The 55,451-nt window shown below is 46.1% G+C and carries 67 protein-coding genes and 2 pseudogenes (1 of these 69 only partly in view); 2 read left to right on the plus strand and 67 right to left on the minus strand.

Annotation, left to right across the window (positions count from 1 at the left end):
- The 16 genes from tssH to nrdR all read right to left on the minus strand — a co-directional run.
- Positions 1 to 818: the 5' portion of a type VI secretion system ATPase TssH gene (gene tssH, locus DSM2777_RS19785; protein ID WP_061554957.1), read on the minus strand. 1,783 nt of this gene lie to the left of the window's left edge; the window shows 818 of its 2,601 coding nt (coding positions 1-818); the start codon lies at positions 816 to 818; its stop codon lies beyond the left edge, outside the window.
- A gap of 66 nt (positions 819 to 884) precedes the next feature.
- Positions 885 to 1,688, minus strand: coding sequence for a type IVB secretion system protein IcmH/DotU (icmH, locus tag DSM2777_RS19790; RefSeq protein ID WP_237087793.1), 804 nt, complete (start codon positions 1,686 to 1,688; stop codon positions 885 to 887).
- 5 nt (positions 1,689 to 1,693) lie between these two features.
- Entirely contained in the window at positions 1,694 to 3,034 is a 1,341-nt protein-coding gene (gene tssK / locus DSM2777_RS19795; RefSeq protein WP_061554959.1) for a type VI secretion system baseplate subunit TssK, read from the minus strand.
- A 2-nt stretch (positions 3,035 to 3,036) separates the two neighbouring features.
- Positions 3,037 to 3,546 (minus strand): type VI secretion system lipoprotein TssJ, encoded by a 510-nt coding sequence (gene tssJ / locus DSM2777_RS19800; protein WP_061554960.1) that lies wholly within the window; start codon positions 3,544 to 3,546, stop codon positions 3,037 to 3,039.
- Entirely contained in the window at positions 3,546 to 4,829 is a 1,284-nt protein-coding gene (gene tagH / locus DSM2777_RS19805) for a type VI secretion system-associated FHA domain protein TagH (RefSeq protein ID WP_061554961.1), read from the minus strand. The genes tssJ and tagH overlap by 1 nt, the downstream gene beginning before the upstream one ends.
- 4 nt (positions 4,830 to 4,833) lie before the next feature.
- Positions 4,834 to 5,796 (minus strand): type VI secretion system baseplate subunit TssG, encoded by a 963-nt coding sequence (gene tssG, locus DSM2777_RS19810; RefSeq protein ID WP_082790899.1) that lies wholly within the window; start codon positions 5,794 to 5,796, stop codon positions 4,834 to 4,836.
- Positions 5,793 to 7,568 carry a type VI secretion system baseplate subunit TssF gene (tssF, locus tag DSM2777_RS19815; protein WP_061554963.1) on the minus strand — a complete coding sequence of 592 codons (1,776 nt, stop codon included), beginning with the start codon at positions 7,566 to 7,568 and terminating at the stop codon, positions 5,793 to 5,795. The genes tssG and tssF overlap by 4 nt, the downstream gene beginning before the upstream one ends.
- Positions 7,569 to 7,583: 15 nt before the next feature.
- Positions 7,584 to 8,012 carry a type VI secretion system baseplate subunit TssE gene (gene tssE, locus DSM2777_RS19820; RefSeq protein ID WP_046458279.1) on the minus strand — a complete coding sequence of 143 codons (429 nt, stop codon included), beginning with the start codon at positions 8,010 to 8,012 and terminating at the stop codon, positions 7,584 to 7,586.
- 4 nt (positions 8,013 to 8,016) lie between these two features.
- A complete protein-coding gene (tssC, locus tag DSM2777_RS19825) occupies positions 8,017 to 9,501 on the minus strand; it encodes a type VI secretion system contractile sheath large subunit (RefSeq protein WP_061554964.1) in 1,485 nt (494 codons plus the stop codon).
- A 56-nt stretch (positions 9,502 to 9,557) separates the two neighbouring features.
- A complete protein-coding gene (gene tssB / locus DSM2777_RS19830; protein ID WP_046458281.1) occupies positions 9,558 to 10,067 on the minus strand; it encodes a type VI secretion system contractile sheath small subunit in 510 nt (169 codons plus the stop codon).
- 421 nt (positions 10,068 to 10,488) lie between these two features.
- Complete coding sequence (gene pgpA, locus DSM2777_RS19835; RefSeq protein WP_061555447.1) at positions 10,489 to 10,959, minus strand: phosphatidylglycerophosphatase A; 471 nt, start codon at positions 10,957 to 10,959, stop codon at positions 10,489 to 10,491.
- Between the two features lie 37 nt (positions 10,960 to 10,996).
- Entirely contained in the window at positions 10,997 to 11,974 is a 978-nt protein-coding gene (gene thiL / locus DSM2777_RS19840) for a thiamine-phosphate kinase (RefSeq protein ID WP_061554965.1), read from the minus strand.
- Positions 11,975 to 12,113: 139 nt separating this feature from the next.
- Complete coding sequence (gene nusB, locus DSM2777_RS19845; protein WP_004096748.1) at positions 12,114 to 12,533, minus strand: transcription antitermination factor NusB; 420 nt, start codon at positions 12,531 to 12,533, stop codon at positions 12,114 to 12,116.
- A gap of 20 nt (positions 12,534 to 12,553) precedes the next feature.
- A complete protein-coding gene (gene ribH, locus DSM2777_RS19850; RefSeq protein ID WP_025800027.1) occupies positions 12,554 to 13,024 on the minus strand; it encodes a 6,7-dimethyl-8-ribityllumazine synthase in 471 nt (156 codons plus the stop codon).
- A 170-nt stretch (positions 13,025 to 13,194) separates the two neighbouring features.
- Positions 13,195 to 14,319, minus strand: coding sequence for a bifunctional diaminohydroxyphosphoribosylaminopyrimidine deaminase/5-amino-6-(5-phosphoribosylamino)uracil reductase RibD (gene ribD / locus DSM2777_RS19855; protein ID WP_061554966.1), 1,125 nt, complete (start codon positions 14,317 to 14,319; stop codon positions 13,195 to 13,197).
- A 59-nt stretch (positions 14,320 to 14,378) separates the two neighbouring features.
- Positions 14,379 to 14,828 (minus strand): transcriptional regulator NrdR, encoded by a 450-nt coding sequence (gene nrdR / locus DSM2777_RS19860; RefSeq protein ID WP_004096754.1) that lies wholly within the window; start codon positions 14,826 to 14,828, stop codon positions 14,379 to 14,381.
- Between the two features lie 352 nt (positions 14,829 to 15,180).
- On the opposite strand from nrdR, the gene DSM2777_RS19865 reads away from it, so the two are divergent.
- Positions 15,181 to 15,714 (plus strand): DUF3251 domain-containing protein, encoded by a 534-nt coding sequence (locus DSM2777_RS19865; RefSeq protein ID WP_025800031.1) that lies wholly within the window; start codon positions 15,181 to 15,183, stop codon positions 15,712 to 15,714.
- An 81-nt stretch (positions 15,715 to 15,795) separates the two neighbouring features.
- Here DSM2777_RS19865 and secF read toward each other — a convergent pair whose 3' ends face one another.
- The 17 genes from secF to DSM2777_RS19950 all read right to left on the minus strand — a co-directional run bounded on the left by secF (position 15,796) and on the right by DSM2777_RS19950 (position 32,032).
- Positions 15,796 to 16,767, minus strand: a complete 972-nt coding sequence (gene secF / locus DSM2777_RS19870) for a protein translocase subunit SecF (protein WP_046458285.1) — start codon at positions 16,765 to 16,767, stop codon at positions 15,796 to 15,798.
- 10 nt (positions 16,768 to 16,777) lie between these two features.
- Complete coding sequence (gene secD / locus DSM2777_RS19875) at positions 16,778 to 18,634, minus strand: protein translocase subunit SecD (protein ID WP_071889948.1); 1,857 nt, start codon at positions 18,632 to 18,634, stop codon at positions 16,778 to 16,780.
- A gap of 27 nt (positions 18,635 to 18,661) precedes the next feature.
- Positions 18,662 to 18,994: a preprotein translocase subunit YajC gene (yajC, locus tag DSM2777_RS19880; protein WP_004096758.1), complete on the minus strand. Its 333-nt coding sequence runs from the start codon at positions 18,992 to 18,994 to the stop codon at positions 18,662 to 18,664.
- Between the two features lie 101 nt (positions 18,995 to 19,095).
- Complete coding sequence (tgt, locus tag DSM2777_RS19885) at positions 19,096 to 20,223, minus strand: tRNA guanosine(34) transglycosylase Tgt (protein WP_046458287.1); 1,128 nt, start codon at positions 20,221 to 20,223, stop codon at positions 19,096 to 19,098.
- Between the two features lie 211 nt (positions 20,224 to 20,434).
- Entirely contained in the window at positions 20,435 to 20,812 is a 378-nt protein-coding gene (locus tag DSM2777_RS19890) for a HumD family translesion DNA polymerase (protein ID WP_046360873.1), read from the minus strand.
- Between the two features lie 315 nt (positions 20,813 to 21,127).
- Positions 21,128 to 21,745 carry a helix-turn-helix transcriptional regulator gene (locus DSM2777_RS19895; protein ID WP_224452371.1) on the minus strand — a complete coding sequence of 206 codons (618 nt, stop codon included), beginning with the start codon at positions 21,743 to 21,745 and terminating at the stop codon, positions 21,128 to 21,130.
- A gap of 156 nt (positions 21,746 to 21,901) precedes the next feature.
- The gene (locus tag DSM2777_RS19900) at positions 21,902 to 23,167 is read right to left on the minus strand and encodes a pyocin knob domain-containing protein (protein WP_061554968.1); all 1,266 of its coding nucleotides are present in this window, start codon (positions 23,165 to 23,167) and stop codon (positions 21,902 to 21,904) included.
- Positions 23,168 to 23,212: 45 nt separating this feature from the next.
- Positions 23,213 to 26,905, minus strand: coding sequence for a TipJ family phage tail tip protein (locus DSM2777_RS19905; protein ID WP_071889950.1), 3,693 nt, complete (start codon positions 26,903 to 26,905; stop codon positions 23,213 to 23,215).
- Between the two features lie 55 nt (positions 26,906 to 26,960).
- A complete protein-coding gene (locus DSM2777_RS19910) occupies positions 26,961 to 27,581 on the minus strand; it encodes a tail assembly protein (protein WP_061554969.1) in 621 nt (206 codons plus the stop codon).
- A complete protein-coding gene (locus tag DSM2777_RS19915) occupies positions 27,581 to 28,312 on the minus strand; it encodes a C40 family peptidase (protein WP_061554970.1) in 732 nt (243 codons plus the stop codon). Before DSM2777_RS19915 ends, DSM2777_RS19910 begins: the two co-directional genes overlap by 1 nt.
- A 4-nt stretch (positions 28,313 to 28,316) precedes the next feature.
- On the minus strand, positions 28,317 to 29,072 hold the full coding sequence (locus DSM2777_RS19920) for a phage minor tail protein L (RefSeq protein ID WP_061554971.1): 756 nt from the start codon (positions 29,070 to 29,072) through the stop codon (positions 28,317 to 28,319).
- 63 nt (positions 29,073 to 29,135) lie between these two features.
- Positions 29,136 to 29,477 (minus strand): phage tail protein, encoded by a 342-nt coding sequence (locus tag DSM2777_RS19925; RefSeq protein ID WP_061554972.1) that lies wholly within the window; start codon positions 29,475 to 29,477, stop codon positions 29,136 to 29,138.
- Positions 29,478 to 29,540: 63 nt separating this feature from the next.
- Positions 29,541 to 29,828 (minus strand): type II toxin-antitoxin system HicA family toxin, encoded by a 288-nt coding sequence (locus tag DSM2777_RS19930; protein WP_061554353.1) that lies wholly within the window; start codon positions 29,826 to 29,828, stop codon positions 29,541 to 29,543.
- A gap of 12 nt (positions 29,829 to 29,840) precedes the next feature.
- Positions 29,841 to 30,137, minus strand: coding sequence for a DUF1902 domain-containing protein (locus DSM2777_RS19935; RefSeq protein WP_061554352.1), 297 nt, complete (start codon positions 30,135 to 30,137; stop codon positions 29,841 to 29,843).
- 157 nt (positions 30,138 to 30,294) lie between these two features.
- The gene (locus tag DSM2777_RS19940) at positions 30,295 to 31,146 is read right to left on the minus strand and encodes an ORF6N domain-containing protein (protein ID WP_061554973.1); all 852 of its coding nucleotides are present in this window, start codon (positions 31,144 to 31,146) and stop codon (positions 30,295 to 30,297) included.
- 75 nt (positions 31,147 to 31,221) lie between these two features.
- On the minus strand, positions 31,222 to 31,872 hold the full coding sequence (locus DSM2777_RS23930; protein WP_071889953.1) for a BRO-N domain-containing protein: 651 nt from the start codon (positions 31,870 to 31,872) through the stop codon (positions 31,222 to 31,224).
- On the minus strand, positions 31,862 to 32,032 hold the full coding sequence (locus DSM2777_RS19950) for an Arc family DNA-binding protein (protein WP_156088325.1): 171 nt from the start codon (positions 32,030 to 32,032) through the stop codon (positions 31,862 to 31,864). The genes DSM2777_RS23930 and DSM2777_RS19950 overlap by 11 nt, the downstream gene beginning before the upstream one ends.
- Before the next feature lie 102 nt (positions 32,033 to 32,134).
- Between DSM2777_RS19950 and DSM2777_RS25105 the strand changes: the two genes are divergently transcribed.
- On the plus strand, positions 32,135 to 32,431 hold the full coding sequence (locus DSM2777_RS25105; protein ID WP_269465575.1) for an Arc family DNA-binding protein: 297 nt from the start codon (positions 32,135 to 32,137) through the stop codon (positions 32,429 to 32,431).
- A gap of 21 nt (positions 32,432 to 32,452) precedes the next feature.
- On the opposite strand, the gene DSM2777_RS19960 is transcribed toward DSM2777_RS25105, so the two are convergent.
- The 34 genes and pseudogenes from DSM2777_RS19960 to DSM2777_RS20120 form a co-directional block, all read right to left on the minus strand.
- Complete coding sequence (locus DSM2777_RS19960) at positions 32,453 to 32,887, minus strand: zinc ribbon domain-containing protein (RefSeq protein ID WP_061554975.1); 435 nt, start codon at positions 32,885 to 32,887, stop codon at positions 32,453 to 32,455.
- Positions 32,888 to 32,994: 107 nt separating this feature from the next.
- Positions 32,995 to 33,600 (minus strand): hypothetical protein, encoded by a 606-nt coding sequence (locus DSM2777_RS19965; RefSeq protein ID WP_061554976.1) that lies wholly within the window; start codon positions 33,598 to 33,600, stop codon positions 32,995 to 32,997.
- A 62-nt stretch (positions 33,601 to 33,662) separates the two neighbouring features.
- Positions 33,663 to 36,797, minus strand: a complete 3,135-nt coding sequence (locus DSM2777_RS19970) for a phage tail tape measure protein (RefSeq protein WP_061554977.1) — start codon at positions 36,795 to 36,797, stop codon at positions 33,663 to 33,665.
- Positions 36,798 to 36,924: 127 nt separating this feature from the next.
- A complete protein-coding gene (locus tag DSM2777_RS19975; protein WP_061554342.1) occupies positions 36,925 to 37,746 on the minus strand; it encodes a KilA-N domain-containing protein in 822 nt (273 codons plus the stop codon).
- A 205-nt stretch (positions 37,747 to 37,951) separates the two neighbouring features.
- On the minus strand, positions 37,952 to 38,164 hold the full coding sequence (locus DSM2777_RS19980) for a DUF1799 domain-containing protein (RefSeq protein ID WP_335340651.1): 213 nt from the start codon (positions 38,162 to 38,164) through the stop codon (positions 37,952 to 37,954).
- Between the two features lie 86 nt (positions 38,165 to 38,250).
- Positions 38,251 to 38,604: a phage tail assembly chaperone gene (locus DSM2777_RS19985; protein ID WP_061554341.1), complete on the minus strand. Its 354-nt coding sequence runs from the start codon at positions 38,602 to 38,604 to the stop codon at positions 38,251 to 38,253.
- A gap of 87 nt (positions 38,605 to 38,691) precedes the next feature.
- Entirely contained in the window at positions 38,692 to 39,387 is a 696-nt protein-coding gene (locus DSM2777_RS19990; protein WP_061554340.1) for a phage tail protein, read from the minus strand.
- A gap of 74 nt (positions 39,388 to 39,461) precedes the next feature.
- Positions 39,462 to 39,899 carry a hypothetical protein gene (locus tag DSM2777_RS19995; protein ID WP_061554339.1) on the minus strand — a complete coding sequence of 146 codons (438 nt, stop codon included), beginning with the start codon at positions 39,897 to 39,899 and terminating at the stop codon, positions 39,462 to 39,464.
- 7 nt (positions 39,900 to 39,906) lie between these two features.
- Positions 39,907 to 40,326, minus strand: coding sequence for a phage tail terminator-like protein (locus DSM2777_RS20000; protein WP_061554338.1), 420 nt, complete (start codon positions 40,324 to 40,326; stop codon positions 39,907 to 39,909).
- Entirely contained in the window at positions 40,327 to 40,914 is a 588-nt protein-coding gene (locus tag DSM2777_RS20005; protein WP_061554337.1) for a hypothetical protein, read from the minus strand.
- A 2-nt stretch (positions 40,915 to 40,916) separates the two neighbouring features.
- On the minus strand, positions 40,917 to 41,261 hold the full coding sequence (locus tag DSM2777_RS20010; RefSeq protein WP_061554336.1) for a hypothetical protein: 345 nt from the start codon (positions 41,259 to 41,261) through the stop codon (positions 40,917 to 40,919).
- A gap of 20 nt (positions 41,262 to 41,281) precedes the next feature.
- A complete protein-coding gene (locus DSM2777_RS20015; protein ID WP_061554335.1) occupies positions 41,282 to 41,788 on the minus strand; it encodes a hypothetical protein in 507 nt (168 codons plus the stop codon).
- On the minus strand, positions 41,788 to 42,267 hold the full coding sequence (locus tag DSM2777_RS20020) for a DnaT-like ssDNA-binding protein (RefSeq protein WP_061554334.1): 480 nt from the start codon (positions 42,265 to 42,267) through the stop codon (positions 41,788 to 41,790). Before DSM2777_RS20020 ends, DSM2777_RS20015 begins: the two co-directional genes overlap by 1 nt.
- A 54-nt stretch (positions 42,268 to 42,321) precedes the next feature.
- On the minus strand, positions 42,322 to 42,933 hold the full coding sequence (locus DSM2777_RS24765; RefSeq protein WP_156088371.1) for an Ig-like domain-containing protein: 612 nt from the start codon (positions 42,931 to 42,933) through the stop codon (positions 42,322 to 42,324).
- Entirely contained in the window at positions 42,855 to 43,814 is a 960-nt protein-coding gene (locus DSM2777_RS24770; protein WP_061554978.1) for a major capsid protein, read from the minus strand. Before DSM2777_RS24770 ends, DSM2777_RS24765 begins: the two co-directional genes overlap by 79 nt.
- A gap of 12 nt (positions 43,815 to 43,826) precedes the next feature.
- Complete coding sequence (locus tag DSM2777_RS20035; protein ID WP_061554331.1) at positions 43,827 to 44,603, minus strand: hypothetical protein; 777 nt, start codon at positions 44,601 to 44,603, stop codon at positions 43,827 to 43,829.
- A gap of 131 nt (positions 44,604 to 44,734) precedes the next feature.
- Entirely contained in the window at positions 44,735 to 45,070 is a 336-nt protein-coding gene (locus DSM2777_RS20040) for a hypothetical protein (RefSeq protein WP_061554330.1), read from the minus strand.
- Between the two features lie 119 nt (positions 45,071 to 45,189).
- Positions 45,190 to 45,369 (minus strand): hypothetical protein, encoded by a 180-nt coding sequence (locus tag DSM2777_RS20045; RefSeq protein ID WP_061554329.1) that lies wholly within the window; start codon positions 45,367 to 45,369, stop codon positions 45,190 to 45,192.
- Between the two features lie 17 nt (positions 45,370 to 45,386).
- Positions 45,387 to 45,575: a hypothetical protein gene (locus DSM2777_RS20050; RefSeq protein ID WP_061554979.1), complete on the minus strand. Its 189-nt coding sequence runs from the start codon at positions 45,573 to 45,575 to the stop codon at positions 45,387 to 45,389.
- A gap of 641 nt (positions 45,576 to 46,216) precedes the next feature.
- Positions 46,217 to 47,299 (minus strand): annotated as a pseudogene (locus DSM2777_RS25035) (phage minor head protein); the annotation flags it as partial.
- A gap of 16 nt (positions 47,300 to 47,315) precedes the next feature.
- Entirely contained in the window at positions 47,316 to 48,722 is a 1,407-nt protein-coding gene (locus DSM2777_RS20060; protein ID WP_061554327.1) for a DUF4055 domain-containing protein, read from the minus strand.
- Positions 48,722 to 50,050 carry a phage terminase large subunit family protein gene (locus DSM2777_RS20065; RefSeq protein ID WP_061554326.1) on the minus strand — a complete coding sequence of 443 codons (1,329 nt, stop codon included), beginning with the start codon at positions 50,048 to 50,050 and terminating at the stop codon, positions 48,722 to 48,724. Before DSM2777_RS20065 ends, DSM2777_RS20060 begins: the two co-directional genes overlap by 1 nt.
- Positions 50,019 to 51,032, minus strand: coding sequence for a terminase small subunit (locus DSM2777_RS20070; RefSeq protein ID WP_061554325.1), 1,014 nt, complete (start codon positions 51,030 to 51,032; stop codon positions 50,019 to 50,021). Before DSM2777_RS20070 ends, DSM2777_RS20065 begins: the two co-directional genes overlap by 32 nt.
- Positions 51,033 to 51,248: 216 nt before the next feature.
- Positions 51,249 to 51,428: a hypothetical protein gene (locus DSM2777_RS20075; protein WP_061554324.1), complete on the minus strand. Its 180-nt coding sequence runs from the start codon at positions 51,426 to 51,428 to the stop codon at positions 51,249 to 51,251.
- A gap of 69 nt (positions 51,429 to 51,497) precedes the next feature.
- On the minus strand, positions 51,498 to 51,782 hold the full coding sequence (locus DSM2777_RS20080; protein ID WP_061554980.1) for a hypothetical protein: 285 nt from the start codon (positions 51,780 to 51,782) through the stop codon (positions 51,498 to 51,500).
- Positions 51,783 to 51,912: 130 nt separating this feature from the next.
- A pseudogene (locus tag DSM2777_RS25200) lies at positions 51,913 to 51,978 on the minus strand (hypothetical protein); the annotation flags it as partial.
- A gap of 98 nt (positions 51,979 to 52,076) precedes the next feature.
- Positions 52,077 to 52,262: a hypothetical protein gene (locus DSM2777_RS20085; RefSeq protein WP_061553980.1), complete on the minus strand. Its 186-nt coding sequence runs from the start codon at positions 52,260 to 52,262 to the stop codon at positions 52,077 to 52,079.
- Positions 52,249 to 52,653, minus strand: coding sequence for a hypothetical protein (locus DSM2777_RS20090; protein WP_061553979.1), 405 nt, complete (start codon positions 52,651 to 52,653; stop codon positions 52,249 to 52,251). The genes DSM2777_RS20085 and DSM2777_RS20090 overlap by 14 nt, the downstream gene beginning before the upstream one ends.
- Positions 52,650 to 53,192: a KilA-N domain-containing protein gene (locus DSM2777_RS20095; RefSeq protein WP_061553700.1), complete on the minus strand. Its 543-nt coding sequence runs from the start codon at positions 53,190 to 53,192 to the stop codon at positions 52,650 to 52,652. Before DSM2777_RS20095 ends, DSM2777_RS20090 begins: the two co-directional genes overlap by 4 nt.
- A 306-nt stretch (positions 53,193 to 53,498) precedes the next feature.
- Positions 53,499 to 53,687, minus strand: a complete 189-nt coding sequence (locus DSM2777_RS20100) for a hypothetical protein (protein ID WP_061554981.1) — start codon at positions 53,685 to 53,687, stop codon at positions 53,499 to 53,501.
- A 62-nt stretch (positions 53,688 to 53,749) separates the two neighbouring features.
- Positions 53,750 to 53,938: a hypothetical protein gene (locus tag DSM2777_RS20105; RefSeq protein WP_061554982.1), complete on the minus strand. Its 189-nt coding sequence runs from the start codon at positions 53,936 to 53,938 to the stop codon at positions 53,750 to 53,752.
- 30 nt (positions 53,939 to 53,968) lie between these two features.
- Positions 53,969 to 54,418: a lysis protein gene (locus DSM2777_RS24590; protein ID WP_061554983.1), complete on the minus strand. Its 450-nt coding sequence runs from the start codon at positions 54,416 to 54,418 to the stop codon at positions 53,969 to 53,971.
- The gene (locus DSM2777_RS20115; protein ID WP_061554984.1) at positions 54,415 to 54,855 is read right to left on the minus strand and encodes a lysozyme; all 441 of its coding nucleotides are present in this window, start codon (positions 54,853 to 54,855) and stop codon (positions 54,415 to 54,417) included. The genes DSM2777_RS24590 and DSM2777_RS20115 overlap by 4 nt, the downstream gene beginning before the upstream one ends.
- Positions 54,842 to 55,162: a phage holin family protein gene (locus tag DSM2777_RS20120; protein WP_004090831.1), complete on the minus strand. Its 321-nt coding sequence runs from the start codon at positions 55,160 to 55,162 to the stop codon at positions 54,842 to 54,844. Before DSM2777_RS20120 ends, DSM2777_RS20115 begins: the two co-directional genes overlap by 14 nt.
- Between the last annotated feature and the right edge of the window lie 289 nt (positions 55,163 to 55,451).

The following is a 55,451-nucleotide window of genomic DNA, read 5'->3' on the forward strand; positions in this document are numbered from 1 at the left end:
ACCGACGCTCCCGCCTGCATCGCGCCTAGGTCTAAACTCAGCAGCTCACTGCCTTGTATTTTCTCAGGCACCTGATTTGCAATAATGCGCAATGCTAGCCCTTCAATGAGTGCGCTTTTCCCCACTCCAGCCTCACCAACTACGATCGGATTATTTTTTCTACGGCGGCATAAAATATCGATCATTAAATCAATTTCAGCATCACGACATAGCACCGGATCCAATTTTCCAGTGCGTGCCTGTTCTGTGACATTCAAGGTAAAACGAGATAAAAGCGAGCCATCAGCGCTGCCATTTGGGCTGGATGAGATGCTTGATTCACTCTGAGTTTTAACCACCGGCATTTCTGCCGAGTCTTGGGTTAATACAATAAAATCCTTCGCAATCTGCTCTCGATTTAATTCATCTAAACGATAGCTAATTTCTACCGGCAAATAACGGTGACGATGATGCAATAGTCCAAGCAGCAGCACACCACTGCGCAAGTTTTCATGCTTTAACTCAATAGAAGCAAGTAGCCAACTATCCTGTAGCCACTCAACGAGTAAAGGCGAAAAACTCGGATAACTTTGTGGGTATGGTGAATGATCAACAGGCTGATTGAGTAAGCCTTGCTTAAAGGAATCTAGATTTACGCCGAGCTGGCTAAATATCAGTCGCACATCACACAAAGGCGTTTCTAGCAGCTGATATAAAAAATGCCCGACCGTAATTTCCGTAGCCTGCTGGTTTAAACTCCAAGCCGCAGCATTTTCTAAAGCATTACGCGCTACGGGATTAAGACGCTCAACTAAAGCAGGAAGATCAATTCTAATCACGTACTTCTCCTTGTGAACATACGGGGTAAAGCGAACTATTTACGCTTTTCCTCATCCATGAATAATTTATGGCAGCAAATCATTTAACCGAGTAATAATGTCTTGAGTCTGATTGTGCAAGCCCCAAGCAAATATTCCGTAACCAAATAAGGCCACCGTCACCAGCCCCCAGAAAACTTTCTTCCCAGTCAAATACCGATTCAGTCGATATCGTGATTCACTATTAGATTTTCCAAAATGCACGACTGTAGCATTCAGGATCTCTGCCCCACGGCTCGGATCGATTTTGTTCAAGACCTGTAGTTTCTGGTGAATATTACGCAGAATTTTTTCTCTATCTTCCTGATACTGCATTGTCATCCGATAGCGCCCCTGAAAACCCAAGCACAGACATAGATGTATAAACGCTAACAGATCACGATATCTCGCCGGTTCGAGAAGCAACCGATCGATCAATTGAAAACACTTTTCCCCACCCCACGTTTCACTATGAAACCGGACTAACAATGTATGTTGCGCCCAACCATCAACTCCCCATGGTCTAGCCATCACCATTTCATCGATGAAAGTGCAAAAGAAATAACTCCAAGACAGCAAAATACCGGGCTCGTAGTTTTCAACCTCAAGCCGCTGCAGCGTATTTCTAATTTCTTGCTCAACTTGAGCAATCAAGCGAGGAATCAACGGAGGTTCATTCAGTGACTTAATCCGATTAATAAGTCCAAGCAGTGGCGCAGAGGCTTCAATCAATGGATTTCGATGCACTAGACAAGAAAGTGCATCGTCGCTAGTCGCATGCTCTACAACAGCCGCCCCCGCAACAAATTCAGCGCTATTTTTTCCCGCTTTGTCACTATTAACGATATCCATTGATGTCATCTCCTAATCGCCCAGAACTGCATATCAAGATTTGGGAATTTCCCACCAATATGAAATGCAAACCCACTGTCTTTAGTCAGTTCAGGCCAGTGTGGACTTTGGCGATCGAGAGAAAAATAGATATACCCGCTGTGGTAAGGCAGTTGTCTTGGCGTTGAGGTGAGTAAACGAAGTTGGATACCTTGAGTATGCGAGCTAACCAGCTGCATAATTTTCTCTGGCGTCGCCACTTTACTTTGTTGCACAAACTGTTTGCTCAATATGTCTAACGGCATGTTGGCACGAATGGCTAATACAAATTCAGCCTCTTGCAACAATTCAACTTGACCAACTACCGCGACAAGCACGCCAAAGCGCTGTTCGCGCAGTTGCAATGACACCGCTCGCGGCGAAAGTACAGTACTCAATGCCTGGCGTAGCGCTAACATCAGCGGCGTATAACTAAGTTGTAAATTGTCATGCCGGTAAACAGGCGTATCTATGGGCAGTCGAGATGCATCAGTAAATGTCATCATCTCGCCACAAAGACCGATCAACTCATAAAACAAAGGTTCAGGATGAAGAGTGGCCCGGCGTGTTAAATGTTGCAGCCGCGGTTGGACTCTATTTAGCATTTGTAACAGCATAAATTCGGCAACGTCAGCAACACCTTGTTGATTAGGAGAACCAATACGCTCAGCTAAGTTTTTAGCTCTTTCTGTTATTAACCCGCTAATTTCTGATAAGAAGCTTTTTAATCGTGGTGTTGCACTGATAGAAAGACACGTTGGAATAAATTCGCTATCCAGCAAGATGCTGCCATCTGGGCGTTTATCTGCGATTTTTGCAATGGGCAACGCGGCATAGGTACTTCTATCCTGACTTTCCAGCATAAGACGTAAGTTTACTTTTGCTAACGGAAGCTCGGTTATATCAGCACTCAACGAATAGAGATCGCGAACGTCTTCCTGGTGTGATTGAAAACGAGAGTGATTTGGCCCAGTACTATTCTGAAGATTAACTTCTGCAACGTGGTCGTTTGCTAATGCCTGCACCAAATAAACAGTTTGTCCCACTAGACTGGCATCATTAATTTCAAGCGGTAAAGGCATAACATCTTCATAGGGCAGACTAAAAACACTGCCATCAGGCATAACACCAGAAGCACTACTCAGTGTAATTCGACCAAAGCTAAGATGATCATCATTAATTTTCAACTCGGTAACACCCGAGAAGTGCTCTCCTAAAGCAGAAAATCGGCTATGTAATAGATAATCAATATGACGTTGTTGTTGTTGGAAATGCTGCGGTTTAATAAATAAACCCTCACTCCAAATAATACGATTACGTGTCAACATAATTAATCCTCGCTTTCCTTGCGTACATCAATCTCTGCCTTGTGCAAATGCACTAGCACTTGGTATTTGTGTCCAATGGGAGCTAGCTTCAATACTTTCTTCCATTGAGCACCATTCGGCTTACTGTAATAGGCAGCCACGCCGATATAGTGCACTTTGCTATCTAGCTCAGTAGGATAAATATATTTGTACTGCCCCGGTAATAACGTGAAGTCTTGATGATCAATATAGTTTTTCCCAAGAACCTCTTTCATGTCCTTTGCTGTCAGCTGATCATAATCCGCAGCTAACAATTTCGAGTCCTCAGACATCAATATCACCTGAAAAGCCAGCGGAGAGGCTTCATTATCACTATTGGGATTGATGTCATCGTCCGCCAACAGTGTTAATCCCAACGTAGATGACAACGTACTTGCATCAGGCTCTTCCTTGCCAAACCAAGGCCCTTTTCCGCATCCATTCAATAAAAATATCGAGAGGAGAATAACGGGTACTTTCCGCCATATGATCATCAAGATTCCTCTCCTTGAAGCTGGCGCAAAGTCTGGTCATAAACTTGCTCATAGACCTCATGAAATAATTTTTCTACGCCAATTTGGCGCCCAGAGAGCAGCTCATTGAAATAATGTTGATACATTTCCCAGATCCAGTTTGGATCATTGATACTCGCCATGTGATCTCTGCGATAACGCTGAAATCGAGCCATTAAAACGGAGGGCGAAAAGCTCTGAATGACGGCAGAAAGAGCTGCATCAATAGCTTGATTAGAAGCCTGATAATGCAATCGCATATGAGTGAGGCTTTCGGTGACTGCTGCAGAAGGAGTGAGATGAACCTGACTTTTTTGATCTCCATAGAGAGTCTCAACCGTTTCTTTATAGCTCAGTCCCAAACGCAGTGGGTTATCTTCTATTGGCTGTAGCTGTTTTTTTGTATTTTTTTGAGCTTGATTGAGATCTAATAACCCTTGAACTGTCGCATGCAAGGTGCGTCCAGCCTCTTCGAGAAAACTATTCGCAGCCTGACTATCTCTAAAAGGTAAAAACTCACCTAAACCACGCAATACGGGCGTTAAAGCAACATTCTCAAATATATCAGCATTACCTTCATTCAGCGGTGCTGAATAAAAAGAGGATGGAACATCAAGATATTCATCATCCATCATATGTTCTTCTTGCGATGTAACAACAGGTTCTGTACGAGCCATTAATGGATTATCTAATAAATGAGAAGGTGAATTATCGACTGCAGAAATGCGGTTAACACCTAAGGTGCTTGGTTCAAAAGATTGCATATTAGATTCTTTTATTGATGAGCCAAAATCATATTGGGAAGCAGCTATATTCGTTGGTTCATTGATGACACGGTTAACATTATTCACTTCTTCAGTACTAATAATATTTTGTAGCTGTAAATAGTCTGGTGCTGCAGGGGAATGCTCATTTAATTGTAAATGGACACTAAGATTTAAATCGCCAATACTTATAGAATCACTCTGGGATAAAGCAATAAGCTTCTCTGATGGGCAACCATGACTGGAGTTATTAATTAAACAATTGCCAACGAGATCTTGTAAGCAGAACTGTCCATCACTCCATATAATATTAGCATTTAGCGGCTTAACTTCCTGCGCCGAGTCTTGCAATAACCAATGGTTACCGACGCTGATAGGCTCACAGCCAAAGCTTCCCCCTTCGGTTGTAAATACATGCATCCTATCAATACTTCCACGCAACGATTTAATATCTTTGATATAAAGAGTTATTGTTGCAGATGAAAATGTAGAACCATCCATGTTGTTACTCCTGAACACTAATAATTACACGGGGAATGACAGGAGGCTGACCAAGAAATGTCGTCCATCCTAATAAACAACCTTTATCATGACCTAAGCAGGTTCTCACTGACTGCTTTGGCGCCAATCCAAGCTGTAGATCCCAAGCCAACTGATCTCGCAGAATAAACGCGACAAAAGTGACTAAAGGTCGATAAAGGTCACCATTAGGTAAAAAACGCAAAAAGTGAGCGTGAGAAAGATCATGAATACACAGCGTGAATTTTCCACAAACGTCAGGTGAATAATCACCAATGACAAAATTTCCACGTAAATCCGAGTTTAATTCACCTAAACGATTCTGCTGATGTAACACAATTGGGACTCGTCGATACTGCCAGCTTTCTACTTCAACGTTGGGTAAGTCAAAACAATGAGAAATTAGCCCCGATACAACGTCAGGTGAGCGACCGGGTGCAGCAAGCAGGCCAGAATAGGCCAACATTTTGCTGTGATTAACAGGGATCACATCTCGTAAAGTTCGGCTCCCTAAGCCAACTAACGAAAACATCATCTGAGAAAAACCATCATTACCATCTGCCTGATAACGGATGTAATAGCGATATTTCCGCCAAGCAAGATGTAATAACATTAAAAAACGATGATTAAAAAAATCAATAAAATGATAAAGGTTACCGTCTTGCTGCGCATACTCCCATGCCAGTCGTTCTAAATAATAACCAGGCATCGGGGACTGACTACCATGCAGTCCCATAAAGGCAACTTCTAAATCATAGCCCCGTTTATCCTTTTTCAAAGATACGACATCGCTAGAAGGAAATCCCAGAGAGGCACATGAAGAGAAGCGGATAAACTCCTCACTAGGAAGCCTTCCCTTATCACATTCAACCTGCCGATTTTCTATTTTGTATAGAAGCTCAACGAGCTGGTAGAAATTATAATGTTGAATCTTTGTAAGTTCTGTCATATTAGCGACCGGCTTCCTAATTGAAGCGGCCAACGATAGCTTGCTTGGCTATCTGTATTAACCACGGTTAATTCATGGAAAGCATTCACACTGGCAAACAAAGAAAAAAATCTAGCAAGAACACTACCAAATAGGTACATATCCCCTTCACTAGAAAAGGCAGATTGCTTCATATATAGCGTTGACTGAATACCTCTAACAGGCTGCCCCTTAATCAACCTATCTACAGGATTAGTTTCTAATCGCTCAATCCCTGACAAACGTCGTTGTGATATTTTAGATGCTTGTTGATCGTTCATTGCTGGAAAATCATAATTCCGAATAATTTGTAACAGTGCATCCTTGTTCAGCAAAGACAGATAGTTAAGCGATAAATTTGATACTAACGTCCATTGTAATCCGCCATCCATAATCGGCCTAAGGGGCAAAGTAGGATGAGTTATATTTTTAAAGCTAACAAATGGAGGTGTATCACTATAGCTTACGTTAATATCACCAATACCCAGTTTTGTAGGTATTCGGCGGTTAGAGCATAACAACTCTGCTGATATAGTTTCTTCATCGTCTGTGATTGCCGACTCATCGCCACGAACGAAGGTAATACTATGTTCTAGTCCATCAAATTTAAGCGCATTGTGAACACCTAAATGATAATAACGCGTTGAACGATCTTTTTCATATTCAGTCTGGTGACGAAAACTTTCAAATGGATGATAAATACGTGCAGGTTGAGTTTCATTGCGTTGTTCGTGTCCATGTTTTGTCAGCCACCCTTCTATTTTTTTAACTGAAAATATTTCATAAAACTCTGGTCGTGAGTGGCTAGCTCGTAATGGATAGCTCACACTCCGCCCATCTAATTGCAAAGGTTCACTATGGTGAGGAAAAAGGTTAACAGCAGGGGCACAATGTAGTTTTAAGCTCTCAGAGTGAATTTTTACATCTGCTGGTAACGGCTTATCAAAATTAAAGGATATCTCTATCTTTCTAACTGGTTTTTCTTGAGGTAGAGAACCGAACCCTCTAAAATCCAAAAACAACAGACTCTCAGGAAAACAAAAATAATCTTGTAAAATCCTATAGCCTGAATATACATTTTTTGGATAAGGTAAAAGCGCATCTTGGTTATTAAATCCAACAGGAGAAATATCCATATTTGGCAGGGGAAATTCAACGCCATCTAGCAATACGGTCGCAGATTTAAAATGATGTAAAAACCATAAATACAATTGTGTTGCACTATGGTCATTATTGCCAAGATACAACCTCATTTTATCTAAATTTATCTTTTCTAAACTAATTTGACCGAATACATCAAATGACAATACTAACTTTCCATTTTCATTACTGTTATTTGACTGAACACTATTCAGCTCTAATGGCAGGATCCATACGTCCCGACAGGTTGAGAATTGGCAGGATAATCCATCTATCGCTTTAGCACCTAATAAAACATTTTCTGAAATATAGGCAGCTTCGCTGATCGATTGCTCCTTCGGAGAAAACTGAACTATTGTCATGCTCGGTACAGAGCGCAAATAGTTAGGCCAAAGCATATTAAGAAGGCCATGAGTCAACTCTGGAAATTCATCTTCAATCTTTTCTCGTAGGCTCCCAGAGAGGAATGCAAATCCTTCCAGCAAACGCTCAACATCAGGGTCTGTACTTTGCTCGGATAAAAACCGCGTTAATTGCGGCCATATCTGAGAAAACTCAGCACCTTGATTGCGTAAATACGACAGCTCATCTCTAAAATAATCTTCTAGTTTCATATTTAATTAATTAGTTTAGCGCAGCTGATAGCGAGAACTATCATCAAGCTGAATATTAAAGTTGACGACACTGTCTATATCTTCGAATTGTATATGTGCCTTGACCCGAAAAAATAATGTTAGGGGATCACTATCCTTATTAAAGGTGGCAACATCCACTGATTTTACTCTTGGATCAAAGTTCTCAATACATTGTTGAATCGCTTTACAAACTGAAGCTGATATATCGACAGAGCTTCCTGTTGCATCATTAAAATCGACAACACCTAATTCGGGACTACTTTGGCAGCATCCAGGGCGTGAATTCAACACGTCGTTAAGGTTTTGTTTCAGCGACGTAAGTAGGTCACTGGACTTGTCCAGTGACCCTATCGATGCACCTTCATCAATACGCCCAAACAAGCTACACGCCCGAGTTCTTTGCCAAGGGGTGAGTGCAGGCATGCATCTATTCCTTATCTAAGCGACCAACCAGTGATAACTCAAAACTTGCGCCCATATATTTAAAATGCGGGCGTACAGACATTGAAACTTGATACCAACCCGGATCGCCATCCACATCGCTAACAGTAATTGATGCTCCACGTAATGGACGGCGGCTGCGAACTTCAGACGGTGGGTTTTCTTGATCGGCCACAAATTGGCGGATCCATTGGTTGAGTTCTCGCTGTAAATCCTGTCTCTCTTTCCACGCCCCTAGCTGTTCTCTCTGTAGAACCTTAATATAATGAGCTAAGCGGTTCACGATGAACATATAAGGAAGTTGAGTACCTAATTTGTAATTAGTCTCTTGAATTTTCCCTTCGCGAGTAGGTGGGAAAATTTTACATTTCTGTATTGAGTTAGCAGAGAAGAAAGCAGCGTTATCACTACCTTTACGCATAGTTAAAGTGATAAAACCTTCTTCAGCAAGTTCATACTCTCGACGATCGGTAATCAAGACCTCGGTTGGTATCTTTGCTTGCAACTGCCCAAGAGAGTCATAAATATGCACAGGAAGATCATTAACGCTACCACCACTTTGAGGCCCAATAATGTTCGGGCACCAACGGTATTTAGCAAAACTATCCGTGATGTTAGAAGCAAGTAAGTATGCAGTATTTCCCCACAGATAGTGCTCGTGGTCTGCATTTACATCCTCTTGATAATCAAATGACTTAACTGGATTTTCATTGCGATCATACGGTAGACGAAGTAAGAATCGTGGCGCAGTTAATCCAATATAACGCGCATCTTCCGTTTCTCTTAACGCTCGCCATTTTACATAAGCGGGCCCTTCAAAGACGGCTTTTAACTCTTTGATTGCAGACAATTCAGTGAAGCTATTCAATCCAAAGAATGATGGTGATACTGAAGATAAAAATGGAGCATGGGCCATAGCGCCCACAGAGCTAACATACTGCAACAGCTTCATATCTGCTGAACTTTGGTTAAACTCATAGCTACCAATGACGGAAGCAATTGGCTCACCGCCAAACTGTCCATAACCACTCGCATAAACATGTTTATAGAAACCAGATTGAGAGATTTCAGGTGAATACTCGAAATCATCTAAAAGCTCACTTTTGGTGGCATGCAAGACATGAATTTTAATATTTTCTTTAAAATCAGTACGATCAACGAGTAGCTTTAAAGAACGCCATGATGATTCCAGCTCTTTAAACCGGGAGCTATGCAAAACCTCATCCATTTGCTTACTGAGTTTGCTATCTAGCTCAGCAATCATGCGGTCTACCAAAAGTTTATTGATAGGTTCGTTATTGCTACCACTTTCTAAAATATTGCTAATAAATGCTGAAACCCCTTGTTTTGCAATATCATAGGCATCATCACCGGGGGAAAGACGAGTCTGAGCCATTATTTCATTTAGTAATGAAGGTGAATACTCACGTTCTTCAACGCCGTATCCTTCTAATTCTGTTTCTGATGACATTGGGTTAATTCCTTTTTTACACTCAAAACATTCTCAGAACAAATAACACAGCAATGTTATTTAGATTCACCAGTAGCAATAGACATATTTAGTTCGCTTAACAACTGGTCTCTTAACGATTCATCAGACAATAACGATTGCAAGCGAGAGCGAAATGCCGGAATATTTCCTAATGGTCCTTTTAAGGCGACCAGAGCTTCTCTGAGTTCTAAAAGCTTATTTAATTCAGGAACCTGACGAGCAACACGGTCGGGAGTAAAATCAACCATTGATTCGAAGTTTAGGCGTATACGTAGATCGTCTTTAGCATCATCTTCTAGACGATTGGGTACATCCATATCTAGCTGTATGTCAGCCTCTTTCATTACCGATGAGAAATTATACTTATCGATAGATACTGCTGGCCTCTCTTCAATTGAAGCATCTTCAGTTGTCCCTTTTAAGTCACCAATAACAAGTAGATTTAAGGGTAATTCAACCTCATCATGCTGCTCTCCCGTAGAGGGAACATACTTTATGTTAATACGTTCCTTAGGGGCGACACTACCTTCTGATTTTTTATTCATATAATAATCCGATTAGTCAGTGACAAAAAATAAAACTAAAAACGGATTGCTTGACTAGCAATCTATGCAATAAGTTTTATATCACTTTTAATTGATAATTATAATTTCGAAAAATTTATTTATTTATTCAATACAATTAAAGCAAGTTACATAAATACAGCTACTGAATGCTAAGTGTATTTTAATTCAGAGTAGCGAAAACATAACAATTACTCATACTTAATGCTAGAAAATAAGGTGTCTATAATTAATCAGGCATAACAAGAGGAAGTTTAAGAATTATAAATATCCCGCTAGCCGCGTGGGTAGACAGGTTTTAAATAATGATGGGAGGGAGATAGAGAAATAAACAATTATTAGAAAATGTCTACGCGGGATAATCGCATAGCGTCTCCGCTCTGCGATATCCCACAAGAATGCATCAGCCAAATAGCGCTATCGGCCAATGATGGCCAATCACATAGATAATCACCGCGGAGAGGACGCCCGCCACGATATCATCCACCATGATCCCCATTCCACCGTGAACATTGCGGTCGAACCAGCGAATGGGCCACGGCTTCCACATATCCAACACACGGAAAACAAGAAAACCGCCTAGTACCCATTGCCAACTATTGACCGGTAGCGCCATCAGCGTGATCCACATGCCAACAAATTCGTCCCACACAATACTGCCGTGGTCGTGCGTTTTCATGTCCTTCGCCGTGCGATGGCAGATATAAACCCCAATGCAAATGCTAAACATCACGACCAGCGAGTAAAGCTGCCACGGAAGCTGGATTAACAATAGCCAAAAGGGGATAGAAGCAATAGAACCCATGGTGCCGGGCATAATCGGGCTCAAGCCGCTGCCGAACCCCGTGGCCAGCAAATGCCATGGGTTTTTCATGCGCAGGCGCGCTTTCGCAGCCTGGCTGTCGTACTTGCTAATCTTTACCAAAATGGTCAAACCCTTGAAGATCTAATTCCACCTGAACGTTACCACGCCAGAACCGCATACCATCAGCCGCAGGGGCAATTTGTCCAATGCAGGTAAAATCAGCACCCAGCAAGCCTAGTGCGACATCCAATGCACCACGATGCAACTCAGGAACGGTGAAGCACAGCTCGTAATCTTCGCCGCCGGACAACGCCCACCGCAGTGCCTGTTCCGGTGTTGTATTATTCGTTAAGCTCGCTGACATCGGCAAATCGTCTAGGTACAGATTAGCACCACAATCGCTAGCTTTCAGAATATGCCCCAAGTCTGAGACGACACCATCAGAAATATCAATCGCCGAGCTGGCAAGATCTCTCAATGCTTGTCCTTGTAACACGCGCGGATGGGGTCGCAGATGGCGATGAATTAGCGCATTGCGTTCTTCATTGTCCTCGACCGAAAGCCGATCCTGCAAAATAGCCAATCCAGCGGCGCTGTCTCCTAGCGTACCAGTAACATAAATCCAATCACCGATACGGGCACCGCTGCGCAGTAATGCACGCCCAGCAGGTACTAAGCCATTAATGGTGTAGGTGATGCTTAACGGGCCACGAGTGGTGTCACCGCCAATTAGCTGCATACCGTAATAATCAAGCTGTTCGAATAAACTATCGCTAAAACGGGCAAGCCACGGCTCATTGATTTCAGGGAGCGTCAGTGCCAAAGAAACCCAAGCAGGGTCAGCGCCCATTGCTGCTAAATCGCTTAAGTTTACAGCTAAGGATTTATAGCCTAAATCGGCGGGATCGATATCAGGTAAGAAATGGATGCCAGATACGAGGGTATCAGTACTGATTGCAATCAGCTGTTTTTCAGAAACAGAAAGCAGCGCACAGTCATCACCAATACCCTGCTTTACATCCCGACGAGCCGTCCGATGACGGTTAAAGTAGCGGGCAATAACATCAAATTCGCCGCATGCCATAACACATTTCCTGATTGGTTTAATGGGACTACTCTTCTGGATTTACCTAATTTTGCCCAACAAAAAGGCCGGAGAACCGGCCTTTGGGGGTAAACGAAATGGCCCGAGGGCTTCCGTCAGGTAAACCTGAACAGCAATCTTATCTTTTAGATTTGCGAATCGTTGGAGCAACTTTATCCAGCACGCCGTTGACAAACTTATGGCTATCTTCAGCACCAAAAGTTTTTGCCAGCTCAATACCTTCGTTAATTGCAACTTTGTAAGGAACGTCTTCGCGCTTGCTCAGTTCAAACAGAGAAATACGCAGAACCGCTCTCTCAACCTGCCCCAATTCTTCCAACTGACGAGATAATACTGGTGCCATCAGGCCGTCCAGATATTCTGCGTTAGTGGCGACGCCAGACAATAGCTCACGGAAGTAGCTAATATCGACATCTTTGACGTCCTGCTCTGACAAGAACTGATATTCAACATCAGCAATGTCGTTTTTGGATATCTGCCAAGAATAAAGTGCTTGAACAGCACATTCACGGGCGCGGCGGCGAGCAGCAGGTTTCACGGAATTCCCCTTACTAAAAATCAGGCTTTAATTGCTTTAAGAACATTGATCATTTCGAGAGCGGTCAGGGCAGCTTCTGCGCCTTTATTACCCGCTTTAGTCCCAGCACGTTCAATGGCTTGTTCGATACTTTCGGTAGTCAGTACACCAAATGCAACAGGCACAACGCTGTTCATGGCTACACTTGCCAGACCAGAGCTGCATTCTCCTGCAACAAATTCAAAGTGGGCAGTACCGCCACGGATTACGGTTCCCAAAGCGACAACCGCATCATAGCGGTTAGTGTCGGTCAGTGCGCGAACGGCCAATGGCAGTTCATAAGCGCCAGGAACCCAAACTACAGTGATATTGTCATCAGAAACCTGGCCAATACGTTTCAGGGCATCAATTGCGCCTTCCAGCAAGCTGTCGTTAATGAAATTGTTAAAACGCGCAATAGCGATAGCAACACGAGCCTGTGGAGCAGCAACAACGCCTTCAATCGTTTTCATACAGTTTCCTTAAAATCTTTATGTTCAATACCCCTACTCCTCTTCAGAGCGAATAGGGGGGCGGATTCTACCACATTCTTTCGTCCCCTGCTCAGGTGCATTTCGCTAACTTGTCGCAGGTGATGAGATGAAACAAAAATAAAGCAGCAAAAACAACGCTCAGAGCATGATTAATATGCGTTACGTAGCACAACACGTAAATCAGAGCCTACGGGCATCACTTCGCTAAATACAAACTGGGGCGCATCTGCCAGTTCCGTCAAACCGGGCAATACACACAAACCACGGGCGCTATCGCCCAGCAGTTTTGGTGCAATATAAACAATCAGCTCATCGACTAAACCGGCCTGTAGCAAAGCACCCGCCAAGGATGCTCCAGCCTCCACCCATACTGAGTTAACCTGTTGTTTGCCCAGCTGCATCATTAACACAACCAGATCCAGCCCTTGACCGTACTGCGGAATAGAAAGCTGTTTAACGCCTTCTGGCCACACCTGTTCATCAGGATGAATTCTTGCCAGCAGCGTTTCACCCAGCTGTGAGACAATTTTATGTGCTGGCGTAACGCGGTTTTGGCTATCAACAATAACGCGGAGCGGTTGACGAAGATGCTCTTTCGGATAAGCCTGCTGGGTCGTTGTGTCTAATTCATCCCAGCGCACGGTAAGTGAGGGGTCGTCAGCCAGCACCGTAGCGCTAGAGCTCAATATCGCAGAGCTCTGTGCCCGATAACGCTGCACGTCTTGTCGTGCTGCCGCCGACGTGATCCACTGACTTTCACCTGATGCCATCGCGGTTTTACCATCTAACGATGCCGCCATCTTCAGTTGCACAAAGGGGAAACCCGTCCGCATGCGTTTGAGAAAACCGCGATTGACGGCTTCAGCTTCATTCATCATCAGGCCGTGGCTGACGTCAATACCGGCTTGTTGCAGCTTGAATAACCCGCGACCTGCAACGTTGGGATTCGGATCCTGCATTGCGGCCACCACTCGGCTGACGCCCGCAGCAACTAGCGCATCAGCACAAGGAGGCGTGCGTCCATGGTGGCTGCAGGGTTCAAGGGTTACGTAGGCCGTTGCGCCACACGCTTTATCTCCTGCCATGCGTAACGCATGAACCTCAGCGTGAGGCTCACCGGCGCGCAGATGATACCCTTCCCCCACAATCTCATTGTTCAGGACAATTACGCAGCCGACATTAGGGTTTGGCGTGGTCGTGAAACGCCCACGACGTGCTAGCTCAAAGGCTCTCGCCATGTAAAATTCGTCGCCACGCTGCTGATCTTGCTGCATAAATATCGTCCAGAAATGAAATAAAACGCTAAGCTGGTACTCTCAAATACTGAAATAGCCTAGTCCTGTAGTTTCGCGATCTCTTCGCCAAACTCTCGGATGTCTTCAAAGCTGCGATATACGGAAGCAAAGCGAATGTAGGCGACTTTATCGAGTTTTTTCAGCGCATCCATGACGAGGTTACCCACCATTTTAGTAGGAACTTCGCGCTCACCGGTGGCACGTAACTGAGATTTAATATGGCTGATCGCCATTTCAACGTCATCTGAGTTTACAGGGCGTTTTTCTAATGCTTTTAAGATGCCACTGCGTAACTTATCTTCGTTAAACGGTTCTCGAACGTCATTACTTTTGATAACGCGCGGCATCACCAGTTCAGCAACCTCAAAGGTCGTGAAACGTTCGTTACAAACCAGACACTGGCGGCGGCGGCGCACTTGAGTACCATCACCAACCAAGCGGGAATCAATGACTTTGGTATCAACGGCGGAACAAAATGGGCAATGCATAGCTCTTCCTGAAAGGCCTGAGATAGCACTAGTGTACCCCGAAGTGACATAACAACAAAAGGAAGTCAGTTTACCAATTATGCGGTAAATGACACATTTCCATTGAACATTGGCCAATGAGAGCTGTTTTCTGCGTTTTCTACACGATTTGCTTTAGCGCTAATCGTTCTAGCGTTTCAAGTAAGTGAATCCTGAGGCGCTTACTCAGGTCAGCAAGTGCGGCCAACAAAAATACAGCTTCCAGTATGATGGGTATATACTTATTGATATCGGAAACAAAGCAATTAGCATGTGACATTCAGAGCAAAGGCGATTAATCTTTTATCTATGTCCATAATAAATCGAGCGATCTATGTCTATATTCCGCCCTTTATTCGTGCTTGCCCCTTTGGCATTGATGCTAACGGCATGCGCTTCTGATCCTAAAACTGAAGCTCTTCAGTCTGAAGTTCAGGAGCTGACACAAAAAGTCCAGAAACTGAGCACTGAAGCTGAGTATCTGGAGCGTCAGAAAGCGATGAACGAAAATAACGAACAGCGTATTTACCTGATCCCTGCGGCCAATAGTGACGCATTGGGGATCACCAGTCTGGGCCAACTGCGCATCTTAATCAGTCATCTTGAACCTGAAGCTGACGGCAGCAAAGCCGTGCTACAGATCAAAACGGCCAATGGCTCGATTTTGCCAAGCTTCACCGGCTCTCTGGAGTGGGGTACGCTAAATCAGGCCACGCTGGAACCTGACCAAAGCAGCATTCTGTCGCAAAATATTAGCTTCACGAGCCCTGCGACCCCAACCAATGTTACCAGCATGGAAGTCCGTTTTAGCGATATCGCACCGGAAAACCTTGGTTTCATTCGCCTGAGTGGCTTAGAACGTCAGTAGTTTTACGCTGATAAGTAACCATAAAAAAACCCCGCCGAAGCGGGGTTTTTTGTCACTGCAACCGACGATATTTCACGGTTTTTACGGCAGAATTGACGGCTGATCCGCCCCTTCTTTTTCTACCTTCTGCTGCAACATGTGTTCACGCTTCATGCCAAGTTTCAGCGCCAACGCGGATGCAACATAGATGGAAGAAGCCGTACCGATAGAAACACCAATCAGCATGGTCAGCGAGAAGCCCTTCAACATCGGTCCACCAAATAAATACAGCATCAGGATAACCATCAAGGTGGTGCCTGAAGTGATCAATGTACGATGCAACGTTTGTGTCAGAGACACGTTGAAGATTTCGTAAGGTGTTCCGCGACGGATCTTACGGAAGTTCTCACGGATACGGTCGGAAACCACGATACTATCGTTAAGTGAGTAGCCGATAACCGACATCAATGATGCAACGATGGTTAAATCGATCTCAATATGGAATAACGACAATACGCCTAGAGTGATGATCACATCATGCAGCAATGAAATAACCACCCCAGCAGCCAAACGCCATTCGAATCGAACGCCAACGTAAATCAAGATAGCCAGCAAGGCGACCAACAGCGCCATCGCGCCGTGCTGTGCCAAATCTTCACCAACGCTCGGTCCAACAAACTCAATACGCTTTACCGCTGCATTCTGGTTGGTGGCCTCATTAATCACGCCAATGACTTTGCTGCCTAGCGCTTCACCGCTCGCTGCGCTTGAAGTCGGAGGCATGCGCACCACGATGTCACGGCTGCTACCAAAATTCTGTAACAGCGGATCAACGAAACCTGCTTTCTGCAGCGCGTCACGCATCATGTCCATATCCGCTGGTTTTTCCAGCGAAACTTCGATGACGGTACCACCGGTAAAATCGAGCCCTAAGTTGAACTTATTCACGCAAATAATTGCGATAGAAAGGATCAACAGAAAACCAGAAATACCGAAAGCCCAGTAGTCCCAGCGCATAAAGTCATAGACTCTACGGCCGTAGTTTAATTGCTCAACACTATATTCCTGTGCCACAACGCACTCCTCAGATAGACAGCTTGTTGATGCGTTTGCCGCCGTACAGTAGGTTTACGATGGCACGAGTACCGATAATTGCGGTAAACATTGACGTCGCCACACCAATACCGGTCGTGATCGCAAAGCCTTTAATTGCCCCGGTGCCAACGGCATACAGGATGATGACCTTGATAAGCGTCGTAACGTTAGCATCAAAAATGGAGCTGAATGCGCCTTGATAACCTTCATTGATCGCCTGTTGTACTGAACGCCCGTTACTAAGTTCTTCTTTAATACGTTCGTTTATCAGTACGTTGGCATCGACTGCTACCGCAAGGGTTAACACAATCCCCGCAATACCCGGCATGGTCAGAGTCGCCCCCGGCAGCAGGGACATAATCCCAACGATGAGCACGAGGTTTGCCAGCAGAGCTGAAGTCGCTATCAGACCAAACTTCTTATAGAAGAACAGCATGAACAGGATCGAGACAACCAAGCCAGCCAAGCACGCTTCTAGACCTTGAGTAATATTCTGAGCACCTAAGGTCGGACCGATAGTACGTTCTTCAACAATTTGAATTGGTGCAATCAACGCCCCCGCACGCAGCAGCAACGAAAGCTGACGAGCTTCATTCGGATTATCGATACCGGTAATACGGAAGCTATTCCCCAAACGAGACTGAATAGTTGCAACGTTAATCACTTCTTCTTGCTTAGCCAGAATTGATTTGCCGCCCGCATCTTTCTTACCGCTGTCTTTGTATTCAACGAACAGGGTTGCCATCGGTTTGCCGATGTTATCCTTCGTGAAGTTAGACATTGCGCTACCACCGGCGCTGTCGAGCGAGATATTAACCTGAGGGCGGTTAAACTCGTCTTGGCTCGAGGTAGAATCGGTAATATGGTCGCCGGTCAGGATGACGCGCTTATACATCACGATAGGACGCCCATCTCGTGTGTATTTCACTTCAGAATCGCCCGGTACACGTCCATTGGCAGCAGCGGTGCTGTCAGCATTCGAGTTCACCAAACGGAATTCCAAGGTTGCAGTTGCACCCAGAATCTCTTTGGCACGTGCAGTATCTTGAATACCCGGTAGCTCAACCACAATACGATCTGAGCCTTGACGCTGAACGAGCGGTTCGGCAACACCCAACTGGTTTACACGGTTACGCAGAATGTTAATGTTCTGCTGAACGGCATATTCACGGGCTTCTTGCAGACGCTGATCGGTCATTACCGCTTTCAGGCCATTATCGCCAACCTTGCTAAAGACTAGATTATTAAGGTAACGAGGCGAAAGATAGCTGCTCGCTTTATCACGAGTTTCAGCATCACGGAATGTAATGAGAACGCCATTGGAGGTGCCGTCAGTTTTACGGATCGTTGAATATGGAATGCCCTTTTCACGCAAATCACTGCGCAGCATATCCATACTTTGCTCTTGCAATTTGCTTAGAGCAGTTTCCATATCAACCTGCATCAGGAAGTGCACGCCGCCGCGCAGATCCAGGCCTAACTTCATCGGTTCCGCACCAATAGCTTCTAGCCATCTCGGCGTTGCCGGAGCAAGGTTCAATGCAATAACGTATTTGTCGCCCAGCATATCCATCAGCACTTCACGTGCCCGAAGCTGAACGTCAGTATCTTTGAAGCGTGCCAAAATGGCACCATTTTCCAGCGCAATAGACTTGCTGGCGATGTGCTGTTTTTCAAGCTCATCACGGACTTGGACCAGTGTTGTTTCACTGGCGGCGACACCGCGCGCGCCAGTGATCTGAACAGCCGGATCCTCGCCATAAAGGTTAGGAAGTGCGTAAAGCAGACCAACGGCAAGCGCCACGATCAGCATGATGTACTTCCACAAAGGATAACGGTTTAACACGGCAGTTCCCTTAGGGAAAATCAAAAATTACAGCGCTTTCATCGTACCTTTCGGCAGAACAGCGGTCACGAAATCACGTTTGATGATAACTTCGGTGGTATCGTTCAGAGCAATAGCAATGTAACCCGTCTCAGCAACTTTCGTTACGCGACCGATCAAACCACCGTTGGTCAGAACTTCATCACCCTTGCTGATGGCATCCATCAGTTTTTTATGTTCTTTTGCACGTTTCTGCTGTGGACGCAGGATCATGAAATAGAAAATCAGGCCGAACACCACCAGCATGATAACCAAAGAGTACGGGCTGCCCTGAGCCGGTGCCCCAGCAGATGCCACAGCGTCGGAAATGAATAAACTCATCTAAATATCCCTCATTATTAACTACAGATTGAATGCAACTACAAACAGCCAGAAACAAGCCATTCTAAAAGCCGGTAGGTATCGCTCCTACCGGCCTAAATTTACTTGGCGCCCACTGGCGGAACAGGCTTACCCTGTCGGCCATAAAAATCAGCCACGAACTCGTCTAATTTACCGTCTTCAATGGCCTGACGTAAACCGGCCATCAAACGCTGATAATAGCGCAAGTTGTGGATCGTGTTTAAGCGAGCACCCAGAATTTCATTACAACGATCAAGATGATGCAAATAAGCACGGCTATAGTTGCGACAGGTGTAGCAATCACACTCTGCATCCAGCGTTGTGACGTCATCTTTATATTGAGCGTTACGGATTTTTACAATACCGTTGGTCACAAACAAATGACCATTACGCGCATTTCGGGTTGGCATCACGCAGTCGAACATATCGATTCCACGGCGCACACCTTCAACCAAATCTTCCGGTTTACCTACGCCCATCAGGTAGCGAGGCTTATCTTCCGGAATTTGTGGACAAACATGTTCCAGAATACGATGCATGTCTTCCTTTGGCTCGCCCACGGCCAAGCCGCCCACAGCGTAACCATCAAAGCCGATATCTACCAGCCCTTTTAGTGATACATCTCGTAAATCTTCGTAAACACCGCCCTGAATAATCCCGAACAGGGAGTTTTTATTACCCAGTTCGTCAAAGCGCTGGCGGCTACGTTTTGCCCAGCGCAGAGACATCTCCATTGAGCTCTTGGCGTAGTCCCAATCAGCAGGATACGGCGTACACTCATCAAAGATCATGACGATATCAGAACCCAGATCGTACTGAATTTCCATCGATTTTTCAGGACTTAAGAAAATCGGTGAACCGTTGATCGGGTGACGGAAGTGAACGCCTTCCTCTTTGATTTTACGCATTTTGCCTAGGCTGAATACCTGAAAACCACCGGAATCGGTCAGGATAGGTCCTTTCCACTGCATGAAATCATGCAAATCGCCGTGTAGTTTCATAATTTCCTGACCTGGGCGCAGCCACAGGTGGAAAGTATTACCCAGCAGAATTTGTGCGCCAGTTTCTTTCACTTCTTCTGGCGTCATGCCTTTAACGGTACCGTAGGTCCCAACAGGCATGAACGCAGGCGTTTCAACCACACCGCGTTCAAAAATCAAACGACCACGACGAGCGCGGCCATCTGTAGTATCTAATTCGTACTTCACTCAAAACCTCCAGCATCAGAAAAACAGTCTGATGCACTACAAAAAGTTACGCATTCTAACAGCCATGAAACCCGCACCACAACCAGCCTCTTTATTCATACGCGGATTTCCTTTGTATATTTTCAGCAAATTTTGCCAATTTTATGACACAAATTTGGCACAGTAGAGAATTACCGCAGGCCACTCATTGGTGATCTGCGATAGTGCTCTCTCACATACACGGGTTGTCATCAAACTCGCTCATCGACATGTCATTGACGACATGTGTCACCACTCCGAATATCTCAAATCCTGTTTCTTCATCAGCGAACGTCACATCATCATAATTTTCCAACTTGGCCAAACACGGTACTGGCATAGTCAGCAATCGACGCAAGACGAACTCGCCGCATAGTGCGGCAACTACTACGCTTCCGTGGACAGGTCTCTTCGAACTGTCGATGACCAGTAGCGCGTCTTTGAGCACGCCGGCACTTGGACAGTAGTCAGGGCACTTCATGAAGTATGTTGCATGCGGTGTTTTAATGAATAGCTCATCAAGGCTTATCGGTTTGTCTGTGTAGTCTGCTGCTGGGGATGGGAAGCCCATAGGTCACCTCATTAAATACTGTTCATACATACAGTATATTTATGAAGTAGGCAGTTGTGAAGGGCATCAGTAGGAGTATCAGGGAAGATTATGATTAGGCGGGAATTAAATATTTTGTAAGACTAAACATAATTGCTATCTTGGATTTACTCCGTACAATCCGCGCCTGACAATATCCATCTGAATCACTTAAACGCATTAGCGATCCATTTTTATTGTCGCTGCGCCGGCCTGTTATATACACTCTGATTTTTCTAATACTTACGGATTTCCTTCGAACTTACTCAACATAAGCTCGCTAGAGTGATGGGAGCATTATTCAGAAGGAATTAAATACTCTCGCCATTTGTTAAGAAAATTCCACAGTTCTACATCTGAGTGCAAATTATACCTCCTCATAACTTTCCGTTTTCTTTGGCTTGCCATTTTCATTCCTATCCCTAGAATATTACCAATTTGAGACACGCTAAAACCTTTATCTAAATAATAGATTACACGTTTTTCACCTGCTGTTAATAATAAGCGACGGCATGAACGGCATTTTTCTTCTTTTTTTTCGTTTGACATAGTCCAAGCTTGAGACACCTTATGACGAACTTGCTCAACAGAGTCAGTTCTTCGGATAAAAACGCTTCCTTGCAAACAGGGGAATAGGTTCTCAACAATTGGCAAATTTTGTCCGATGCTAATACCAATAAGAAGGAAATTTTTTTTATGATGACTAAACATATAAGCGCAAATTCGGTCTATTCCTGCACTGAATGGTGTTACATAGATATCTGCATCACGTAATGCAACTGTTGCTGAAACTCCATCAATCCGTTTCAGAAGCATCCCCATATGTTCAGTGAAGATTTCCTCTAATAGGCACCACACACCGGAGCTATAGGCTTGATTAGCATCCTCAAGGTATACTTTAATCTCTGCTGGCACTCCCACCTCCTTCATACATCGAATCAGCATAAATCCACCAAGCTAGTTTTGAAACCGGCAGGCAAGCCTTTGCTTATTATAGTGTTAAAATCAATATCATGGCACTACTATTGTCACTGCGCCGGTCTCTTGCATACGCTCCGGCGCAAAACCAAACTACTCTTCTGTCGTTTTCTCTTGCTCCATTTCTTCTTGTGCTGCCTTTTGTGCCAGATTCCAGATTGAATCCTGTGGCATTTCTACACGAACGGAAAGGAATTGGTCAGACGGTATATCAATTGGATCGCTTTCTTCATATCCGTCTTTGATATTTCTGGCAAATGCTGGAGCTTCTGGATAGGTGCGGTGGTAAGTTTTTACCAAAATAGAACCATCAGCATCGACTTCATAATCAAGCCAAAGCAAACGCTGACCATTGCGATCTTTGGGGGTTTCAAAACCACCATCCACGCCACCCCAGGCTTTATCTGAATTCAGTCCAAGGATGTGACTTACCCTATAGACACCAACACTTTCACGCACAACTTGCGCGCCTTCAGATTCCTCGTTAGTTCCGAATGTACCATCGTGGTAAATATTAATGATTGGTGAGGCTCGTTTGATAAATCCACTCGAATCAACCGTTGTATTTGCGCTATGCCATAACTCACGCCATGTATTCCAACTACCCTCTGACGTCACACGGAAGAACATCCTTCCTTGGGATGAGTATGATGTTGCTATCTGGCTACGCCATGTTGTTGACGCACTCTGGTGCATGCCTAAATTAATAACACCAACAGCCTGACCCGAAATCCCAGCGGGAGATCCCACCCACTGTGTGAGCGCTGCATAGAATCCGTTGGGGTAGTTTGTATTACTTGCACTAATATCCTGAGGTAGTGCTATTGGGTTTTGCGCTCCAACGCCAAAGCCGCCCACCATCATGATATTATTCGTATTGCCATCATTAGTAGCGGTTTGAGTGTTTTTGGTAGCCGCGGTGCCGAGTGATGATTTATCTGCTTTATTATTATCAAGTGCGGTAAAACTTTTAATCGTGACTTTCGTGCCATCTGGCGCAGTAAGTGCAATATCGCCTGTGCCAGTCATAATCTGCTGCCAGCCGTCCATTTGTGCTTGATAGTATCCAAGCGTGGCCGCGAGTTGATTAGACCATGCCGCTGTACTGGCGGACTCTGCCACCAAGATCGAATATTTGGAATTAGTGAAAGTTTTATAGATTGGCTGGGCCAACTCTATCGACGTATCGCTAATGACACGCTTAATTTGATAGACGCCATCAACCCCTGCATTAGACGATGCAAACAGCACGGAGCCATTCGTAATGCCGATCTTCGCATCGCTCCACTTTGTGCCGGTGCCGGTAATAGTTGTAGAATTTAAAACGCCGGTGATTGTTCCTGTTTCATATAAAGACATAAAATCCAGCTCCGATAATACAGCCCGCCAATACGGGCTTTTATTTTAAGAATGGAATTGCGTTGCATTGGCTTTAAATGCAAATACGGCCGTTTCTGTTAATGTAACTTTTGAACCCGCTGATGCTTTCCCGTTCACTATTATCTTAATAACAGAATTTACAGCGCCAGCATTAATTACAGCACCAGCTGCAAAAGACCATGAATCCCTGCTTCTCATAATTTTATATACGTCGTATTTTGTTACACCGTTTATTAATATTCTGCATCTTAAAGTAATATCTCCAGAACCGGCAGTTAAATATGTAGTAACCTGCCCTGATGGCACTGAAATATACATAGGGTAATTCATTCCACCTGTATAAATAATCTGAGAGCTAATCTCAAAATCTCGATTATTCCCTGTTATGGATTTAGACGGAATAACTCCAGCCGCCGTAACATCACCGACTATTTTTTCAGCATAAATCGTGCCTTTAAAATACCCATCATTACCATTAATAGTTCCGGTGAATTCCCCACCTGATGCATAGATCGTTCCTCTAACGGTTACACCGCTGAATTCAGCGCTACCGTTTTTATCAATACGCCAGCCAGTCTTACCAGCAACATAATTACTCGACTGAATATAACTTCCTATTTTTGCGTTAGTAATAGATGCATCCTGAATCATTGCGGAAACAATAAAAGTTTGCGAATCTTGAACGAAGAACGGCAACGTATACCCGTTAGTAGCCGGATTTAACACAGCGAACTGATCTGCGCTAGCTAAAATACGTGTGCTCACCGTCCCTGCCGCGTTTACTTCGGCCCCGACTGAAAGCCCAGCTGCATAATATTTACCTTTGTACGTGATCCCGGTACCAATACTATATACAGCGCTCCCCACACCATTCTGATCAAAAATAGTCTGGCCGCGCAGCTGGATTGCTGCCGTATTTTCTCCAACGGTAGAAGTTAAGCCGGTAACTTGGGTTGATATAGCTTCAATATCTGTCGCTACCGTTTCTCGTAACGTGGTTAAATCAGCCTCCGTCTGGTCCGTTTTACTGTTTAGCTTATCAACCGCCGTCGCTCGCGCTTCCGACTCCGTAGCAATGACCTGACGGGTTTCCGTTATTTCCGCTTTACGGTCGCCGTTCTGTACCATCCAGCGGCGCACATCGGCATCATTTGCCAGCGCATTCTGTATTGCAGCATCGGCTGCAGATTGAAGCTGAGCATTCGAATCGACTAGGTTTTTGTCGATCTCTTTGAATGCATCTGACTCCTCAATGCCTTTTTTAACTTCATCAGCAATCCAATCAACATCCGTGCTGGACTCCCCTAAAACCCACTCAATCCAGTCACCCTGATTCCCCGTCTTATCTACCAATCGAGCGCGATAGAAGAAAGACTGTCCTGCTTTCAGGCCCATCTGCTGAAAGCTGCGCTGAGGATACGGAATATCAGATAGAAGCATGGCTCCGTCTTCAGTGTTTTTATCGTTGTACTGAATCTCAGTTTTAAGCGTATCTTCCGCCCCATCGGGAAAATTCCAAGAAAGCTGTATGCCAAAAACTAGCGGATCAGCTTTGAACCCGACAGGCAACGGTGGTTTTCCTTCTTTCCCATTAAGCTGCGTCTCGAGTGATGTGGCCCATGCGGATGATATATCACTGGCATTGATCGCCCGAACACGCACCAGGTACCGCCCAGCGTAAATGCCCGCAACATCAAAACTAGTAACTGAAGAACGCGGCATGCTGATCCAGTTGCCATTGTCCTTGCGCCATTCCGCTTCATAAGCAACGGCGTTAGCCGTGGCATCCCAGCTAGCATGCAGCGTGGTTATTGCAATACCTTGATTAATAACTGAATGGCTAGTGATTTGAATGTTAGCCGGCGGTGCCTGAACACCAGGCGGGATAACCGTGATCGGCCGCTCGTCTATTTTTGCGCCAGTATCGATGCGCGCATATTTGTCTGGATCATGCTCAATGCATGAGATATTGAAAGTATTGTCGTTGTTATCTTCAATGCTGATAACTCGATAAAGCTGAATAGCTAGATCATCAGCTTCTATACCCCATATAGCTTCTGGCTCTGGCGTTTCAGTGTAAGCGATTGAGACTGTTACAACGGCGTCATTTATTGCGGTTATCGTGCGCGCCTGCAATGAGCCTGAAGGCAAGTTGATTTGCAGGCGGTCACCGGCTTTGGCATCCGGTTTGCGGTCTAGCTTTATATTTCGGCCATTTACCGAAGAAATACGCCCGCTATAGACGCGCCCCGAGCGGCGCTGATCCGGCAGTCCAATAATATAGCCAGGCATCGGCAGTTGGCCTTCTAAGCCCGTGGTGAAGCTGGCGGCACCGTCCTTGCTATTGGTTAGAATGGCCCATAATCCACTGCGCCTTGCTTCGCTTTGACGCGTACAACCAATGGCCGATAGTTCAATCTGATTAACGCTATAGCGCCGCATTAATGCCATATCTGAAACAGCTTCGATTTCATCTTGATAATTCGTTACCGGATTTGACCAGCTAATAAGCGCCTGGGTAACGCGATTGCGTTGGCTACCGCCTACATAATTAATTTTTCCCACAATATTTGCATGGGTAAAGTTGCGGAATACATCGCGCGGCATATCGGCAATAACTGAAAGCTGATTATTCATCCATGAAGTCATGCCACGGAAAATGCCGGCCACGTCGCGCAACACGGTAAATGCGTCAGCTTGCGATTGAATATAAACATCGCACATATGACGCGGCTCCACACCATCGCCGCCTCGGCCATCCGGTACCATCTGATCGCAATATTGCGCGATGCGGTAGAGTTCCCACTTATCAACTTGCTCGATAGTCAAACGACGGCCAAGGCCGAAACGCTTTTCAATGATCAAATCAAAGAGAACCCACGCAGGGTTATTGCTTACGGCAAATTTAAAGGTTCCGTCCCAACTGCCGGAATAAGTGCGCATCTTTGGATCGTAGTTAGTCGGAACACGGATCAGGCGCCCATCTGGCCGGCAACTAATTTTAGGGATATTGGCAAAAAGCTTGGAATCAAATTCCACGAATAACAAGGCTGTATTCGGATAACGTAATTTAGCGTCGATCACTTCTGCGATAGCTTCAATCGTGGATTTGCTGGCGATTTTTGCACTCGTAGAATCAGCTGTAAGGCGACGAATGCGCACTTGCCATCCGGTATTAGCCGCAGGTAGATTAATACGATGGCTGCGCTCGTAAAGCGTCGTCGTTTTGCCATCTACCGCAGTTTTCAAAACGGTTTCATAGGCTCCGCCATCTGTCGCCAAATCGATTTCATATTCCACGCGATAACCTATCAAATCACCGTTATCTTTTTGCTGTTGTAGCGCGGGAAAACCAAGGCGAATGCGCACGGCTGATAACTGCGTATTATTGATAGCGCGGATCCACGGCTGAGACTGTTTTAATTCGGTGTTAATCGTGATTTCATTTTCTACGCTTGGGATCCCTTTGATATAGGTCTGCGCCTGCGTACCTGGCCGATATTCCCATGTAACGCCCGGAAAATTATTGCTTCCGTCAGCGTTTATAATTGGCGTTCCATCCAGATAGATATGCTTACCATCCAACGTACCGCCCAGTTCGCCTTCCGCAAGCGCTAAAAGAATCTTTGCGCGGGCAACTGACTGTAGGCTGTCCGGTGATTCTGAAGGCTGGCGACCACTACCGCCTCCGCCTTTGTTACCTTGGATTAATTGCATAATTCCTCGCATAAAAAAAGGCCGCCCGTAGGCAGCCTATTTGATTCTTTTAACGCTATTGCTGATCTTCAGCGTAAATGCCTGCCGAAGCGATGGCACCGCCTATTTCGCGGTTATTGTCTTGCGTATAAAGGACGCCAACGGGATTGCCTTGCGTCGTGGTATTCACTGGCCCGCCGAAGGCGTAAGACGGTTTATTATCTGGACTCTCACGCATTGAAAGGCCTGTTGGTTGTGGTGCTATCATCTGCATAACACCGCCGATAGCCATAGACGCACCAATTAGTGCCGTATTCCATGCCGCAGTGGCACCTATCACACCAAAGCCCACGGGCCCTAATGCAATAGCACCAGCAATTAAAGCCACACCAAGAATAGTCTGAAATACACCTCCGCGCTTACTCCCTGTGATTATTGGAGCTATGCGTATTTCTAGGCTTCCTGAATTATCGGACAGCTCACCTTCACCTATATTCTTCTTTCCTTTAAAGATGGCGTATTCCAAGCCACGTTGGGCGGAGGAATTCATGAAGGACTCAAAGCCTGGGATAATGACTGATAGCGCTTTTACCGCTTCTTTCGGTGTTTTGACCGCAAGCCGATGCACTCGACCAAACGTGCTACCCAAAACACCGTAGAGCCGAATGGTTTTTAATTCTTCATCTAATTCGCTCATCACATCAAATCCTTATATCTAACGATTTTCATCGTGCGTTCGACCCAATAGCCGCCGTACGGAACTCTTTGGCTAAGCTGCCCATACATATGGTGTAATAACATTCCATCCTCAACCAGAATGCCGGCATGGTTCCATTTATCGGCCTGTACCTGCATCATGGCCATATCGCCTTCACGCGTCGGCCCTTCAAATTCACGAAAGCCGCATTCAAACCAGCAATCGTGATAAAAGTTTTCATCGTGTCCGTCTTCCCACCAATGATGCTCTACGCTGTAATTAGGCAATTCAATATCATGATTCATGCGGAAGTAATCGCGAATTAAAGACCAGCAATCAGCATGGCCCAAATCGAATTGCCGGCCAACGAGCGGCCGATCTCCGCGCGGGTAAATCGTTCTTATATCGCCTTCCGGCCATGACGCTATAACCCATGGCAACTTGGTTTCATCACATAGATTTTTGTCGCGTTCCGATGCTTGCGTGGTGGCGTCAGGATGGCTATGCACAATAGCGGTAACTGTTCCCCAATCTTCGGCCGTGGCGTAGTCCTCCGGCGCCAGAATGAATCCGTATTCGGGGCCTTCTTTTTTTTTCTCATTCGATGGAAGGATATTGCGGCAAGGAAAATAACGCTCTACGCGGGATTTTTGGGCAACTACGCCGCAGCACTCCAGCGGGTAAGCCTGTTTGGCGTGGGCCATGATGGCCGCTAACGTTTTATCTTGCATTGGTCTATCTCCGAATCAAAGAGCTACCAGGAAAACCACCGAAATCTAATTCGGCCATTTCTCCAAAACGTAATTTACAAGATGATAAACAACCTGAGCATGCATCTTGGCTGGGATCGTCCGTTGGTTTATCGTCCATGGTAAACATGCCGTTTTGTCCCGCATATGAGCAGCCAATACCGGTGCGGTATTCGTTATTCATGGCCCATTGGCAAAGCGAGTGAATTTGTCGGGTAGGAATGCGCAGGCCTTGTAAGTCGATCGGGCTACTTAACGTAAATTCGACTTGTTCGTCGTTTTCACCGCTTCGGCTATCGATGAAGAAAACCTGCGTAAATTCTTGTTCTGGATCGGCTTCGGGATTACCTTCTGGAAAATTGCGCGCATCTAAATAATGTTTGAATGTTTCGTGAACGGTCACTTTCGCTTGAACCATATCTTGATAAGCAATGCACATAGCGCCGATCGTGCCGTCTAAGTTTGCTACTGTTAATTTAGGCTCTGCCGCTGTTCCATCTGTCGAATATGAAAGGCCGGAAAGCTCACACGGCCACGCGCCATATTCTTTACCCTGCCACCATATCGACTTCGCTTTTAATTTCGACTCGTCCCCGCCGGCTGCCGCGATTTCCTCCGGTGAATGGGAAATAGTGTCATTATGAAAGCGCAGGATCCCTGCGTTGAATGCTTCACCATCAACTTCAATAAGTCGAATGCGGTTACCGGGTTCAAGCTTTTGAACGTCGCTAGTAATTGCCATGATTACCCCATAAAAAAAGGCTATCCGAAGATAGCCCTTTGTTTTGTTTTCTATTAATGCGCCTTACGGTGCGTATGCTTGCTCAAACGTGGCCGATACCATCATTGTTTTGCCGCCCACTGGCGTTGCCCTGATAGAGTCACTAGCAATGCGATATAACCCCTGTCTGCCGTATGGCGATGTCCAGATGAAGGACTTAATCACATGGCGCCGAACGAAGGAAAGGATCGGGAGCATTTCACTTTCTAAGCCACTGAAGCTTAAAGGCCAGCTTTGTTGCTCTGGGTTAATACCATCGGCGGCTACTTGCTCGTAACCATCGCCAAACTTGACCGTTCTAACGCGCTGACTAAAAGAGCCTTCCGGCTGTCCCTGCGTTCGCCATGTGAATGTTTCTAAGGCCATTTGACGTTCTCCAGTCGTAAAAAAACCCGCACGAGGCAGGTTTATGGGAATTAGCATTTAAATCTATTCGCTTGCTTCTAAGCCTAGCTCGCTAAGTGTTGCATCACCTCGGCATAGGGCGTGGAATTTTCTAGCGTTAACACCAGATTGATTTGCCATCGACTTTATCAGATCCCTTGAGAAGGGTGAGTGGTGCTTGTCGACTGTGACTACATATTTTTTTCTTTCTTTTACCGCAACCCATTGCTCATGAGATGTTCCCTTTTTGGGTTTCATCTCAAAGCCAAGCAACCTTAATCCATAAATTACTTCATCATATTTTAGTGGCGTGAGTTTCTTTACAAAAAACATAGTAGTGAGCCACTAAGATGGAATGTTGCATGGTTCATTGAACAATTTCCCATTCTTTTGAGAAAAGAACATTCGGAACCATACAGAAAAGTATTTCACCCATAGTGAAACTGGTGCTTTTCTCTTGTTCAGTAGGTCGATAGTGAATTCGGGCTCTGAAATAGCCTCTTCTACAAAGTCAGTGATTTGCGACTCGAGCTTGCTCATCGCCTCTTGAATTGTATCCGCTTGAGCGGCAAGGGAGAGATCTAAGCAAACGGCAACATAGACGCCATCCTGACGGTACGCCATGCAACGTAAGTACTTCATACAATCTCCATAATTAACCTTTGGTTTACGTAAAGAGTATAACCAAGGCTATACCATTACTACAAGTATTACTGTATTTGACGCGGTATTCGCTGTGGGATTTAAGAAAAACCCGCACTTAGCGGGTTAGGGTAGGAGCCTACACTTTTTTTGTAGGTCAGATTCCGATCGTAGCCAGCAATTTACCAAATTGTGAATTATAAAAATGCGGCTGAGTTTCGCGAGGGTTGCGATCGCTCGTTACATTCTTTCCAAACCGCAATCCGGATTCAGTAATATTCCAGAATTCCTTTTCCCCACCTTTGCTACTAGCACGCTTCATCTTCTGAATAATTCCATTTTTCTGAAGTAACTTATTAACTGATGCGGCAGATAAGCTAACGCCTGATGCCTTAAGCAAATGCGTTAAAGAGAAGGTTACCTCACTAGAGCCTCCTTCATTGGGTGCATCAATCCCATAGCTAGGTAGAGTATCTGGAACTCCATAGTGTTCAAAAGTCTTACGTAGCATTTGTAACTTGCCAGTCTGCGGCAAATTTAGCATTCGAGCAGCAGACTCGTTAAGCATCATGTGCATTTGAACTTTTGCCGAAGCATCACCATGACTAAGCATATGCTGCACAGGATGAAAATATGCCGTCTCCATCTGCTCAAAAAAATCCCAAGCCTCATCGGTATCAATGATCTTGGACATGCGAGCTGCGCCCTTTTCTGTCCATAGTGTTAGGCTGGGTGCTCGTTTATTAACTACATCAATATCGTTGATGTAGTTCTTGAATGACTTTAGCTCCTCACCATCCAACTTGAAAATATGCACCCCTTCAACAAAACGCCCTTTATTGTTAAGAAGGTTATTTCTGATATTGTTTACTTCAGTGTTATACCCACGCGCCAGTGTCTCAGTAGTAACCACCCGAACCCCATTCCATTCAATTACTGGAAAAGTATCAGGATCGACAGTGGGCAAATAGTTTGCTAGATTTACAGCAGTTGATGTTGATTGTTGCATATATGACTCCAATCATTAGTTGATGTAAGCCGCCAGCTGTAACTGGCGGTTTTTCTTTATGCGCCATCGCATAAATCAGTGAGTTGGCTTGCTTTTCTCCGCTCTCTCAAGTCCAAGGTGTATCCCATAAGTTAATGAACCCAGAGATTTGAGGTGATCAACCAACTCGGCCGCTACAGGCGAGTTTATAGCCCTCAGTGCTGGGTCTAGCTGATGACACCATGCTTCGTAGATAAACTTAAAATGCTTGCGAGCAACTGTCATATTCTTTGAATGCATCTCAAAATCGAAAGCTGGGTTAACGTTCCCCTGTTCTACTTCGCGATCCAGAATATCCAGCACCCAGCGGCGGAACTCTTTGGCAACAGTGGTGCGTGAAAACATCCCCATTAGATGTGCGCCGCGAAGTGAGAAAACCCGAGAATCCTGTACTCCACCGGGGGTGGTCACTTTAACCACCCCTGTCATATTCACTGTAAATTCATCTGCATGTTTGCGATAAAGACGGTGGATTGCTTTATCATCAGAGTACCCAAGCGCTTCACCAACTTCTGCGGCTGTCAGCCAGATTTGCCCTGCCATCTCCATGTAGGAGAAGTTGGTATTGTGGAAAGTTAATTCTTTGTTCTGTATACTGTTCATGTCGGTTTTCTCGCAATGATTGCTGACGTTAGAAACCCCGTTCGTGTTCGCGCACTGCGGGGTTTCGCTATTTTTACTGACCATCCGCCCTTTCCTCTCTCAGGCAACGAGCCAAACGCTGCACAATCGCAGAGTTAATTGAAATACCATCCATCTCTGCCATGCGGCGGATCTCTTCTTTCATGCGTTCAGGTAAACGAAGCATGAATTTCTCACTTTTATTTTGGGTATAAAGCATATCCACATGCATCTCCTCTTATAGTGTCACAGTGACATGATGTCATCATGACTCAATTTACCAATGCTGTCAACGTGCTATCATTACTCCCCTTAATGGGAGTATTCTATGTCTGAAAAAAACGTAAGAGACTATGACAAGTTCATGCTTCGCCTGCCTGAAGGGATGCGTGATGCTATAGCCGAAAGAGCGAAAGCTAATGGCAGATCGATGAACTCAGAAATTGTCCAAATATTGGATGATGCCTTGAACGATAAGACTGGGGTTGATTCATTCGCTTTTTTGATGGCAAAAATGGCGACATGGTATGAAGGAATGGCTCCAGTATTAGAGCAGATAAAAAATATGGATGATGCCCAACTTAAAAAGTTCGTTGATGATATGGAAAACAAAAAGCCCACCTAGTGGGCCTTATTCGTTCCGTAGTTAGTTTCGATACAAAACTATTGATGTAATGATTGCTGCGAACACTACCAATACTAGAATAATTGGATACTTCATGTTCACGCCATCAAGTCGGCTATTTTTCACCTCACCTTGAGTGTCGGGCTCATTCGGTTTAATCGGCACGAGATCGCTGCCACAGTGCTTGCATTTAATGGCTTCGGCGCTTACTAATTCAGCGCATTTGGGGCATTTTATACGGCTATACGATAGCTTTAGTCGCTCTCCAAATATTGCGACTAGCAAACCGCATAAAGTAATAAAGCCGCCAATAATTATATTATTTTGTTTTGTTGCTAGTAGTCCGATGTTGTTAACTCTATAGCCACCATTAACTACCACGCTTACGTCCATGAGTAAGGCCGCAACCGCCCATACCAAGCCAATACCTATAACAATAAAGCCGAGAATCCTCACAATCACCACCTCTCACAAATGATATATAGCTGCATGGTAGCAGAGATAGAGTTAGGTATGCTGCTAACAACAAAAAGCCCACCTAGTGGGCTTCTTTCAATTTATTGTCATAAACCATCAGAAATGACTTTATTTGTCTCTTTTTGTATCTCTTCATTTGCTTTTGAGTAAAGTAATGATTCGTAACTTATTACCATATCACCCTCCCCTCTCTTCCATCCTCTTAACAACACGGATATAGATGTGTCTTTTTTGGGCTCGAAAAATGATGCTCTTGCTCCACACCCTTGATATTTCAAACATTGATAGAATTCATCCGTTTCTTTATAAACTTCCCTTCCTGTGTACTCATAACTTTTAGGTTTACCATATTTACCTTGCAATACATTTTTATACTTTTTATATAGCTCCAATCCCTCAGACCCATACGCATCACTTGAAATATCTTTAACCAATACCACCTTTACAAGGCCATATTTATCATCAACAAACCCATATACTTTATTAAATTCAGCTGAGTTGATTGGGGTTTTATTTATCTCATAGAACTTGAGTCTAGAGTGTTCTGCTTCATCTAAGGATGCTGAATATTCATTTTTTAGCACATCACCACTAGTTCCCCAAACCAACCCAAGAGGCGCGGGGATATCTTCGTCAGCAAATGCGGTAAAAGATATCAGTATCAATAAAATCCCCACAAACTTTTTATTCATGACGTAACTCCATGTTAAACGGTGGTAACATCCTATCACCACCATTTATCGAAGTAACTATTCTACCTTTTGTTTTGGGCCATCCAAATCAACCCACCTGGCCGCAAAGCCTTCGATATGCCATCCCTTACCGAAGTGTCTATTACCTGCTGATAAGCTTTGCCTAGCACATCGCTGTTGCCTCCTTGCTGTTGCTGGCCTCCTTCGCTATTAACGACTACGGATGTTTGAATGATAGGCCCGCTGGTGCTTCCTCCACCTTGTAGCCCCAACATCGGAGCGCGGCCAGTTGATGCTCCGCCCACTAACCCGCCATTAGCATAGCCACGCATCAGCGCGTAAAGATTATCCGTCCCGATCCGGCTCGTTGATTCCTTGGTGAAAACAAACTCGCCACCGTGGACAATCCCTTTTGGCTCATACTTGCCGCCATCCCCCGTATAGCCACCAGCATCGAACTTCGGCGGCATAGGGATCCCTTTTGTTCCATCATTTAAGCCAGTTGATGAAAAAGAAGCGCCTCCGCTCATCCACCCTAACGCTGATTGAATCGCATAAGCCACAAGCAACTGATTAATAACCTGCAAAATCATTTTTAGGATTGAAGTTCCAAATTCCTTAATGTTTGCTTTGCCGGTACTCGCTAAATCCGTTGCCATATCTGAAAGGCTTTGCATTGTGGTTTGGCCGATTTGAGCCGTTGCCTGAAAGACATTTAGCGAGTTTTCGGCAAACTGATTGATGCCAAGATTTAAGCCAGAAATCCAATCCGATTCGCGCGCGTCTTCATCCCTAAAACCTTCATGCAACTTGTCACGCGCCCTTACATACTCTGCGGCGATTTTTTCTAGCTGAGCCGCATCGGTAATACCATCTAGTGATTTGTTGTAGGTCTTATTTAGCTGCGATTCTTGCGCTTCACGCTGCGTTCCCTTCGTGGTTTTCCCGAAACTCTTCTCCGCTTGCTTATTACGCTCTTCAATCTCTTTAGCGTAATCGCTCATCGTCTTCATAGCCTTTACGGCTTTATCGCGCTGCGCGTTCTCCTTGGCGATATTTGCTTCAAGCTGAAGGCTTGCGCGGATTTCGCTTTCACGCGAAAGCAAAGACTTTTGATCGGCGGTTAGAATGGATTTGTTTTTCAGGTCTGCAATCTGCTGATTAAATTCAAGCAAGCGGCTTTCTTGCTGCGTCATTTTGTCAGTGATTGAAGATTGCCCACGTAAAACAGCTAGCCGCTGTTGGCTGGCCGCTAATTCCTTCGTAGCGGCATCATCCGTGATCGCCTTGACGGCCTTTGGCTTTTTGGTTTTTCGATCCTGCTCTTCTTTAAACCTTGCATTTTCCCTGATTAGCGCTTCACTTTTTGTCGCTTCTGATGCGCTACTATTCTTTATTTGAAGAATAGTTCTTTGATGCTTTTCCTGTGCGTTTTCATATTCACGCTTCCATTTCTGATCTGCATCAAATCTTTGTTTTTGCGCCTCCTCTTCATCTTGATTTTGTTTTTTTATCCCTGCGGCATAAGCTTCTGAATATGATTGCTCACTAAGTTCCTTAAGTGATTTTCGTAAAGCTTCAACTCTATTTTTTTGCTCTGATAATTGCCGACCTGCTTGCTGACTTCCAAGCGCCGAACTTTCGCGCCCAAATCCATAACCAGTTGTATCAACTGGCTTTTGCCTTTCTGCATCCCTGAGATTTTTCTCTGCTATTTCTAACTGTCGTCTTGTTGATTCAACTCGTTCATTTAATGATGATTCTCTACCAATATTTAACATTGAATCCCAAGCGTCGGAAGCTGCGCCTTTTATAGAATTCCATGCTGTTTCTATTGTCCCAAGATTATGTTTTATTTCCGCCGATCTAACTCTTAAGGTATTGGAATATGCATCCATAGCCACGCTTGCGGCTTCAGTTGCTCTGCCTTGTTCAGAAAGTGAAGATATTTGCTCTAACTGCGTAGCGGTCAGGAAGTGCAATTGCTTATCTAAATCCTGAGCGGCACGCAGTGGATCTTCTTTCAATCGCTTGAAGTTCTCTATCGTGGCATCTACTGATTGGCCAGTGGCTTTCTCCATCGCCAGCGCTGCACGCGTAACGCTCTCGAGCTGGGACGAACTGAAAGCACCTGAACCAGCAACCTTAGCCAGTGCCGCCGCTGCTGCGCCCTGCGTTCCGCCTGATTTGGCTATCGTTTTAGCCATTTCATTAAGGCGATCAGTTGTCACGCCAGCATAGTTTCCGGTTAGGATTAGCTGTTTATTGAACTCTTGGCTTTCTTGTGAGCCTTGGTAGTAGGCTGTAGCCAATGCTACGGCGCCAGTTGCAAGCCCACCCACCAATAATCGCATTGGTGTTAACTGAGAGATAAGAGCCTTGGCTGCATTACCCATACCGCCGAAAGAATCTTTAATCTGCCCACCCTGCTGTATAGCTACCATATAGATAGGCATACCAGATGCGAGTGACGTTACAACGTCGGTTATCTGCATAGGGAGTTGGCGCATTGCTTGGCGGTATTGTCCTGCCGAGATGGTGCCTTTCTTCCAAGCGTCCTCTTGCTGCTTAAGGCTTGCAATGAATGGTGCGGCTTCTTTCGTGGCGCCCAGCTGCGCGGCACGATAGGCCATAATTTCGGAATTGGTTTTTCCTTGCGTTTCGGCTTGTTCACGCAATCGACTAATAAAAGATTCTTTCGCCACGGTGGCGACTTTATCAGCCTGCGCAGCTTCCTTGGCGGCTTTCCCTGCGGCTGAGCTCTCATAAACTGATCGCTCTAAAGCTGATGTTAGGTTATCGATACCTTTAACACTGGCGGCGTAATCTGACGGGTCGATAAGCTTTTGTCGCAAGCCTTCGCGTAGTTTGTCTGACATTGCCGCCAAGTTGTCGAATGCCACGCCAACCGGATCAACCCGCCCACGAATAGCGACTAACTCGCGCTGTAAACCTTGAAGCTCTTTCGTTGTTCCTTCGTAAGATCGGCGGGTTTGCTCTCTCACTGCGGCACCGGCTGCAAACGCGGCGTTTACATCTTTTATTTTTGCCGATGTTTGCGCGTTTGAATCATTCAGGCTATCGGCTGCCGTTGCCGCTTTATTGCCGGAAGCTGCGAATTTATCTAATTCGTTGGTAGCACGTTCTAGGCTACTGGTATCTGCTACTAGTGAAATCTTGCCAATTTCATCGGCCATATAGCCCTCACAATTTATTTATCCTATAAAAAAGACCTCACTTAGGTGAGGCCTTGTTAATTTTGTAAACAGGTTAAGCGCCATGGTGAAATTAGCGTTCCATCTTGGATTTTTAGATTTAAATGAGTCATGCCGCTGACGATGGATAAATAAGCTTAAGTTGCCCTTTCACCCCATATGCTGCGGTACATCTGGCCTCAAAATCTTTGTAGTCTACACAGCCACTTGCAAGAGCCGTCACCGACATCAGTTGATACTCTACTGCGGCCAATAATTCAGGCTTAAGGAATTGGTGAATTTTCTCTCGGCCGTTTGTTTTACCTTTCACAGAGTCGTAAACAACATCTGGGAGCGCTACCCCATACACCCAATCAGCGGTAATTTTCCCAAATAATGCAGGGCATCCGCCAATGTGACCGTTATATGGAAGCCGCGTTAATTTGGATAGTGCTGAATAGAATGGAGCTTTAAACCTCTTCTCCCATGTAGTTGCCTCTTGATGGGTAAGGAGTTCAATAATTTGCTTGTCGGTGTAGCTAATTACCTGCCCACGAATGATTAAGTCAATTTGCTCGTCACACCAAATTTCAAAATCTACTGAAAGCCACCGTGCGAACCGTATCGCTAACTTTGGATGAATCCATGTTCCACCCTGAGGTCCAGTCTTGGTACTTACTAGACCACTACTCTTTACTAGCCTCAGAACCTTTGCCCTTGCCGAAGCAGAAGATGTATCTAACTCTCTGATTTCATTAATTTCTGTCAGAAAGCCAGATTTACCAAATAACTTCTTACTCAATGCAGACATGTATTCAAGTGCGTCGATCTGCCTAAGCCATGCGGTTGGCTCTTTATTAAATTTTTCCGCCACATCAGTAGCGTTAATCCAGCCCTCATCATTGAAGCGAATGCGGAGACCGTCATAATTTAAAGGGATAACATCGCTCATCGTATTTACCTTTCTGTGGTGCGAGCCTGTTCGCGTAGATATGGGCGGCCGAGAGCGGAACGATGAAATCCACCGCCCTATCTCAGACTCACACTACGGAAAGCTCTCATTGGGATATGCGCACGCGAATGCGCAGGAAATGCATATAAAAAACCTCACTGAAGTGAGGCCTTATTGTTTTTTGTCTGGTTTCTTCAGGGCTAAATCAGGTGTTTTTATGAAGTAACCGAAGTGCGGCGGCTTCCATAACTCTAAGATCACTAAACGCGCTTGCCTCATCCTCTACGCCTTTCACCTTCATAAGCCACGGCAGGCAGTTATAATCCAAGCCGCTAACGCCATTCATGCCGGTTCGCCATTGCGTAGCCATGCATATGAACACGTTAAAGGCGGGTGCAATATCCGGCCAGATTTCCACGATTTCATCATCGTAATCATCGGGGCTAAAGCCAAAGGCGTTATTTATGGGGATTTCAGGCGTATAGAATGCCTCGGCAAGCGCTATTAGTTTTTTTCGCGGATCGCCATCATTTCGCGGGTGTAGGCACTGGAAATAGAATCAAACGCGCGCGCGTAGTTTTCCAAAAGGGTGATCACATTATCGCGATTGAACTCTTCCGGCAGTTCCCAGCCTTGGCAAATTTCCATCAAATAATCCGCGGTGGGCTCATTGGTAAATTTATTCTCTTCACGTTGCACGGCGAGCTTTTCGCTTAGCGCTTTTTCTAAGGATTCAAGCTCTGCGCGTTGTTTATTCTTGAATGTAATGATCAGTTCGCCATCATCATCTCCAGCACGGGGAATCATCACTGGAATGGAGAAGGTAGGGTTAGGGTTGAAGCAGACTTTTTTAGCCATGAAAATTGTTTCCTATTGAATTAAATTATTTCGGATATCGGAAGGAATAGCCCGTCAGTGCGGGCTATTGGCATTAAATAAACATTGTTATTTTTTTGGTGCGGCGGCGCTCGCTGGCGCAGTAGCGCTAGCCTGTTTATAGGCAGTCAAACCAGATTGAAGGTTTAGCGTTGCCGTGACCGTTTCAACCGTGTTCACCGCAGTATTAGGAATATCGTTAAAGGATGCCTTAGCAGACCAGTAGCGATTCTCTTTTGCCTTCGGTACAAACATGTAAGCGGCTAAGGTGTCTTGCGAGCTATCCGCTTGTCGCAATAGGTCATAAAACGGAAGGCTTGAATCATGGGCAATTGTGTATGTTTGGACGCGGGCAGTTTTGAACGTGTTTACGTTGCGCTGCGTTGTATCGGATAAGAACTGAAGCTGTATGCTCTGCTGTTCACCACCTGAGCTAGCCACTTCAGTAATTTGAGACATTTCCTCCCATGACTTAATGACTCGGAAGCTACCTGCGCCGCCACCAGCGGCAAAATCGCCGGTGTTCAACGTATTAATATCTTCGAGCGTTACAGAGGATTCAGAGGCTTCTTTAACTCGCGCGATAACCTCATCAAGACCAGGCCACGCCGAGCGGATGTGAATAATATCGCCGGCTTTTGCCTTGGTTGCTTCGGCAGTAGTGAAAACAGTTTCGGCCGCGTTGGTTGCTGCGGTGACGGTTTCGGCTTCCGCATATGTTTTAGCAAGATAAACATGCGAGCCGTTAGGCAATGCAAAGCCCATAGGGAATACTCCAATTTTAGGTATAAAAAAACCGCCCTAATGGCGGTGTGTTTGGTTTTGCTTGGTGCGGAATGTTATCTACCGTTTAATGCTTGCCAGATAGAACCGCCGGGGCGTAAGGCCGTTGAAATACCAGTGCGAATTAATGCATTGATATCTCCGTTGGATAATTGCTTTTGCCCTAATGGCAAGTCCTCAGCATAAGGCGCCTGTTCAATAGTGAAAGCGGGGGCATAGTAGACGGGCTCGCCATTTTTCGGCTTTTCAAATTCCTTACTATTGGCGATCGCGTTTTCGATAACTTCGCTAACGTTGGCAGCTGTAACAGCCTTCTTATTGATAAACGCTTCATTAATGAAAACCTTCACTGATTCGGATTGCACCTCTTTCGATTCGGTACCAGTACCCAGCAAGCCAGCTGGCAGGCGTTCAACCAGTTCGAGAAGATGCGAAACCTTAGCGATCGCCGCGTCAATATCGCTGCTATCAATTTTGATTTTAATTTCTGCCATGATTATTTCATCCTGTAACGGTGTCGGCCCGATAATCGATATTAACGGGGATTAAATAACGGGTATCACTAGGAAGCGGCCGCATTCGATACGGTACCGATTCAATGTATGCGGTAAATTCGCCGCTGGTTAGCTCCAAGCCGGCCGGAAAGGCTTTCAGGATACTATCTGCCACCTCTCCCGCTTTCGTCTTGCCTGAGCCCGCAGGCGCTACCACATCCACTTGAAACACGCCGCGGAAGACTTGCAGCGCGCCGGCAATATCAATGCCAAGCGTTTTAGCAGGCAAGATATGCGAGCGCAGATAAATTGCTTTGCTGTCTTTAGGCTTGAAACTGATATTTTCCATCGCGATTTCTAAGCCTAGCGTCGCGGCCACGCCGGCCAACTTTGATTCTAAAAGCTGCGTGATTAGTGTCGTTGACATTTAGCCGTTAACCTCCTGCATAACTTCGCGAAAAATGCTTGGAAAATCCTTCACGGTTACGCGGATCATTCCTTCCGGTGCCTGCTGTGAATGGCCTTCGACTTCTAACCGGTAGGCATAGGGAACGTTGTTCACAAAATAAATGGTACGCATGCCTACTTTGAATTGCTCTAAAACCATGTTCCCCGTTGCCATAGTTGTAGATCCGCCCGCGTCTACGCGGTTTGTTTCTCCGCTAGGTTCGTGATCTATTCCTATTTGCCAATTACCCTTGAAGCGGCCGCCGGTATATCCTGCCGGCGCTTTAATATCCATACTGTCCGAAACGCGGGCTTTCTTCTTCAGTCGCCCCGTTTTGGTCAGATTAGCCGGATCCTGCTTAGCGGCCTCGTTGGCCTCGTATACCGCGCGGTTATATTGGGCCGCAGTCTGATTAATGGCCCATATTTCAGGATTACCAACGGGTGACATATCTACAAGGCGCGCAAGAATTTTTATCCCCGTTCGCCTTACTACTTCGTCCATCTTATTTTTCGAGCCATCAACGAATAGATTGATAGATGCCATAAACTGATCGCTATTTGCCATGACTAGGCCCTTAGCTGTGGTTTATATAAAATGAGAACGCCAGCCGGCTTGATGGGGTTAGGTGCTATAACTCGATAGCGGCGGCCGTCTACATCGATCCAATCGTCTATCTTAATTTCAGTTTCGGCCGTGGCTATAATTTGAAAATCGCCAGATTCAATTAGCGTTCCGTCGATTTCGTTTAATTTGTACTGCACCACAATTCCGGTGATCGCCAGGCTTACTTCCGGCGTTTCAACCTCGATGCCGCCTATGTTTTCGACCCCGCCACCACGCCAAAGGGCAAACTTCTTCCCATTCTTCGCGATTGACTTGGCCGCTCTTAACTGCGCTTTCAGGTAGTTCATGGCCGCAACTCCTTAGCAAGCTAGTTAATTTTTCCAGACTCAGCCGCCGCGCTGCGAGCCCATGAATCCAAATCCAAAGATGTAGCCACGCTATAGTGATGCTGTTTATCCATTTCATAGCAATTCACATCCCCGCCGGAATAAATATCTAATTGAATGGCGATTCTTACCGCTTCTACCGCATCCTTGCCGGCCAGCATGGCAGCTAACGCAAAGCTTTTACCGGTACCAGCTACCCAAGGGAATTTAGGAATAGCCATTGGGATTAGCTTTTCACCGAATTCCTGCGGTGCGCTGCCGTCATTAGGAATGAATAGACCGACAAAACTTGTTAAAACCGGCCGGGTTTCTTTGCGCCCTGCATTGAACCATTGCACGACCAATAATCCATCTTCTTGATTCCCTGCGGTGGCAAGTACCCCGCCAACAACATTGGCAATCTTATTTATGGTGCCGGCTCGCATATCGTCGTATGTGACGAGCGAATCAGTCGCAAGCGTCTTACCGTCAAAAGCGATAGTAGTCATTACGCGCGCCTCGCGATGGCGTTAGCCTCAAAAGTGCTAGTGGTGAATTCGCGCAGCATCGAATCAACGGCCGGATAAGACGGCTTGAAAGATTCGCCATCCGCGATCGCGTAAGTGGTATCGATAGCGCCTTCAATGCGTTCGCGCTTGATAGCGGCTTCACGGTTAGAAGCCAGTAAATCACCTTCTTTGGCTTCGATTGCGAGCATGCATTGTGCGGTGACCAATTCGCGCGGGATCTTGTCTTTAGGATATAAACGACCATCAAAGACAACGTTAGAACGCGGCCACGCCAACGGCTGATCGTCTTTGGTGCGCTGCCCCTGCCAGTTTAAGCCGGTTAGATAATCCATCGCCTTAATGAGTAGCGGCTCTGTTTTTTCCGGCAGCTCTAGATCGCGCCCTTCGGCGTACTTGGACAAATCATCCGCTGATGCATAGCTATTAAAATCCGGTGATGTTGGATCGGTGACTAGCATTAATCCCCCTGCAAAGAAAAAGGGGCCGAAGCCCCTTGTTTATAAACGCATCAGTTATGCTGTCGGTACCGTTACTTTACTGACGGCGGTTTTATTGCCATCCATAGTTGTAACAGTAATATCGGCCGCGCCAGCTGCAACGCCGGTAACCTCGCCGGTTGCTTCATCTACGGTAGCGATAGCCGCATCAGACGTGGTGAATTTAACGGCCTTATTGGTTGCGTTTGTAGGCGCCACTGTTGCTGCTAATTTCACTTTCGCACCGATCGCCACATCAGCAGTAGCCGGATCAATCGTTACACCAGTTACTGCAACGTTAGCCGCATTAAAGGTGATGCTTTCCGTCGTGGCTTCAACGCCGTTAACGGTTGCCGTTACTACTGCGGCGCCGGCGGCATTAGACGACAATTTAGTCGTAGCGCCACCTGCTGCGCCCGTCTTACCTGATTCAGTGCTCAAAGTTCCCGCAGTCGTCTTCCAAGTAACGGCCGCCCCGCTTACTGGCTGGCCGTTTTTGGTAAACGTTAGGGAAATTGTAGCGCTATCAGTTCCATCGGCGGTGACGGATGTTTTATCCGCCGATAGTGTTACTCCCCCGCGCTGGCCGCCTTCAGCTTGATCATCACGCCTGCGGTTACTTTGTTGTCTTTGGCGTATTTCTTCCAGTTATCCGCGGTGCCGATCTTGGTTAAATCAGGGTTAGCGCCGCCGGTAGTTTCATTCCAGCTATAACCAAGCATATCAATGTTCACGGTGCCTTCCGCGCGGTAACCAACGCTCAGGTTCTCTTCATCGTTGATGTCGAAAGAGCGGAAACCCGGTGCTTGCGACTCGGTAATCGCGATAGCGTTAGGCAACAAGCCCAAGATGACATCGACTGGCGCGGTATCGGTCACTAGAACCGGTTTACCCAGCGTACCAGGCGGGCCGCCATAAACTACCACGCCGGCTTCTTCATAAAGCTTGTTAGTGATCGCCTCATCAACAATGTCAAAGTAGGAAGCGGAATGCATAACAAAAAGACTAATACGGCCGAATTTATCGCCGTACTTACGCATGCCTTTGGTCAGCGTTTTTTTACCATCGGTTGCGATGTCGGCAGTAACAACCATATCGGTATTAGCGCCAATGGCTGCAACGGCGGCGCTAATGGCATATTTCACAAAGCCTTCCAGCGTCGCATCGGCAACATCGGTGCCAACTACGGAAGAGAATTCATCTAGCGCACGCCCGCGGCGCTTGAATGCTTCTTCAGTCGTCGCGTAAGGGCCATATTTCCATGGTGCCTTCACGCCTACGGCTTCGCCCGCTCCGATCTTCTTGTTGGTTACTTTATCAACGGAATTAACATCACGATGTTCGATAGTGCCGCCGAGAACGTAGAAAGCGCGCTTTTTGAAATCGCCCTCAATCATTTCGTTATCTAAAACGATGGCGCCATTAGAAGACGCATTGAAAACATCCAAGTTATCTTGGCGACGCTCTAAATAGGAAGTCTGCGCCAAATCGTTATAAATAATCAGATCACTGTTTACTGTAGTGGTCATATCTTTAAATCCTTATTTCGGAAGTCGTAAATAGGCCTGCTGGCCGTTAGTTCGAATAAATTCGTTTTTCTGCGATTGGCTCATTTCAGAGCGTTTCAGATTGCCACCGCCATTTTTGTGTGCGCCAGCTCCGCTACCTTCAGCGCGCGGCCACAAATGCGGCGCCGTGTCTTTCATTGATTCGGCCCATTCAAAAGGCGAAAGCGGCGTTTTGCCGTCCTTGCCTAATAACTGGTTACCATCCTTATCAACGGCTACGGCCTCGCCTTCCTCGTTAACTTGGAAAAGCCCTTTAGCGCGTAGGATTAAATCGTCTACGGCATCAGGGATTGCGCCAGCCTTCAGCGCAGCTGCGCGGATTGAATCGCCTAAAACGCGATCACGGAATTTGTTTGAAAACGCTTCCGCTTTATCTGCGCGGTCATTTGCGGCTTTGATTTGCTTATCGGAATCAGTGCGCATGCGCTCTGTACGTTTATTTAATACTTCGTCGATCTGTCCGTTGGCGATTAGCTTGGCTTCTTCGTCGTCGGAAAATCGCTGCAAGATAGTGCGCACCGCATCGGGATCAATGCCGTCGAAACGCTTCAAGTTATCGCCTTGCTCTTTAAGCTTGCCGAGTAATTCACTATTTTTCGATTTCAAGCCGGTTACGTGAGTAGCCACCTGTTGATCGATTAGCGCTTGGATTTCTGGCGTAATTTCAACGCCACCACCTTCGCCGCCCGCGGCGCCTTCGCCTTCTCCTGCTGCTGCGTAGTATTTAATAAACAAATTGCGATAAAGCATGATCATTCCCCTCGGGAGTTGTTGCGGGCCTCGCCCATAAAAAAAGCCCCGTTTTTAGGCGGGGCCGTGCTTCAGATATAAAAAAAGCCGCCCTAGGCAGCCATTTAAAAGATTCGATGTAATGCCGCTAACTAGTGCGGCTGGTATTCTTCGCGCTCACATGGGATCGGCGTATAAATCGGCGCGGCCATTGCGGCTACATATTCATTTATGCGGGTTGCACTTTCCTTAACTTCGTTTGCGGATAGCGTTACATAATCTGCATTGCTTCCGTAAAAAAGCTTCAGGCTATCGATGGGAACGCCTTCAATGATGTAAATCGCGTGATACTCATCGGCTTTACCGAATACCACATTTTCATGAATAACCATTTCGCCGCTCATGATCCGGTAATGAAGTTCGGCACCTCGCACCATGCCGCCGGGATTGCGCGTTAGGTTTTTAACGAAAATATCAATTTTAGCCATTTTTAACCTACTCTATTATTCGCTGTGCGCTTTATGGCAAAGCGTAATTTTAAGCTATGCAGTTGCATTACTTTAGCGGCGCTCGCCTAATGCAGCCCGCGTAGCGCTATTATTTGTTATTAGGTTAGCGTAATTCTTACATAGGGGCCTTTCCATTCAGCGTCATTGCGCATCGGGCGCGGTAAAACTTCCATTGAAACCACGTTCAAACCAGTTTGCTCTTTCAATTCACGGCATTTCAGACCGATAAACTCGCCTATTTCAGCCTCAATACGTTCTTTGATTTCGCATGCTGTCATAATGTAACCTCGATTAATTAACTGTCTTTATTGACATCATCCATCACAGCCGCGCTAATCAACCCCCCGATCATGTGCGCTTCTGGCGTATTTCCGCCTGCCTTATCGCTCAATGCTTCTAAGGCATCCAGTAGGTTATCTGGCCTTGGGTTGGCGTGGTATGGCTCTGTTGCCTGTTTTAAGTACGGGAATTTTTCTTCAGCCATTCTAAAAGCTCCGGGTTTATTCGTTTATGCTCACTCTCATCGCCCAACATATAAAGCGCGACGGCCTCAGCAAATAGCTCTCGCTCATTACTTGCAGCATAGTAGCTTACGGGGCGCCACCAGCCCGCCTGATAAGCTTTTGTGGAAAGATATTCCAGCTCATCAAGATTAGAATAATAAAGGTGATGTCCCATTTCATGGGTAACAGTACCCGCTACAGATTGCTTTGCTGCATATTCAAAAGCAAATCCCTTAGCGGCTTTCTCTGCTGCGACATTAACCATATCTAGCTGTTTGATAGGTAGCATAGAAAGAAAATCAACATCAGATCCATTCTTACGAATTTCGTCCCATCGTTGTTGCTCTAACGCCCAAGCTGAAATATGAATAGACTGATTTTCCTTGAAGTAAGCCCCTGCGGCAGATGCCTTCATCCCTTCTCGCTCGCTGAATGAAGAAAGCGGCGCAAGGTTGAACTTAGTTAACACATCGCTCATCGCTTGCGCTGCTTCTTTAGCAGATTCAATTGGCGTTCCATCGGGAAAATGCAACTGGTTAGCGATAACACCTTGCATGCCATTTTCAATATCACGCAGCGTTTTAGCATCAGCCAAAGAAAAACCGGACTTACGTCCGGCTGTTTCTATCTCTTTTAACTGCGCTAGCGTTAGCCATTCGCCGTTATCTGTATACATATCACTAAGCTTAATTTCGCCTGCACGATACATCCGCCCACGCTCAGCGCCTAGAACCTGATCTTGCCGGTATGCTGATTGCTTAGATAACCATTCTAAATATGATGTTTCGGCGGGGATCTGTCCGTCCATCGTTGCGCGCGTGGCACCGCTTAGCTCGCCCTTTTTGAAACCAAGTTCCCGCCATGATTTAGTAACAAACTTTTCGCTGCTGCGGCAGCAAAAATGAATTTTGCCAGGGCCTTGTAGATACGGAATTTTATGGCCGAGCGGCTTGTTTTTGAGTGAATACATTAGACGATCGCGGATCCGGCACTGCGCCGAAGTCTTCGTGTCTAACGTGCTGCTCCACTGCTTCGCCTTAATAATATCGCTATTGTTTTTAGCGAATTTCTCGCGCGCTTCCGCGGCCGTATGGTTAACCGCTGTTTTGATAATGCTTGCCGCGTTGGCGCGGCTAACCTGCAAGGCACCGTCTTTATAATCGGCCCCTTTGGTACCACGCACCCGTCGAATAATTGTTTCAACGGTTTCGCCTTGAAGAAAGCCATTACTTACGGCAGTGGTGATGCGCTTCAGGCGGTCTGACTCAAGGTTACTGGCCCAATCCTTCAGCAAGCGGCCTTGGAACGGCTTAGACATTGCCGCCGCGTATACCTGTTCAAACGATATGCCAGCCAACGGGAAACGCTCTAACACTTCCGCAGGCAGAAGAGATGAAAACAAATCTAACTGATAGCCGGCTTCATGCTTGGCAAAATCTTTGATTTCGGTTTGCAAGCCAGCAAGCATGCTTTGTGTCGCTATTTCGTTCACCTTTCGAACGTCGCCTAAGAGGCTTTCAAGGCGTTTCACCGTGAAACTGTCTGGCTCTAATTCATCCAGCGCGGCGAAAAGCTTGGCGGATAACTCCGCATCGCTTTGATTAAGGATCTTAATCATCTTTTTCGCTACGCCGGTTGAATAACGGCTTACAAACAACGTATGGGCGATTGCTTCCTCGCTAAGTCTTTCGTTTACCGTTGCCATGTTTCACCCTTGCTGGCTATTGTGCGCCGTTGCTACCGCCGGCCATGAAGTTCGGGCCTTCGCTGTTTAACTCGTCCATGATTGCATTGAAATCCTTACCAGGATCGATAACGTCCATCTTTTGCAGTTGTCGAATAAGATCAGCGATAGGAAGCGCTTTATTCATCCAGGCAGAAACCAGTGCCGTGATGGTCTGCGGATCTACTAACTTGGCGATGAAGTCTTGATTCAGCTCATACTTGATATTCTCTTCAGACTGGCCCATGTAACGCGCGCACCATTTAAGCGCCTGCGTGTAAGCCGCTGATACGTTAGCGCAGCAAAGGCCAAGAATTGACGTAGCCGCGGCTTGCTCGCCGCTAGATTGCGTCGCAGTCTTCGCCGTGGCGTTCTGCTCAAGCAAACGGGCTCCAAGCTTAATCATGTAATCAACTTTATCGTTCATGGCTTCGCGAACAATCATATTCGGCTGGCCCTGCATGATGCCGCAAGAGCCTTCCTTGGGTAGCATAATTGGATTACGTGAACCAAAGGCGATGCCGTTTTTCTTAATGTATTCGCGCCAATCTGTATCCGCGCCACTTACCCAAGGCTGGGCCTGCCCACAAAAGAAAACGCTATCTTCATAATCGGCTGAGTTGCGGTAATGGCCCAGGTTGATTTCGACCAACGACGATAAAGGCGCGTCGTCGATCACGGCGTCGTTATTCTGAGCGCCAATAAAAGTAAACGGGATCTCGTCCCAATGCGTTTTTCCTTTCGGCTTAGGTTCAATTTTTGAACTAATAGAATACGCGCCGGCAGCTTCACTGCTTTTTGTCCAAATATCGACAAAAAAACGGGAGTCTTTAAGGTACAAAACGCGATATTGAATTTCGTCTTTGAAGCCGAATCCATCCGGTTTTTCGATACATTCGCGCAGAACAATTAACGTATATTTATTCATGCCGCCAATATTTTCAACGCGCCAGTTCGGCACATCCTCGGCCCGATAAGCTACGATAATGCTCTGCTCTCCCGAGGCTGCATAATCGACGTAGAGACCATGGCGGCCGACTTCCAAAACGGATTCGAGCGCGAATTGGGATTGCTGAATAATGCTAGTGTTAGATCCATCAGCGTTAGTTTTCAGCTTATCCATTTTGTCGGGAATTTCTAACGCCGGCGGCTTGCGGAATGCCAAACCCTGAAGCCCGATCCGAGTATGCCCCACGATGCCGTAAAACACGGCGCGCTTTAAATAGTCCGCGTTTCGCTGTTGATTTAACGCTGTTTTATCGTTCGGGCTCAACATCGGTAGATAAACATTACCGGCAGCTTTAACAGCGATCGGCCCGCTGCATACATCGCGGTTTTTCTTCCATTGCTCTGATGCGGCTTGATATTCGGGCCGCGTAAAGGTTACATCGTTGTTGTTGCTCATCAGTACGCAGACCCCATGAAATCATTTTCGTAAATATTCTTAGGCCCAAGTGGGAAGAGTTTAATGATCGTATAGCCACCAGCATCGACCGCATGATCGAAGCCGCCTTTTTTATCCGGCTCGCCTGCGTCGTTATAGATTTGGCGCTCTAAACACTTGGTATAGATTGGGCATTTTTTGGTATTAACTTTCATGCGCCGTTCATCGTAGGTATTACATAACATCGAGTTAACCGCGTTGATGCGGTCTTTTACGGCAGGGTTTGAATCGTTAACGCGCACAATAAAGCCGGCGTCTTCAAGCAAAGACAAGTCTGACTGGCTGGCGTTGTTTGATTTTCGGTTTTGACCTGAAGCATCGGGATATACATAAATCTTATGATTCGGATAATGCTTCTTCAGCTCTATGATCATCGCCGGCGTGTCGAATATCTCCATATGCTCGGCCAAGGCGCTGATCGCGTTCTTGCCTTTCCGAACGTACACAACGGCGGCCATATGTTCGACGTTGAAGTCCATCCCGATATGCAGCTCATCATCAGGCTTTATCGTGTCGTCTGTATGATTCAGCGCGCGATTGAAGCAATAATAAACAACGCCTTTGTAGTTCTCGAAACTGGCTTCGTATTCTTGCCGGAATGTTCGCGGATCCATCTTGCGACGGGCCGCTTCGATTTCTTCCGGCGGTACGTTTCCGCCATCCAATGACGTATAAAGCCAGCTTTTATGATCGGGCTCACCACCGTCTTTGCCGTCTTGCCAAGTATCGTAACAATGGTTAAACCCTTTCGGCGTTCCGATGCGTAGCGCATGGCCGCCGCGACGTTCTTCACCGTTCACGTAATAGCGACAGGATGAAAGCATGGGGCGCAATACTTCTTCCCACGCTTCATACGGACAATCGGCCCACTCATCGACCAGCGCAAAGAAAAGACCGGATCCGCGCAAGTCGTCGTAGTTGTTCAGGCCAACACATCGCATTATATGTCCGCTTTTCAGCGTAATAACGCATTCGGTTTCGTTCGGCTTGCCAGCGCGCCAGTGCGGCGGGATTGATTGCTTTAAACGGCGCCAGAAAACGCGCTTAGCCTGTTTAAACGTGGGCGCGCAGTACCAGATTTCATCCTCAACACTAACGCCCCATTTCACGGCCAGCCGCGCCGCTCTGCGCATTTCAGCTTTGCCTAAGAATGTTTTCCCGAAGCGGCGGCCGCAAACAGCATCGCGGAAACGGGCTTTAGGCTGCCATCCCCAGGCATAAATATTGGCCTGCTTTGGCGTTAAAACAGGCGCTAAGTTAGAGGATCGGCTCGTCGGGGATTGGTTCATCAGGGCTCACCGTTTGCAGTTGGTAATCTTCCTCGAAGCCTGATCGATCATCCGGCCGGCTAAGCTCGTTGCGTATCTTCTGAGTTTCCAGATTTTCACGCTCAAGGCGGGCGCGTTTAATGGCCTTATCTTCCGGTGATTCAAGCGCCCCTAATGCGCGGGCGATATTCTCCAGCATCTTTTCTTTGCTGATTGTTAAGACTTCGATCCCGTTCTTGGTTTGCTTCACGCCGGCATAAGCCAAACGGGCTAGCGGGGATAATTCGCGCGTGTCGTGTATGTGTACGCGGCTAATACCTTCACCACCGCATTCGGGGCAATCGGGATTAGGTTCACGCGTCTTTAAGTAATCAAGGCCGCCAGCGCAGTCGGGCGCGTCTTTCTCGGCACGCTCCGCCTTCTCGCATGCCAACCGGTATTCGTCGGCCGTCCATTCGTAAGCGTGACCAATGCCCCAGCAATGGCGGCAACACCCGCGGCGCAACTCTGAAATTTCATTGGCATCGAGCGTTGCTAATTGCCACATCTGCGCGATAACATCGGCCGCGGAAACCAGCGATAACTCGGCCGCGGCGCGCAGCTGCTTATCAATTGCGGCTCTAACATGCGGTTTTTGTAGCAACTGATAACCGAGTGTAGAGGCGCTTTTAGGACTATAGCCCGCGCGTAAAGCGGCTTGCGTGGCGTGTTTATCCTTTAGATATTCAATGACAAATTGTTTTTGCTGATCGTTTAGGTCTTCATCATTGATTAATATGGCTGCGCTTTTCGATGCCTGCGCTTTGCGCATTCGTGTTTGCGCAGATTGCGCAGTTTTATTCTGCGCAGTTTTTGCGGAAGTCTTTGTGGGCTTCTTGATATACCGGCGGGCTGATGTGTAATTAATTTCTTTTGCTTCACACCATTCTTTCGGTGATACGCCAGTGCTGATGAATGCGGCTAAATATTCCTTTTGCCTGGCTGCCCAATCTTGTTTAGCCATGGCGACTTCTCCAAAGGTAAATGCGCTTTTGCGCAAATCGTAAAAACTGCGCTCTCGCAGCTGTCACGCCGTTTTGCCTGCTCGGGCTGACGTTTTCCGAAAACGTGGGTAAAAAGGTATAAAACTCCCTGCATTGATTGTTTTTGAATAGCCTTGCACGAATGGTCAAATCTATAAATCAGCAGAAAATAAAATAACGTCAGCAAAGCCACCAACTTAAAAATTTTGGGACAACGCTTTTTTAAATGATGACTGCATCCCGGTATTTAGTTTTATGTCTTTGAGGCAGCCTATAACCGCAACTATCTTTCCTTTTCTATCAGTAATGATTTGGGTATCAGGGCGTAAGAAGAGGTGCTTGGGCTTTACAGTCCGTCCATTGCTCTTGTTATTCATGGCGGCTCTCCAATAAAAAAGGCCACCAGCGGTGACCTATGTTGTTATGCCTACTTGAGGCGGGCTTTATCATCTCTGTATCACCGCCATCTCTCTGACGACGAACGTACCATCATTAATGCGACTTACACACATACCGAGGGGCGCTCTATTCAACATCTCAGACAACCGGCTTTGAGTTACCACCGTTGCTTGGTCGCCGCATCTGAATTCTTTTCCTTGGGGCTTTGGCATTTCTAACTTGCCACCACGAGAAGTAGTTCCGTTTATAGCCCAGTTTAAAGCACCAATAATGCATACCAACCCAATACCTAACGATATAAATACCGCTTTTACACCATTGGAAAACTTCACGCTGAGTTCCTTCCCCAAATAAAAGCGAAGATAACAGCATGAAGATTATGGTTAAAATTGGTTGTATAGATCAATTATCGTTTATCGATCGTTCAAAACGATCGGTATTGCAAAGGTATTACGTTGGTATCTAAGGATTCACTGTTGCGGCGGAATCATAGATGCGTTCACAGGTTCGTCCGGCGCTATAAGCGCGGTCAGCCTCTTTTGCATACTCTCCTGCTGCTTCTTTTGGTTCGGTAAATGAATTTGGTTAGCCAGACTCGCCCCGCTTCGCAGAGGTGCTAACTGACTTCATTCTTCCGCTTTACTTGGATTACCGTATCGCTTTTCGCCTGTGCGCTTTAGCACTCGTAATTGAAGATTTACTGCGCGAATAATTTCCTTAGCCGCTGCCACTCTTCCCGTATCGAGAAGCTTAAATGCGTTTCCCATGACTTCTTCTATGTAATCAATACGATTGTATTCAGATTTGGTCATTGAGCTCACCTTTCGGTATCGTTAGCAGCCCATATTCATCCCTGTCGCCAATGTCTTCTAGCATGTCGCCAAATCCATGAACTAAGGCGTTCATATATTTTATGCCGCGCTTGCTTAGCTCTGGAACTTTACCGCCGCATATCACTGCGCCTTTGGCTGGAGTGGGATCAAATTTTTTCAGAAGCTTTGAGTAAAACTTTGCTCTATAGCTACTTGTCATTCGGTCTTTTGGATATCCGTCGAGGAGACCCCATAAGAATGAGTGGCTTACTTCAATATCCCCAGTTGCATATCGGTAGATTGGACGACGCCATATAGCCACTAGGTGAAGTAAATAAGCCTCTGCCACGCGAGAGCAGAAGAAATCACATGAGGTTTCATTATTCATCATGGTTTTCCCTCCGGCAGACCGGGGATCGTAACCTGAATCTCTTCAGCTAGTAATTTACGCTGAGACTCCAATTGGTTTTTCTCACCACCAACACCCCATTTGTTCATTATTCTGGCGGCAGTACTCACGCGACGCTTTTTAGACTGATATTTAAGCTCTAGCAGGTTTGCCTGAGCAAACTTACTAACCTGCCCTAATATCACGCTTCTGAATGTTTGATATACCTTCAATTCAAATGCTGGAGATAACCAAGCTGCGTATCTGAGAGCAATAAGCTCATGCGCCCACGTACCTCGCTCGGAGCCTCCATGAATGGTTCTAAGTATTTGATTTTGTTCCAAGGTGCTTTTTAGCTCCTTGGTCACTTCATCGACATAACCCTTGATACCATCTGCTTTAAGGAACTTACTTGGCTTTTGCCAAAGCTTGGCCTTCTTAGCCGCCACTGCCGCCTTGTGTAAATCATTAAGATTGTAAGTACCAAATTCTGTATTTCGAACTGGCATATTTTCGATAACAATATTCGTTGGATATTGCATGATGACTTCCTTTTAGTGATAAACCTTGCGCTCAGGAAGAACCAGCCCGTAGAGGGTTCATCAGACCACTGCTGATCTCCTCAAGGCTTATCCTGAAAGGTTCTACGGTAGAATTGCGCCGAGCGTGGCGCTGATGGTTTACTTCAGTTGTAAAAAAGCCCCACCGAAGTGAGGCTATAAAGTGGTAACGGATGCTTTACCCTGATAAATCAGGAGATTTAAGGGTTCAAGCCTTTTTAGCTCTTCTTCCCGCATGGTCACCTCCTATTATTTTAAGTACTGGGCGTGGGTATAGATCTGTAATTCCTAGCCGAGCTTAGCGCGAACCAGAGCATCTTTAGCTTCAAGTAATTTGCGCAGACCTGCTGATTTTTCAGCACCATCAGCCAATGACTCATCCATCAGTTTTGCTGGCTCGCCGATTGGCTTGCTAACTTCCTGTAGATGAGCTGGAAGATGTTCATATGCGAAATACTTCATGATTGGTGCAGCCATTTTATTTCCTCTGAATGTAAAAAGCCCCACCGAAGTGAGGCTCTATTGGGTGTTTGTTGCTATTAATCTAACTTGGCTGGTGACAACTCGCCCTCTTCAAACCAAGCGTCTACAGCTCGACCATCGGCGGCTAGATAATGGATCAGGTACTGGTTGCACATGTTCGTATATTCAGCACGTGCTTTGATGTGACCCTCTTCGCCACTGATTGTTACCTGAACCACTTGCCCTAATTCATGTTTGAAACTCATTTCATTTCCTTTTTTTCGTAGAGAATTGCTCTATTGGCACTGAGTGCGGATATAACTCTGTAACCCGTTAATCATTGTTTCGGATTGTTTGATTCGTTCGACGAGACTGAGATAATTGCGTTCAAACTCTGCATCATATCGGGGGCTGGTTGCATCAGGCTTGCCGGTGGCGGCGGTGGTTTCGGGCAGCTTTGGACAACTGGCCGCGATGCGCAGCCGCTTAGTGCCAGTGTTAAGGCCAACACGAAGAGTTTCAATTTCACTTTTTGCATTAGCTAATTCCTGAGTGACTTTGATATCGAGCTCGGCGGCCTGTACTCGTTGCCGCTGGATGTTTTCGAGGTCTGCTTTCTGCTGATTGGATACCTGAGTGATTTCTTTCAGCTGAGTGCTTAGAGACTGCATCTGGCTTGTCGCGTACCACATGCCAACTAGTAGAGCGATGATGATAGCGATTAGCGCGGTAGTGATTCTACTCATGACAGAAACAGAGACTTCTCTGCCTCACGACGCCGCGTTAGACCGGCCAACTCTTTACCGCCTGCCTTATTCCACTTTGTAAACTCGTTAGCTGCACCGGCATAATCGCCAGCGTTGAGTTTCTTCAACAGGGTTGAGCCTTTCAGCGCGTTAACGCCGAGGTTGTAAGCGAAATCGACGAGCGCATCGTACTGATTCTGATTGAGCTGCACAGTAACCAGACCATGCACGCCTGCCTCGTACTGGACGACGCCTTGCTTTAATAGGTCATCCGCTTTCTGCTGGGTGATGGTCATGCCATTGCCAACAGGTTTTCCATCTACCGGTTGTGTCCAGCCATAGCCAATGGTCCAGACGCCGACGCTATCCTGATATGCAGTTAATCGACAGCCTTCAAATTGTTTGATTAGGTTGATGCCGTTCTCACTTGCTCGCATCAATGCCTCCAGATGCTTTGTTTAACATTCGACGCTCAATGGCTTTTATTAGCGATGCCCCAGACCAACCGGCCATGCCACATGCCGCACCAATCACCTCAGCAGACCAGCCATAATGCAAAGCAGCCATCATCATGATCATCCCTGAGAAAATGGAGACAATTATCTGTAGTACTAATGTTCTCCAGCTAAATGCCTCACCGTTCAAAACCTTGAATGAGTAACTGGCCACGGCTCCGATGAGAGTCATACCAAAGGCAATAAGCATGGAAATGATGTTTGGTTCATTTTTCCATGGCATACGCATATCCACCTCCCCGTAGGTTAGGCGCTGAGTAATTAATTAGGGAATAGCGTCATCCGTATCCATGCCATGACAAGGAATGTGTGAGTGCGGTTGGTTGGTTTTGGATGACGCTAAATGCAAAAAGCCCCGAGCTATTAACTCAGGGCTTGAAATTGGAATTATGGTGGCCGGTGCTGATCTCCGGCTGTAATGTCTACCTCACTCTCCCACCATACCGGTACGTGGGAGACTACGCGACCTATTGGTTTCTGCTATAAGCTTCATCAGGCGTAGTATGTACCGGCTTGGG

It is taken from the genome of Obesumbacterium proteus (assembly GCF_001586165.1).
GTDB classification, from domain to species: domain Bacteria; phylum Pseudomonadota; class Gammaproteobacteria; order Enterobacterales; family Enterobacteriaceae; genus Hafnia; species Hafnia protea.

Bases quoted from the DNA above. Each gene is read 5' to 3' on its own strand.
- icmH (WP_237087793.1), bottom strand. From the start codon at position 1,688: ATGGATATCGTTAATAGTGACAAAGCGGGAAAAAATAGCGCTGAATTT.
- tssK (WP_061554959.1), bottom strand. From the start codon at position 3,034: ATGTTGACACGTAATCGTATTATTTGGAGTGAGGGTTTATTTATTAAA.
- tssJ (WP_061554960.1), bottom strand. From the start codon at position 3,546: ATGATCATATGGCGGAAAGTACCCGTTATTCTCCTCTCGATATTTTTA.
- tagH (WP_061554961.1), bottom strand. From the start codon at position 4,829: ATGGATGGTTCTACATTTTCATCTGCAACAATAACTCTTTATATCAAA.
- tssG (WP_082790899.1), bottom strand. From the start codon at position 5,796: ATGACAGAACTTACAAAGATTCAACATTATAATTTCTACCAGCTCGTT.
- tssF (WP_061554963.1), bottom strand. From the start codon at position 7,568: ATGAAACTAGAAGATTATTTTAGAGATGAGCTGTCGTATTTACGCAAT.
- tssE (WP_046458279.1), bottom strand. From the start codon at position 8,012: ATGCCTGCACTCACCCCTTGGCAAAGAACTCGGGCGTGTAGCTTGTTT.
- tssC (WP_061554964.1), bottom strand. From the start codon at position 9,501: ATGTCATCAGAAACAGAATTAGAAGGATACGGCGTTGAAGAACGTGAG.
- tssB (WP_046458281.1), bottom strand. From the start codon at position 10,067: ATGAATAAAAAATCAGAAGGTAGTGTCGCCCCTAAGGAACGTATTAAC.
- pgpA (WP_061555447.1), bottom strand. From the start codon at position 10,959: ATGAAAAACCCATGGCATTTGCTGGCCACGGGGTTCGGCAGCGGCTTG.
- thiL (WP_061554965.1), bottom strand. From the start codon at position 11,974: ATGGCATGCGGCGAATTTGATGTTATTGCCCGCTACTTTAACCGTCAT.
- ribH (WP_025800027.1), bottom strand. From the start codon at position 13,024: ATGAAAACGATTGAAGGCGTTGTTGCTGCTCCACAGGCTCGTGTTGCT.
- ribD (WP_061554966.1), bottom strand. From the start codon at position 14,319: ATGCAGCAAGATCAGCAGCGTGGCGACGAATTTTACATGGCGAGAGCC.
- nrdR (WP_004096754.1), bottom strand. From the start codon at position 14,828: ATGCATTGCCCATTTTGTTCCGCCGTTGATACCAAAGTCATTGATTCC.
- DSM2777_RS19865 (WP_025800031.1), top strand. From the start codon at position 15,181: ATGTCTATATTCCGCCCTTTATTCGTGCTTGCCCCTTTGGCATTGATG.
- yajC (WP_004096758.1), bottom strand. From the start codon at position 18,994: ATGAGTTTATTCATTTCCGACGCTGTGGCATCTGCTGGGGCACCGGCT.
- DSM2777_RS19890 (WP_046360873.1), bottom strand. From the start codon at position 20,812: ATGGGCTTCCCATCCCCAGCAGCAGACTACACAGACAAACCGATAAGC.
- DSM2777_RS19900 (WP_061554968.1), bottom strand. From the start codon at position 23,167: ATGTCTTTATATGAAACAGGAACAATCACCGGCGTTTTAAATTCTACA.
- DSM2777_RS19905 (WP_071889950.1), bottom strand. From the start codon at position 26,905: ATGCAATTAATCCAAGGTAACAAAGGCGGAGGCGGTAGTGGTCGCCAG.
- DSM2777_RS19910 (WP_061554969.1), bottom strand. From the start codon at position 27,581: ATGAGCGAATTAGATGAAGAATTAAAAACCATTCGGCTCTACGGTGTT.
- DSM2777_RS19915 (WP_061554970.1), bottom strand. From the start codon at position 28,312: ATGCAAGATAAAACGTTAGCGGCCATCATGGCCCACGCCAAACAGGCT.
- DSM2777_RS19920 (WP_061554971.1), bottom strand. From the start codon at position 29,072: ATGGCAATTACTAGCGACGTTCAAAAGCTTGAACCCGGTAACCGCATT.
- DSM2777_RS19925 (WP_061554972.1), bottom strand. From the start codon at position 29,477: ATGGCCTTAGAAACATTCACATGGCGAACGCAGGGACAGCCGGAAGGC.
- DSM2777_RS19930 (WP_061554353.1), bottom strand. From the start codon at position 29,828: ATGTTTTTTGTAAAGAAACTCACGCCACTAAAATATGATGAAGTAATT.
- DSM2777_RS19935 (WP_061554352.1), bottom strand. From the start codon at position 30,137: ATGAAGTACTTACGTTGCATGGCGTACCGTCAGGATGGCGTCTATGTT.
- DSM2777_RS19940 (WP_061554973.1), bottom strand. From the start codon at position 31,146: ATGCAACAATCAACATCAACTGCTGTAAATCTAGCAAACTATTTGCCC.
- DSM2777_RS23930 (WP_071889953.1), bottom strand. From the start codon at position 31,872: ATGGTCAGTAAAAATAGCGAAACCCCGCAGTGCGCGAACACGAACGGG.
- DSM2777_RS25105 (WP_269465575.1), top strand. From the start codon at position 32,135: ATGTCTGAAAAAAACGTAAGAGACTATGACAAGTTCATGCTTCGCCTG.
- DSM2777_RS19965 (WP_061554976.1), bottom strand. From the start codon at position 33,600: ATGAATAAAAAGTTTGTGGGGATTTTATTGATACTGATATCTTTTACC.
- DSM2777_RS19970 (WP_061554977.1), bottom strand. From the start codon at position 36,797: ATGGCCGATGAAATTGGCAAGATTTCACTAGTAGCAGATACCAGTAGC.
- DSM2777_RS19975 (WP_061554342.1), bottom strand. From the start codon at position 37,746: ATGAGCGATGTTATCCCTTTAAATTATGACGGTCTCCGCATTCGCTTC.
- DSM2777_RS19985 (WP_061554341.1), bottom strand. From the start codon at position 38,604: ATGGCTAAAAAAGTCTGCTTCAACCCTAACCCTACCTTCTCCATTCCA.
- DSM2777_RS19990 (WP_061554340.1), bottom strand. From the start codon at position 39,387: ATGGGCTTTGCATTGCCTAACGGCTCGCATGTTTATCTTGCTAAAACA.
- DSM2777_RS19995 (WP_061554339.1), bottom strand. From the start codon at position 39,899: ATGGCAGAAATTAAAATCAAAATTGATAGCAGCGATATTGACGCGGCG.
- DSM2777_RS20000 (WP_061554338.1), bottom strand. From the start codon at position 40,326: ATGTCAACGACACTAATCACGCAGCTTTTAGAATCAAAGTTGGCCGGC.
- DSM2777_RS20005 (WP_061554337.1), bottom strand. From the start codon at position 40,914: ATGGCAAATAGCGATCAGTTTATGGCATCTATCAATCTATTCGTTGAT.
- DSM2777_RS20010 (WP_061554336.1), bottom strand. From the start codon at position 41,261: ATGAACTACCTGAAAGCGCAGTTAAGAGCGGCCAAGTCAATCGCGAAG.
- DSM2777_RS20015 (WP_061554335.1), bottom strand. From the start codon at position 41,788: ATGACTACTATCGCTTTTGACGGTAAGACGCTTGCGACTGATTCGCTC.
- DSM2777_RS20020 (WP_061554334.1), bottom strand. From the start codon at position 42,267: ATGCTAGTCACCGATCCAACATCACCGGATTTTAATAGCTATGCATCA.
- DSM2777_RS24770 (WP_061554978.1), bottom strand. From the start codon at position 43,814: ATGACCACTACAGTAAACAGTGATCTGATTATTTATAACGATTTGGCG.
- DSM2777_RS20035 (WP_061554331.1), bottom strand. From the start codon at position 44,603: ATGCTTTATCGCAATTTGTTTATTAAATACTACGCAGCAGCAGGAGAA.
- DSM2777_RS20040 (WP_061554330.1), bottom strand. From the start codon at position 45,070: ATGGCTAAAATTGATATTTTCGTTAAAAACCTAACGCGCAATCCCGGC.
- DSM2777_RS20045 (WP_061554329.1), bottom strand. From the start codon at position 45,369: ATGACAGCATGCGAAATCAAAGAACGTATTGAGGCTGAAATAGGCGAG.
- DSM2777_RS20050 (WP_061554979.1), bottom strand. From the start codon at position 45,575: ATGGCTGAAGAAAAATTCCCGTACTTAAAACAGGCAACAGAGCCATAC.
- DSM2777_RS20060 (WP_061554327.1), bottom strand. From the start codon at position 48,722: ATGAGCAACAACAACGATGTAACCTTTACGCGGCCCGAATATCAAGCC.
- DSM2777_RS20065 (WP_061554326.1), bottom strand. From the start codon at position 50,050: ATGAACCAATCCCCGACGAGCCGATCCTCTAACTTAGCGCCTGTTTTA.
- DSM2777_RS20070 (WP_061554325.1), bottom strand. From the start codon at position 51,032: ATGGCTAAACAAGATTGGGCAGCCAGGCAAAAGGAATATTTAGCCGCA.
- DSM2777_RS20075 (WP_061554324.1), bottom strand. From the start codon at position 51,428: ATGAATAACAAGAGCAATGGACGGACTGTAAAGCCCAAGCACCTCTTC.
- DSM2777_RS20085 (WP_061553980.1), bottom strand. From the start codon at position 52,262: ATGACCAAATCTGAATACAATCGTATTGATTACATAGAAGAAGTCATG.
- DSM2777_RS20090 (WP_061553979.1), bottom strand. From the start codon at position 52,653: ATGATGAATAATGAAACCTCATGTGATTTCTTCTGCTCTCGCGTGGCA.
- DSM2777_RS20095 (WP_061553700.1), bottom strand. From the start codon at position 53,192: ATGCAATATCCAACGAATATTGTTATCGAAAATATGCCAGTTCGAAAT.
- DSM2777_RS20100 (WP_061554981.1), bottom strand. From the start codon at position 53,687: ATGGCTGCACCAATCATGAAGTATTTCGCATATGAACATCTTCCAGCT.
- DSM2777_RS20105 (WP_061554982.1), bottom strand. From the start codon at position 53,938: ATGAGTTTCAAACATGAATTAGGGCAAGTGGTTCAGGTAACAATCAGT.
- DSM2777_RS24590 (WP_061554983.1), bottom strand. From the start codon at position 54,418: ATGAGTAGAATCACTACCGCGCTAATCGCTATCATCATCGCTCTACTA.
- DSM2777_RS20115 (WP_061554984.1), bottom strand. From the start codon at position 54,855: ATGCGAGCAAGTGAGAACGGCATCAACCTAATCAAACAATTTGAAGGC.
- DSM2777_RS20120 (WP_004090831.1), bottom strand. From the start codon at position 55,162: ATGCGTATGCCATGGAAAAATGAACCAAACATCATTTCCATGCTTATT.